Annotated in this window: 49 protein-coding genes, 2 tRNA genes and 1 riboswitch; of the genes, 13 read left to right on the top strand and 38 right to left on the bottom strand. The window is 57.1% G+C overall.

Annotated features, from left to right (window positions below; genetic code table 11):
- Positions 1–397 precede the first annotated feature (397 nt).
- The 6 genes from EZI54_RS18520 to EZI54_RS18495 all read left to right on the top strand — a co-directional run bounded on the left by EZI54_RS18520 (position 398) and on the right by EZI54_RS18495 (position 8,365).
- A complete protein-coding gene (locus tag EZI54_RS18520) occupies positions 398–574 on the top strand; it encodes a DUF1328 domain-containing protein (protein WP_131483368.1) in 177 nt (58 codons plus the stop codon).
- Positions 575–728: 154 nt separating this feature from the next.
- A complete protein-coding gene (locus EZI54_RS18515; protein ID WP_131483367.1) occupies positions 729–3,326 on the top strand; it encodes a DNA phosphorothioation-associated putative methyltransferase in 2,598 nt (865 codons plus the stop codon).
- A 90-nt stretch (positions 3,327–3,416) separates the two neighbouring features.
- Positions 3,417–4,496, top strand: a complete 1,080-nt coding sequence (dndB, locus tag EZI54_RS18510) for a DNA sulfur modification protein DndB (RefSeq protein WP_242674521.1) — start codon at positions 3,417–3,419, stop codon at positions 4,494–4,496.
- Positions 4,493–6,013, top strand: coding sequence for a DNA phosphorothioation system sulfurtransferase DndC (gene dndC, locus EZI54_RS18505; protein WP_131483365.1), 1,521 nt, complete (start codon positions 4,493–4,495; stop codon positions 6,011–6,013). The genes dndB and dndC overlap by 4 nt, the downstream gene beginning before the upstream one ends.
- Positions 6,013–8,007 (top strand): DNA sulfur modification protein DndD, encoded by a 1,995-nt coding sequence (gene dndD, locus EZI54_RS18500; protein WP_131483364.1) that lies wholly within the window; start codon positions 6,013–6,015, stop codon positions 8,005–8,007. The genes dndC and dndD overlap by 1 nt, the downstream gene beginning before the upstream one ends.
- Before the next feature lies 1 nt (position 8,008).
- Positions 8,009–8,365 (top strand): DndE family protein, encoded by a 357-nt coding sequence (locus EZI54_RS18495; protein ID WP_165495798.1) that lies wholly within the window; start codon positions 8,009–8,011, stop codon positions 8,363–8,365.
- A gap of 65 nt (positions 8,366–8,430) precedes the next feature.
- On the opposite strand, the gene EZI54_RS18490 is transcribed toward EZI54_RS18495, so the two are convergent.
- The 11 genes from EZI54_RS18490 to EZI54_RS18440 form a co-directional block, all read right to left on the bottom strand.
- Positions 8,431–9,579 carry a DGQHR domain-containing protein gene (locus tag EZI54_RS18490; RefSeq protein WP_165495797.1) on the bottom strand — a complete coding sequence of 383 codons (1,149 nt, stop codon included), beginning with the start codon at positions 9,577–9,579 and terminating at the stop codon, positions 8,431–8,433.
- 10 nt (positions 9,580–9,589) lie between these two features.
- Positions 9,590–10,150, bottom strand: coding sequence for a hypothetical protein (locus EZI54_RS18485; RefSeq protein ID WP_131483361.1), 561 nt, complete (start codon positions 10,148–10,150; stop codon positions 9,590–9,592).
- Positions 10,151–10,164: 14 nt separating this feature from the next.
- Entirely contained in the window at positions 10,165–15,285 is a 5,121-nt protein-coding gene (dptH, locus tag EZI54_RS25120; RefSeq protein ID WP_242674520.1) for a DNA phosphorothioation-dependent restriction protein DptH, read from the bottom strand.
- Positions 15,266–16,609, bottom strand: a complete 1,344-nt coding sequence (gene dptG / locus EZI54_RS18475; RefSeq protein WP_131483359.1) for a DNA phosphorothioation-dependent restriction protein DptG — start codon at positions 16,607–16,609, stop codon at positions 15,266–15,268. The genes dptH and dptG overlap by 20 nt, the downstream gene beginning before the upstream one ends.
- Positions 16,606–18,195 (bottom strand): DNA phosphorothioation-dependent restriction protein DptF, encoded by a 1,590-nt coding sequence (gene dptF, locus EZI54_RS18470; RefSeq protein ID WP_165495796.1) that lies wholly within the window; start codon positions 18,193–18,195, stop codon positions 16,606–16,608. Before dptF ends, dptG begins: the two co-directional genes overlap by 4 nt.
- Positions 18,196–18,833: 638 nt before the next feature.
- Positions 18,834–18,907: transfer RNA gene (locus tag EZI54_RS18465), tRNA-Cys, on the bottom strand.
- Positions 18,908–18,995: 88 nt separating this feature from the next.
- Positions 18,996–19,071, bottom strand: a tRNA-Gly gene (locus EZI54_RS18460).
- A gap of 132 nt (positions 19,072–19,203) precedes the next feature.
- Positions 19,204–19,758 (bottom strand): CDP-diacylglycerol--glycerol-3-phosphate 3-phosphatidyltransferase, encoded by a 555-nt coding sequence (gene pgsA / locus EZI54_RS18455; RefSeq protein WP_123634471.1) that lies wholly within the window; start codon positions 19,756–19,758, stop codon positions 19,204–19,206.
- A gap of 5 nt (positions 19,759–19,763) precedes the next feature.
- Positions 19,764–21,614, bottom strand: a complete 1,851-nt coding sequence (gene uvrC, locus EZI54_RS18450; protein ID WP_131483357.1) for an excinuclease ABC subunit UvrC — start codon at positions 21,612–21,614, stop codon at positions 19,764–19,766.
- Positions 21,598–22,257 (bottom strand): UvrY/SirA/GacA family response regulator transcription factor, encoded by a 660-nt coding sequence (uvrY, locus tag EZI54_RS18445; RefSeq protein ID WP_131483356.1) that lies wholly within the window; start codon positions 22,255–22,257, stop codon positions 21,598–21,600. The genes uvrC and uvrY overlap by 17 nt, the downstream gene beginning before the upstream one ends.
- Positions 22,258–22,401: 144 nt before the next feature.
- Positions 22,402–22,683 (bottom strand): hypothetical protein, encoded by a 282-nt coding sequence (locus EZI54_RS18440; RefSeq protein ID WP_131483372.1) that lies wholly within the window; start codon positions 22,681–22,683, stop codon positions 22,402–22,404.
- Positions 22,684–22,814: 131 nt separating this feature from the next.
- On the opposite strand from EZI54_RS18440, the gene EZI54_RS18435 reads away from it, so the two are divergent.
- The 3 genes from EZI54_RS18435 to EZI54_RS18425 all read left to right on the top strand — a co-directional run bounded on the left by EZI54_RS18435 (position 22,815) and on the right by EZI54_RS18425 (position 25,135).
- Complete coding sequence (locus EZI54_RS18435) at positions 22,815–23,525, top strand: AzlC family ABC transporter permease (RefSeq protein ID WP_131483371.1); 711 nt, start codon at positions 22,815–22,817, stop codon at positions 23,523–23,525.
- Positions 23,518–23,850: a branched-chain amino acid transporter permease gene (locus EZI54_RS18430; RefSeq protein WP_131483355.1), complete on the top strand. Its 333-nt coding sequence runs from the start codon at positions 23,518–23,520 to the stop codon at positions 23,848–23,850. Before EZI54_RS18435 ends, EZI54_RS18430 begins: the two co-directional genes overlap by 8 nt.
- A gap of 343 nt (positions 23,851–24,193) precedes the next feature.
- Complete coding sequence (locus EZI54_RS18425) at positions 24,194–25,135, top strand: DUF2914 domain-containing protein (protein ID WP_131483354.1); 942 nt, start codon at positions 24,194–24,196, stop codon at positions 25,133–25,135.
- Between the two features lie 25 nt (positions 25,136–25,160).
- Here EZI54_RS18425 and cobF read toward each other — a convergent pair whose 3' ends face one another.
- Genes cobF through cbiE form a run of 4 tightly spaced genes read right to left on the bottom strand, consistent with a single transcriptional unit; the run spans position 25,161 to position 28,298 of the window.
- Complete coding sequence (gene cobF / locus EZI54_RS18420; protein WP_131483353.1) at positions 25,161–25,925, bottom strand: precorrin-6A synthase (deacetylating); 765 nt, start codon at positions 25,923–25,925, stop codon at positions 25,161–25,163.
- Positions 25,922–26,728: a precorrin-4 C(11)-methyltransferase gene (gene cobM, locus EZI54_RS18415; RefSeq protein ID WP_131483352.1), complete on the bottom strand. Its 807-nt coding sequence runs from the start codon at positions 26,726–26,728 to the stop codon at positions 25,922–25,924. The genes cobF and cobM overlap by 4 nt, the downstream gene beginning before the upstream one ends.
- On the bottom strand, positions 26,725–27,090 hold the full coding sequence (locus EZI54_RS18410) for a cobalamin biosynthesis protein (protein WP_131483351.1): 366 nt from the start codon (positions 27,088–27,090) through the stop codon (positions 26,725–26,727). The genes cobM and EZI54_RS18410 overlap by 4 nt, the downstream gene beginning before the upstream one ends.
- Positions 27,087–28,298: a precorrin-6y C5,15-methyltransferase (decarboxylating) subunit CbiE gene (gene cbiE / locus EZI54_RS18405; protein WP_207389271.1), complete on the bottom strand. Its 1,212-nt coding sequence runs from the start codon at positions 28,296–28,298 to the stop codon at positions 27,087–27,089. Before cbiE ends, EZI54_RS18410 begins: the two co-directional genes overlap by 4 nt.
- Between cbiE and EZI54_RS18400 the strand changes: the two genes are divergently transcribed.
- Positions 28,297–29,043 (top strand): cobalt-precorrin-6A reductase, encoded by a 747-nt coding sequence (locus EZI54_RS18400; protein ID WP_131483350.1) that lies wholly within the window; start codon positions 28,297–28,299, stop codon positions 29,041–29,043. The two genes, cbiE and EZI54_RS18400, sit on opposite strands and share 2 nt — an antisense overlap.
- Here the strand turns inward: EZI54_RS18400 and cobJ are convergent.
- From cobJ to cbiB, 15 genes are all read right to left on the bottom strand, one after another.
- Complete coding sequence (gene cobJ, locus EZI54_RS18395; RefSeq protein ID WP_131483349.1) at positions 29,019–29,768, bottom strand: precorrin-3B C(17)-methyltransferase; 750 nt, start codon at positions 29,766–29,768, stop codon at positions 29,019–29,021. The genes EZI54_RS18400 and cobJ overlap by 25 nt on opposite strands.
- Entirely contained in the window at positions 29,765–30,490 is a 726-nt protein-coding gene (gene cobI / locus EZI54_RS18390) for a precorrin-2 C(20)-methyltransferase (protein WP_131483348.1), read from the bottom strand. The genes cobJ and cobI overlap by 4 nt, the downstream gene beginning before the upstream one ends.
- Positions 30,487–31,116, bottom strand: coding sequence for a precorrin-8X methylmutase (locus tag EZI54_RS18385; protein ID WP_131483347.1), 630 nt, complete (start codon positions 31,114–31,116; stop codon positions 30,487–30,489). The genes cobI and EZI54_RS18385 overlap by 4 nt, the downstream gene beginning before the upstream one ends.
- Positions 31,100–32,251 (bottom strand): cobalamin biosynthesis protein CobG, encoded by a 1,152-nt coding sequence (locus EZI54_RS18380; RefSeq protein WP_131483346.1) that lies wholly within the window; start codon positions 32,249–32,251, stop codon positions 31,100–31,102. The genes EZI54_RS18385 and EZI54_RS18380 overlap by 17 nt, the downstream gene beginning before the upstream one ends.
- Positions 32,241–36,092 (bottom strand): cobaltochelatase subunit CobN, encoded by a 3,852-nt coding sequence (gene cobN / locus EZI54_RS18375; protein ID WP_131483345.1) that lies wholly within the window; start codon positions 36,090–36,092, stop codon positions 32,241–32,243. The genes EZI54_RS18380 and cobN overlap by 11 nt, the downstream gene beginning before the upstream one ends.
- Positions 36,092–37,192, bottom strand: a complete 1,101-nt coding sequence (cobW, locus tag EZI54_RS18370; RefSeq protein ID WP_131483344.1) for a cobalamin biosynthesis protein CobW — start codon at positions 37,190–37,192, stop codon at positions 36,092–36,094. The genes cobN and cobW overlap by 1 nt, the downstream gene beginning before the upstream one ends.
- On the bottom strand, positions 37,183–38,574 hold the full coding sequence (locus EZI54_RS18365) for a cobyrinic acid a,c-diamide synthase CobB (protein WP_131483343.1): 1,392 nt from the start codon (positions 38,572–38,574) through the stop codon (positions 37,183–37,185). Before EZI54_RS18365 ends, cobW begins: the two co-directional genes overlap by 10 nt.
- The gene (cobO, locus tag EZI54_RS18360; RefSeq protein WP_131483342.1) at positions 38,574–39,167 is read right to left on the bottom strand and encodes a cob(I)yrinic acid a,c-diamide adenosyltransferase; all 594 of its coding nucleotides are present in this window, start codon (positions 39,165–39,167) and stop codon (positions 38,574–38,576) included. Before cobO ends, EZI54_RS18365 begins: the two co-directional genes overlap by 1 nt.
- Complete coding sequence (locus tag EZI54_RS18355; RefSeq protein ID WP_131483369.1) at positions 39,164–40,876, bottom strand: AAA family ATPase; 1,713 nt, start codon at positions 40,874–40,876, stop codon at positions 39,164–39,166. The genes cobO and EZI54_RS18355 overlap by 4 nt, the downstream gene beginning before the upstream one ends.
- A complete protein-coding gene (locus tag EZI54_RS18350) occupies positions 40,857–41,624 on the bottom strand; it encodes a CbtA family protein (RefSeq protein WP_131483341.1) in 768 nt (255 codons plus the stop codon). Before EZI54_RS18350 ends, EZI54_RS18355 begins: the two co-directional genes overlap by 20 nt.
- 92 nt (positions 41,625–41,716) lie before the next feature.
- Entirely contained in the window at positions 41,717–41,908 is a 192-nt protein-coding gene (locus tag EZI54_RS18345) for a CbtB domain-containing protein (RefSeq protein WP_131483340.1), read from the bottom strand.
- A gap of 34 nt (positions 41,909–41,942) precedes the next feature.
- Positions 41,943–42,156: riboswitch (cobalamin riboswitch) on the bottom strand.
- Positions 42,157–42,205: 49 nt separating this feature from the next.
- On the bottom strand, positions 42,206–42,919 hold the full coding sequence (gene bluB / locus EZI54_RS18340; RefSeq protein WP_131483339.1) for a 5,6-dimethylbenzimidazole synthase: 714 nt from the start codon (positions 42,917–42,919) through the stop codon (positions 42,206–42,208).
- Entirely contained in the window at positions 42,919–44,391 is a 1,473-nt protein-coding gene (locus tag EZI54_RS18335; RefSeq protein ID WP_131483338.1) for a cobyric acid synthase, read from the bottom strand. Before EZI54_RS18335 ends, bluB begins: the two co-directional genes overlap by 1 nt.
- A gap of 18 nt (positions 44,392–44,409) precedes the next feature.
- On the bottom strand, positions 44,410–45,477 hold the full coding sequence (gene cobD, locus EZI54_RS18330) for a threonine-phosphate decarboxylase CobD (RefSeq protein WP_131483337.1): 1,068 nt from the start codon (positions 45,475–45,477) through the stop codon (positions 44,410–44,412).
- 14 nt (positions 45,478–45,491) lie between these two features.
- On the bottom strand, positions 45,492–46,403 hold the full coding sequence (gene cbiB / locus EZI54_RS18325; RefSeq protein WP_131483336.1) for an adenosylcobinamide-phosphate synthase CbiB: 912 nt from the start codon (positions 46,401–46,403) through the stop codon (positions 45,492–45,494).
- A gap of 146 nt (positions 46,404–46,549) precedes the next feature.
- Between cbiB and cobT the strand changes: the two genes are divergently transcribed.
- Together cobT and EZI54_RS18315 are read left to right on the top strand one after the other, a co-directional pair.
- Entirely contained in the window at positions 46,550–47,608 is a 1,059-nt protein-coding gene (gene cobT / locus EZI54_RS18320; RefSeq protein WP_131483335.1) for a nicotinate-nucleotide--dimethylbenzimidazole phosphoribosyltransferase, read from the top strand.
- Complete coding sequence (locus EZI54_RS18315) at positions 47,608–48,237, top strand: histidine phosphatase family protein (RefSeq protein WP_131483334.1); 630 nt, start codon at positions 47,608–47,610, stop codon at positions 48,235–48,237. Before cobT ends, EZI54_RS18315 begins: the two co-directional genes overlap by 1 nt.
- Before the next feature lie 11 nt (positions 48,238–48,248).
- On the opposite strand, the gene cobU is transcribed toward EZI54_RS18315, so the two are convergent.
- Entirely contained in the window at positions 48,249–48,767 is a 519-nt protein-coding gene (gene cobU, locus EZI54_RS18310; RefSeq protein WP_131483333.1) for a bifunctional adenosylcobinamide kinase/adenosylcobinamide-phosphate guanylyltransferase, read from the bottom strand.
- A gap of 145 nt (positions 48,768–48,912) precedes the next feature.
- Here cobU and cobS point away from each other — a divergent pair, with 145 nt between their 5' ends.
- Positions 48,913–49,683: an adenosylcobinamide-GDP ribazoletransferase gene (gene cobS, locus EZI54_RS18305; protein WP_131483332.1), complete on the top strand. Its 771-nt coding sequence runs from the start codon at positions 48,913–48,915 to the stop codon at positions 49,681–49,683.
- Positions 49,684–49,808: 125 nt separating this feature from the next.
- Here the strand turns inward: cobS and EZI54_RS18300 are convergent, their stop codons facing one another.
- The 7 genes from EZI54_RS18300 to EZI54_RS18270 all read right to left on the bottom strand — a co-directional run.
- Complete coding sequence (locus EZI54_RS18300; RefSeq protein ID WP_131483331.1) at positions 49,809–50,087, bottom strand: hypothetical protein; 279 nt, start codon at positions 50,085–50,087, stop codon at positions 49,809–49,811.
- 238 nt (positions 50,088–50,325) lie between these two features.
- On the bottom strand, positions 50,326–51,087 hold the full coding sequence (locus EZI54_RS18295) for an SDR family NAD(P)-dependent oxidoreductase (protein ID WP_131483330.1): 762 nt from the start codon (positions 51,085–51,087) through the stop codon (positions 50,326–50,328).
- 962 nt (positions 51,088–52,049) lie between these two features.
- Positions 52,050–52,976 carry a cupin-like domain-containing protein gene (locus EZI54_RS18290; protein ID WP_131483329.1) on the bottom strand — a complete coding sequence of 309 codons (927 nt, stop codon included), beginning with the start codon at positions 52,974–52,976 and terminating at the stop codon, positions 52,050–52,052.
- Positions 52,977–53,009: 33 nt separating this feature from the next.
- The gene (locus tag EZI54_RS18285) at positions 53,010–54,770 is read right to left on the bottom strand and encodes an ABC transporter ATP-binding protein (protein WP_165495795.1); all 1,761 of its coding nucleotides are present in this window, start codon (positions 54,768–54,770) and stop codon (positions 53,010–53,012) included.
- Positions 54,771–54,875: 105 nt separating this feature from the next.
- Positions 54,876–55,205: an MbtH domain protein gene (locus tag EZI54_RS18280; RefSeq protein WP_131483327.1), complete on the bottom strand. Its 330-nt coding sequence runs from the start codon at positions 55,203–55,205 to the stop codon at positions 54,876–54,878.
- A 96-nt stretch (positions 55,206–55,301) separates the two neighbouring features.
- Positions 55,302–55,670, bottom strand: coding sequence for an aspartate 1-decarboxylase (panD, locus tag EZI54_RS18275; RefSeq protein WP_131483326.1), 369 nt, complete (start codon positions 55,668–55,670; stop codon positions 55,302–55,304).
- A gap of 68 nt (positions 55,671–55,738) precedes the next feature.
- Positions 55,739–57,592, bottom strand: a 1,854-nt coding sequence (locus tag EZI54_RS18270; protein ID WP_131483325.1) for a thioesterase domain-containing protein, incomplete at its 5' end; no start/stop codon positions are given.

The following is a 57,592-nucleotide window of genomic DNA, read 5'->3' as shown; positions in this document are numbered from 1 at the left end:
GAAACGTGCGAATAAGTTCCACCGTCACCGCACGCAGATCTTCCAGCTTGTTGGCATGGATGACCTGAAAACCGGTCGGTAGCGCTGGCCTGTCTACTGCTCGCATTCTGGTTCCCTGGAAGGCTTTTTCCCGATGATACCGACCCGAACCGCCGGTGTCCGGGTTGGCGGGCTATTTTTGGAAAACCGCCAGATTAACACAAGCTGAATAAACCATAATAAAGAAAACTTACGCTTTATATTCAGCAGCTTGCCGATTCATTTCAAGACGAACATGACCACGCGAATTTGCCCTAAACCGATGCCTGTGCAACGTTGAAAGACACGTACGGAAAGTCAGCTGGATCGCCGGCATCGACAGTCGCTGGCAGGAAGGCTCCAAAAAGGAGGATTCGTTATGTTGTATTGGGCACTGGTGTGTCTGGTTATCGCCATCATCGCCGGCGTGCTGGGCTTCGGCGGCATCGCGGGCACCGCAGCGGGCTTCGCCAAGATCCTGTTCTTTATCTTCCTGGTGCTGCTCGTGGTTTCGGTTCTTGCCAATGTTATTAAAGGGCGCGGTCCAAAGATCTAGTGCCAGCCACTTGAAGGAATAGGCTAGGCAGACGCAAGGATGCGTCGCTTGATAGCAATACGGCGCCACCCCCAGGAAAAGAGCGGAAACTCAATACGCCTACTTTTGAAAGATTTACTTGCTATCCTGAGCTGCCCTTAGATCGGAAAGAGTGATGAGCCACCGCAATCGCGATATCGGTAAAAAAATCGGCGAATATCGGTACCTACACAGCTCGGCAGTCCACCTACTTGGCCCGGAAGTCCAGCATCGGATAGCTGAGGCCGCTTCGAGAGCCTCACTTGTTCTCGGAAAGAACTTCAACGTTGTGAAACTGAGTTCTCGAACAGATGACCTCACCCTTCTGAACTACCCTACGTTTTTTGAAGAAGCTTTCCCAACACTTGAACAGGCTTGGAAGTTTGACCTGGAGACTCTGAACTATCGCTACCGCGTCTACCTGGAATCAAACAACCCGCCGATTCTTCACCGAAAAGAACTCCTGCTGGCACCTGATCACAATGAGATTCCGCGCTACTCGGCTCTAACAAAAGAAGCTGAAGGCATCGGTCTATTTGATGACACTAAGAGAATCGGCTTTCTTCAGGAATGGGAACGTCTACTTAAAGACAAAGGCTATGAGGTAATCGACCACTCATTGATCCCCATAGCCAACCAAGAAGCAGATTCTCAACTAGAACCAAAGAGCAACGAATCACAGCAGATCCACAGACACCTAACGGCCCTTACGAGAACCCAGATGTCCGCGCCAATGCAAAGTCTGGCCCGTTACGGTTATTTAGATGGTTCTAAATCTATTTTCGATTATGGATGCGGGAAAGGTGGAGATCTTCAGCTTCTTAAAGAAAATGGCGTACAAGCAGCAGGCTGGGACCCGTATTACGCGCCAAACGCAGAAAAAGAGCCGGCTAACATAGTCAATATGGGCTTTGTAATAAACGTTATCGAAGACGTGGAAGAGCGCAGCGTGGCTCTTCAATCAGCATTTGGCCTTGCAGAAGAGTGTTTAGTCATCTCTGCCATGCTTGAAAATGCCAATGCGCGAAGCGGCATACCCTACAAAGACGGTGTTCGAACATCTAGGAACACCTTCCAAAAATACTTTTCCCAATTAGAGCTCGCAGCATACATAGAGGCAACCCTCGGAGCGAAGCCAGTCCCGGTAGCGCCTGGTGTTTTCTACGCCTTCAAAACATATGAAGCGGAAGCCGATTTCTTTCATCGCAAAAATGCTCGCTGTCGCACACCAATCAATGGTGCGGTACGGAGAAATGTACATAACTCCCAGCCCCCAAGAATGAGCACAGCCTCTTTCGCGCGCAAATATGAAAACAATTCTGAGCTGCTAGAGAAATTGTGGTCCTTCTGGCTTGAGCTGGGCAGAGAACCAAAGCCAAACGAAGTCGAAGACCTGGAAAAGATTCGAGATTGCTTAGGATCTTACCCATCAGCTTTAAAAATACTCGTGAATCAAAAGGGTGAAGAAGGCGAAGCGATGCTGAAAAAAGCTCAGCAGCAGCGCAATAACGACTTAATAGTTCAATTAGCTGAACACAAGTTCTATCGAAAGCCCCTACCTCGCCCTTTGCCTGAGCGCTTCAAAGAGGACCTCAGGCACTTTTTCGGTAACCAGGCCAATGCGCTAGCAGTTGGAGAAGAACACCTGGTTAGCATTCTGGACAAAGTAAGGATCCATTCAGAGTGCGTTGAATCAGCCCAAAAGGGTATCGGTTGGCTAGATGACGGTCACTCGCTACAGCTGCACACGGATTTGATCTCCAGGCTACCTCCAACTCTGAGAATCTACATAATTTGTGCATCCAGCCTATATGGAGATCCAAGCTCGGCTGATCTCGTTAAAGTTCACATACGCTCAGCAAAATTGACGCTGATGAAATTCGACGACTTTAACGGGAAGGCCATCCCCCGAATGCTGGAACGCACCAAAATTAATTTGATGAACCAGCGGATAGACGTTTATCAGTACGGCGAAGAATTCGAACCTCCCAACCTTTATTTGAAAAGCCGATACCTTCATGAGGACCAAGAAGGCTTCTCTGAGCAGTTACGATTTGATGAAAAAATGGAGGAGATGCGAGTAGCCGATTTCAGCGGCTTCGGTCCATCTTCATCTGAGTTTGGACAGATTCTCGAAGACAATCGGCTATCGATTGATGGTTTCGCGTTGGTGAGAAGCCGGGGCATTCCGCCTTTGGATAGAGCTTGCGGCAAATATTTTAAATATCGAGACTTTGTCGAATGCGGAGAGACACATATAGCAGAGCAAACTGAGAATCGCCCCAAACAACCTGAAACCTACACAGCTCTTTTCGATTTGGCGAAGAACCTACTAGACCCAATTATTGACTACTTTGGCATGGTCCAGCTCACGTACGGCTTCTGCTCTGCTGAATTGAACAAGAAGATTCCGGGTCGAATCGCACCCAAGCTCGACCAGCATGCCTCTCACGAGCTCAACAAACTGGGAAACCCTATCTGTAAGAGACTTGGTGCCGCAGTAGACTTCATCGTCGAAGATGAGGATATGCTTGAGGTCAGCCAATGGATCGCGGAAAATCTCGAATTCGACAGGCTCTATTTTTACGGTAAGGATCGTCCGATTCATTTGAGTTTCAGCGAGTCCCCAACACAGCAAGTGACCGTCATGACGCGCAGCGGGAAGGCTCAAAAGCTTCTTCCCAGATCGTACTCTGTCGATAATTTTTTGGAATCACAAACCACACATATTTAGGAATGCCACTCGTCCGGATATTGATCTGGAAGTTAAATTTCGATAACTTAACGTCCAATCAACATTTCACTTCCGAGCATGGAGGCCCTCGTGGACGAGTTCTCTCATACCTTCCCCGCAGCCAGGGGTATACAGTCTGGTCGGCCGTGCTACGTCGCCATGTGTCCACTCCGCCTCGTACCGAAAATCTTCATTTTCGATGGCCAGGAAGTTCCACCGGAATTAAGAGCTCAGAGAGTCCTTAACAGAACCAGAATTCCCGACATTGTCAGCTACCTAGTGGACAATCCCTCAGACTATACGCTTTCAGGTATTACCGCCTCAGTAGATGGACAAGTCTCATTTGAACCCAGCACGGACACCGGACTTGGCCAAAATCTTGGACTGCTCTCGATTCCCATGGATGCCAAGATCCTGATCAATGACGGACAACACCGTCGTGAAGCAATCGTTCAAGCAATCGAACAGAACCCCGAACTTGGCTATGACAACGTTCCAGTGCTCTTTTTTATCGATGAAGGCCTCAAGCGTAGTCAACAGATGTTCGCCGATCTGAACAAGCATGCAGTGCGGCCAAGCGATTCAATAAGCACTCTCTATGATCATCGCGATGCCCTATCGGAGCTGGCACGGAATGTTGCGAAGGAAGTGAAAGTCTTTTCGCGATTAACCGAAATGGAGAGATCGAGCATCTCTAATCGAAGCAGTAAGCTATTCACGCTTTCAGCGATCAAGAATGCATCCAAAGCCATGCTTATGAAGGGAAAAAATGATCCCATCACGCAGGATGAGCAGGACCTCGCGATCGATTTTTGGAATGAGGTTGCCGTGAATATGAGGGACTGGCAGCTCGCCCTCGAAAAGAAAGTGGCGACTTGCGACCTGCGGGAACAATACGTCCACGCGCATGGGGTCATGCTTCAGGCTATGGGCCAAATTGGCGCAGACCTACTTTTCAAGCCTAAAGCCCAATGGAGCAAGATTCTAAAAGGTCTGCAAGAAATCGACTGGGCACGCGCAAATGCTGACTGGGAAGGTCGTGCAATGCATCACGGTCGCATAAGCAAAGCTCGAAGCAGTGTCGTTCTAACCGGCAACTACATCAAACAGCAACTTAGTGTTCCGCTTACACCCACGGAGCAGGAATACGAGGAGTCGTTCAAGAAATGACGGCACAAGAACAGTTCGTCTATCCGACCCACTTAAACATGATTCAAGAGTTCTCTCTTGGCAATCGCCCACTCGTGGATCTGGTTCGAGAAATACAAACAATATACTGCTCAGATGACCGCCCTTGGATCATTGGCTTTAGTGGCGGCAAAGACTCCACCTGCGTTTTATCACTTATTTATATGGCACTGCTGCAACTGCCTGCAGAAAAACGCAAAAAGCACATCTACGTGGTCTCATCCGATACTCTGGTAGAAACGCCTGTAGTCGTCGATATGATCAAGAAGGTCATTAACACCATAAACGAATCGGCACCCCGAGAAGGCCTACCGATCAGTGCACACAGCGTTGTGCCAAAGACAGATCAAACCTTTTGGGTGAATTTGCTCGGTCGTGGTTATCCTGCGCCAAATCAGACGTTCCGCTGGTGCACGGAACGAATGAAGATTGACCCTGTAAGCGAGTTTATACTCGATAAGGTCGCCAAATTTGGTGAGGCCGTTGTAGTGTTAGGCTCTCGCAGCCAAGAGAGTGCGTCTCGCGCCCAGGTTATCGCGAAACATAAAATCGATGGTTCTGCGCTTAGCCGCCACAGCTCTCTTCCAAACGCCTACACATATATGCCAATCGAAAGCTGGTCCGCAGACGAAGTGTGGATGTACCTAATGAGTGCCCCATGCCCATGGGGAGGATCAAACCAAGAGTTGCTCGAATTGTACAAAGGGTCGAACCAAGGCGAGTGCCCGCTAGTAATCGATAAAAGTACGCCCTCGTGTGGGAACAGCCGTTTCGGGTGCTGGACATGCACCGTTGTGACTGACGATAAAGCGCTGCATGGCCTTATCGAGTCGGGTGCCAATTGGATGAAGCCTTTGTTGGCGTTCAGAAACAAACTATACATGTCCCGCCAACCAGAAAACTCTGAAGAGTATCGCAACTTCCGCCGCAGAACAGGAAGAGTCTCTTACAACTCGGGCGACATCAGTGATGATAGTGTGCGAGAAGTGCGCCATATCCCGGGTCCCTATTGGCTGTCCAAGCGCCAAGAATTCCTCCGTGAACTGCTCACTATTGAGAAGGGGATTAACGAGAGTGGTGAGTCTATCGAACTGATTACTCGCCCCGAGTTACACATGATAAGAAGAGAATGGCTACGCGACCCAAATGAACCGGACTGGGAAGACTCCCTGCCGCGGATTTATCGAGAGGTCTATGGAGAGGACCTTGATTGGGTAGAGGACGATGCTGGCGCATTTACACGAGCAGATTCCGAAACACTTGAGAGGCTCGCAGAAAAATACGGTGTTCCATCAGCGCTTGTTCGCAAGATGCTGGAAGCAGAACTTCAAGTATCGGGTCTAGGCAATCGAAGGGGCATACTGAACAGCCTGGAGAGTATCCTCCAAAGAGATTGGGAGGATCTCGACGCGATCAATGAGCGCAACCATTCCTTTCGTAAGCGAGGCAAATCGTACGTTGAGGAAGTGAAAGACGAATTTTCAGAGTTTTTGAACTAATGCTTATTAAAGAGCTTACGCTTACCGACTTTCGAGTCTACCAAGGGAAAAACTCCTTCAACCTCACCCCCGAAAAGCGTGAGGGCAAAACACGGCCCATCATTCTTTTTGGCGGTTTAAATGGCGCGGGTAAAACAAGCATCCTTTTGGGCGTAAGGTTGGCGCTCTACGGACGTTTGTGTCTGGGCAGTGCAGTTTCCCAAAAGCGCTATGATGAGTTTCTGCTCGACGCCATACATCACTCAAGAGAGACTGGTCGTTCCGCCAACTCTTCGTCTGTTGAGCTCAAATTCACTTACGCAAAGCTCGGAACGGAAAGCCAGTACCACGTTAAGCGTGAATGGGAACGAAAGGGCAAAGGCGTTAAGGAAACACTCACTGTCTTGGAGAATGATACGCCTATTAAAGGTTTGAGCTACGAGCAAGCTCAGAACTTTCTGAATGAACTGATACCTGCAGGTGTATCCGACTTATTCTTTTTTGACGGTGAGAAAATCGCCCAACTAGCTGATGATTCCGGAGGAATAGCCCTCGAACAATCTATCAAGAAATTACTGGGGCTCGACGTCGTTGAACGGCTCTCCGGCGATCTAACCGTTCTTAACCGGAATCTGGCCAAGCGATCGTCCGCTCAGGAAATGCAGGCACAAATCGACGCTGAGCAGACCAAACTGATGCACTGCCGGAAACAAGCTGAGATCATCCGCCAAGACATCTCAACCATCCTCGCTCAGCGCGCTGAGTTACAAGAGCGCGCGAAAAGGCTCCAGAAAGATATCGATGATCGAGGGGGACATTTCTCCACATCCCGGGCTCAGCTCGAAGGCAAGCTGAGTCAGCTCCATAGCGAGCGAGATAGCTTAACATCCGAAATTAATGGCCTTATATCCGACGCGGCACCCATTGCCTTGGCAGAAGACTTTTGCCGAAGAACTAAAGAACAGATTGAGCAAGACCTCCAGCTTCAGGGGCTTTTGCAGGAATACAGAATCCACAACGGATACCGAACACACCTGGAAGGCGCTCTCGATTCAAAGCTGGCACCCGATTCTTTGGCTATCGTGCTCGCTGAGATGGATAAACTGGGCAACTCCCATCAAGACCTCGAATCCCAGACTTTGGTTCACGACTTAACGCCCTCTCAAGCAGGGAAAATATACTCAGCATTCGAGGATGCCAGAAGACAACGGCAGGATGTGATTAAGTTGTTTGATGCTCTGGAGCGCATCGAAGCGGAACTCGATGAAATTGGAGCCTCTCTGGCCCGCGCTCCGGACGATTCATTGATTGCCTCTGATTTCGAAAACTTGCAGCAGCTACAGCAAAAACTTGGCAGGTTAGATGCTGAAATCGAGTCAGCGCGGGCGAAAGGAAAAGACGCAGCTAATGAAGCCGTCGAAATAGCCCGCCGGCTTGACCGACTGTACGAAACTGCTGCGAAGCTGAGCGACCAAAAGAGAGTTATCGACTACGTCAACAACGCCAATGGCTTGCTCGCGGACTATGTCGATCAGACAGCGACCGCCAAGGTTCGAGACCTTGAAGTCCAGTTCACCGAGTGCTTTGCCAAACTTGCTCGTAAAGAGGACATGGATCTACAAATTCAGATCAACCCCAAGACCTTCCACGTAGAACTATTGACTGGTAACGGGCGGACGATAGCGAAAGACGAGCTTTCAGCTGGTGAAAAACAGATATTCGCAATTGCTGTTCTTGAGGCACTTGCAAAAACCTCCGGACGCCAGCTGCCTATGATCGTCGATACTCCGTTAGGGAGACTGGATTCTGAGCACAGAACCAAGCTGATAGAAGGCTATTTCCCTATCGCAAGTCACCAGATGATTGTGCTCTCTACAGACACTGAGGTGGATGAATCATTCTATTCTGATCTCTCACCCGACATATCCCGGGCCTATAAGCTCGAATATGATTCAAAAGCCGGAGCGACTCGCGTCCGTGAGGGTTATTTTTGGCACCAAAAGGAGGCCAGCTGAGATGTTTCCCACCCGCATTCAGTTGAGTAAAAAGACCTGGGATAGGCTTCAGTTCTTGCAAACAAAAACGCGCCTGACTCCTAATGTGCTGGCACGCGCAGCTATTTCACTTGCACTGCGCGATACACATACTGCAACAATCAATAAGAGCAAACCCGACCAAATTCATGTCATCAACCGCGACGTGCTTTTTGGTGATCAAGAAAAGGCATATGAAGTATTAATCCAGCAATTCTGCTCCGAACAAAAGGTCGAGGCCGATTATCAAAGCATCATACGATCCTTAATCGATAGCGGTCTGCATAAAATGGGGCACGTCAAGAAACTTTCAGACTTGCGAACTGCCTTTTCTTCATAGCCTCTCAGACTCCTCCAGGTTTTGTATTGCAAGGCCAAAACCAAACAGCGACTCATACGACACTTCTAACCATAGTATTTTTTTATAGAGTCGTAGATCACCTTGGACGATCGACTTGTGGGATCGAGTTCCAGAAAGAACTGATCATCTAGTTCGCATTTTGATAAATGATCTAAAAACCTTTCACAACTAATAACTTTGTCCCACTCGAAGCTGGAATTTTCAATCTTATATAGGTCCTTAAAAACACGAACTAAGGCGTTAAACCCAATTGCCTTATTTAAAGAGGATCGCTTCTCTCCTTTAGACCAAGCTATAGGCCACTTTTGTCTAACAGCATCAAAAAAATTAAGGAGGTTCGAGGCTATAACCTCATCTTTGTCTTTTATGAACGCCTTCCTAAAAAAATGCTTTTCCAAGCTAGCTCGATCTAAATGTGATAGCTCATTTTTTCTCCAGAACTTAGATTCCGCCAGAAAGTGGTCCCTATCAGCCTTTGGATCTGGTGATATAAGTTTAACAACATTCTCAACAAAGGTTGCTTGAGTCAGAAACTCGCCCTTCACCCCAGGTGTGGCCACACCTAACCTTTTTATTGACCTATAGAAAGGACTTTTCACTTCAGCATTTAGAATGACAGCAATATCGTGGCAAGTTCGTTCTGGACTTCGTGCTTCCGCCAATGCTTGCAAGTCATATACCAAGCTTTTGTTTACCTTGGTTTGAGCGAGGTTTACGGTTGCAAATATCCCTGCCTGTGTTGAAACGTCAGCACCAACAAAGATAGTTACTAAAAGCTGAAAAGGAGAAGTCGAGCCATCTGGATTCTCAAACTCGAAGTTGCTCTCATTGAAACCTGCCAGTCGATGCTGCCCATCTAGTATCGAGGCGATCTTATCGTCTTCTCCCTCATTAGAAGTTAAAGTTATAGATTTCGAGCTCTCGTCCCAGCTTACATTTTCTTCATTAATGGAGAGAATTATTGAACTGGGAAAGGTCGCATCGATTCCTTTTATGTAAAAACTAATTTTCTTCACCCTATCCGGCTTTAGCTCTCTCTGGATACCAAGGTATTTACCAACATCGTCGTGTTGAATTTTCCTAACATCGGCCTCCGAGATTCGAGTAACATCAGAAGCTTTCATAACTCCACAGTAAAAATCACCAACAGGTTGACTTACCTTTATTGCATCAAAAGTTACAGAATACGTCATTTTGTCAACTCTATTTAGAAAACACTTTATCATTTAGATTCTTTTGACTGGAAGAAACAGCCTCGTTATACGACTCACCAGGATATCTATCGTGGTATGATGCGTAATACCAAACAATGAGAGAAACCAAATATATAAATACTCCAAACCAACTTAGGTCATACCCAAAAAGCCCATAAAGATATTCTTCAGCTCCTTTCCCTAACTCAACCTGACCGGATTTAACAATTTCACCAATCCTAAAATATGAAAAGCTAAGAAGACCGCCAATCAAAGAAAATAGCGAAAAAATAAAAACAAAAGAAAAAAATCTAAACTGGACTTTAACTTGGCCTGCGACTTTCTTTAGTAGTAGAAGAAAAAATGGCGTTATCATTGCAGTTGTCAGAATAAACACTTCTCCGCCCTTTAGGTTCCCCCAAAAAGCATCAGAATAACCCATGGGCAGAGCCCAACTTTTGATGGCAGAATCCACTATAATCGGTAAAAAAGAACCGAGAAGCATCCAAAAACAAGCTATCGAGGTTTGTGTATGGCCGTTTTGTATAAACCGATCGTATTTTTTTGCCATTCTCGCACGCCTGCTCACTGTTCTAACTCCCAGAATGCCAAATCTTTCACCTTGACGACCTTCTTCTTTCCATCCACGCATAGGCTGTGATGCTTAGTTAGCCTACGAATCTGCCCCATAAAATACTCTTCATCCTGCTTGCTCTGAGTATTGAAGATGGCCTTAATTTCCTGTGATCTAATGTTGGCGACCTGGTGAATCACCCATGAGAGGATAAGAGTTGAGTAGTCATTGTCGCCAGTTTTAAAGTGGGTTAATTCCTGTGTTGAAAGGATAGTCCCGACTCCAAACTCTCGTCCCTCTTTGAGAACTTTCTTTAAGCTTTCGAAGTCCTGAGACATAAAGTTATCGGCTTCGTCTACCAAAATCATTTTGGAGATCTGACGATAGTTACCGTCAAGCTTGGAGCTACCTTGCTGATGCATCTGGGTGTAGAAAAGATCTAAGGTCAGAGCGACAACGAGGTTTTGGATCGTGCGATCATAGCCAGAAAGGTTGATGACTGTAACGCCATCTATCAGGTCATATAGCGACTGCGTTTTACTCGTGTCTGGCTCGAAGATTTCATACGCTGACAACACTTCCAGAGCCGCATAAAGGGAGTCATGGTCAATTCTCTCCTGCTCCTGGAATGTCGACCACACATCTTCCAATGTTGGGGCAGGCCTACTCCAAGTGCTTTCATCATTTGAATAAATTCCCGCAGCTTCATAGGCGTTCCGGATCACCGTGCGCAATTTACTTTGCTGCTTTACGCCAAGGTTATAAGACTTTGTCATCGACGAAATGAACTGACCAGCAACATGCACCGGTAGCTTTTTCTTGTCTCCAAACAAGGCGAACGGGTTGAAAGGCAAGCAGTCAAGTTCGAAAACCTGGGCATCAGTGGCCTGAACAAAATCGTCTTTAACGTAGTCAGCCTTGTAATCGAAGATCAGTATCCCTATTGGGGCTCCGTCAACGTTATGATTTTGATTTCGAACAAGCTGAGTAATCAGTGATTTGGTGAATTGGGTCTTCCCTGTGCCCATCGTGCCAATAATTCCGGTATTCGTATTGAAGAGCTTTTCGGTATTCGTAGGCTCCCAATAGACTACCTCACCGCTTTGAACATCCTTGCCAAACTCGACCTTGAGCGGCTCGCCAGTTACCGCAGGTTCGAAATTTCCGCCCCCCTCTTCTGAAGTATCATCAGCCGCAGCGGGGAAGACACCGCTATCATGTTTTGAAAACGGATACATAACCGTTTCCGTCTTATTGAGGGCAGGCTTCTTCGCTGCATCCTCTTCTATGTCTGCAGGCACTTGCTCAGTGAATGACTGCAGAAAATACTCTTTGGGCACGTGAAGGAATGAGCCGTTGTCGATTTTCTTTCTAAGTTTTTTGTAAGGGGTCCTCACAAGCTCATCGAGCAGCCCCATTGGTATTTCTGCCTCCAACACACCGTCTTTGAGGTCGTACTTCTCCTCAAAGCAAGATTCATTGTTTATATGTGCAACAACCAAGGCTTTAGGGTAATCGTCAGGGAGCTCGCCGATACGATAGTTGCCTTCAAGCCATGCCTCCCGGTTACTCAAAAGACCTGAAAAATGGTCAGTTTCGAATACCTCATAGAGCTCGTATTTCTCAATTTGAAGCAAGACTTGGCGGACAAATAAACCTCGGTAGAGCTTGGCTTCAAGTGTGTCGGGGGTTGGTCCAAGTAGATTCTTTCCCATGTACTGCTTTAGCTCTAATGCCTGTTCCCTAGCTTTAGCGAAATCTGGGCGGCCGCCTGCCTTCACCTCGACAGGTAGGAGATATAAACAATCATCCTTGAATCCTGCGAACAAGATGTCATCAGAAATAGCACCCTTGCGAATGTTTTTATTGTGGCGGGAAAAATCACTATCCGACATCGCGAGACCAATATTGCCGGCTACGCGAATCATCTCTGCGACCGATATTGGAACCCAAGTGATGTCTGACTGGGCGAGCATTGTGCTAACAACCTTGTAAGCTCCAATGATCCCTTCCTTGGCGGTCTTCTCTTTAGACTGATCAGTAATCAGCTTAAGTAGCCATTCACCATTGAAGGCATTGAATTCACGGATCAATTCATTACCAGCGTTCCCTAGCACGTTCTTATACAGATCGATTTGTTTTGTAACGGTAATTGCGTCGTAGCCAGAAGAGCTCGTGTATTGATCTGAATAATGGATCAGGATTACACCAGTCTTCGCCTGGAAAAACTTGAGCGTAACCTTGGGGTCAATGATGGTAGTCCACAGAGAGCTGTCGTATGAGCGTTCGAGCAACGCCATGAATTCCTGGCTCACGGCAAGGCTGATGGCAGAATGATCGTGGTAGACGTCATTCTTCGATTGCGACGGGCGCCACAACGTGCCTATCATCTTGGCCAATTTCAGATGAGGAATGTCATCGTAATCTACGCCACTCAACCCAAAGGCAGTAAAGTAACGATCACCCTCACTGCGTGAAGATTCACCCGACAACAAACCTCCACACGCTATGCCAGACAAGTGGTCGCTAATACTGTTGTCGACAGCCTCAACTTTCTGATCATTCTTGAAAAATGTTAGGTGTGCGTACGCCTGTTTCTCAACGTTCTCATGCCGGAACTTGCTGAATGTCAGCCGAGTTCTTAACAAGTCAATAACCGCATCTGCGTTACGGCGCGCGGCGCCCTTGTCTAATCTGTAGCTATCCTTGATCTCTTCATACATTCCCATCTCTGCGAACTTATCGAATTCAGTCTCAATAAGTTCTTGATCATAGAGGTTCACATGTATGTGAAGGCCGTCCTGCAAGTGGGCTTGATAGTAAGAGACGAGGCCCTGAAAAAGTTCAGTATTCTCCGCGTTGTTGACTGAATTGATGAGTAGTGGCGCATCGTCAACTTGAAGGAATAACTGATTGAATGTGCTAGTGAATTCTTCAATCTTGTGTTTGACCAGATTGGTGACGAAGTCAAAGCTAGTTTCCTGGTGAGGCACAATCTCTAGCCAAAAGGGGTTCTCAGGGACCGCCTGCGTATAGTTGTATTGGTTTTCCTTATCGAATAAGTGGGGTATGAGCCCCCTCGGGTTTAACCGGCTCTTCGTAACCTCAGGCAATTGACGGAAACTCCTCGCTTCACCGTCCAGTACGATTTCTTCTACCAGTTTGAGGTAATAAGACATCACCAGTGGATGGAATGGGGAGAGGAATCGCTTTTCGTTAAGCGTCACAAAGCCTAGCCGAATCACTAATCGCTCGGAGTAGCTCAATGACTTACCCGTGGGAATTTGTTCTAAGTAATCGATACAGGCATGGACATATTCCTTGCCAAGCGCCACGAGTTCTGGCCCCCAACTGGCTAGCGAAGGTAGCGTTTTATGCTTTTGGAAATACCCAATTAGTGCTGAGTAGGCCTCGTATAGAGCAGAGTCAGCGAGTTCTAACCCTGAACTAGGAATTCCTTTTTTGAGATCATTGTCCCATTCAACGCAACCTTCATTAACTAATGCCGATTCCGCTTGTAACAGCCATTTTCTCAGGAATAGAGGCTCCGACTCCTGATTATCGAATACAACTGTCTCTTTGCCCGGCTTATAGATACCGTTAAATTCATCGTTCTTGAAAAGCCTGGCAAATCTATTCGTATCAAATATGACAGGTAGCTTAAGCGTTTCTTTGCTAGGCTCACCCTCTACTAAAATCTTTAGCTCCGCTTCACCATTGGTCAGAGTAAAACTAACCTCATCGGATTCGTCATAAAGCTGAGTAAAATCCACCTTCCCAAATTCGGTAGTAGCGATCGTTTGGCCACTATCCTTGAGTTCGACCGAAGAGGTGAGATCTGGATTCAATTCAAGAACATGCTGATCTGCTTGGAGGACGAGTGCCTTTCTGCGGTAATCTATGAGGAATCTATTATCAAACGCAGATAAATGAAAAGTTCCCTCCCGAATAATCATACAGTGGAAGCTGTATTTCTCGTTTGCGGAGTCTCGATTTAGCCGCAGGCTGAAAAAACGGGGCTCGACACCGGCAACACCAGAAATGGTGAAAGTCGATTTCTCTCCTCTTGAGGAGAAATCGATGTCAATAAGCTCTGACATAGATTTTGGTAGCAACGCTAGTTCTCGCCTTTCTAGGCGCTGCCCAACGAAGCTGATCTTGAAATTAAATAATTCTTGATCTGCAGGAACCTCAACTATTAGGTGCTTGTCTCGCCGTCCAGCTGCGGTCTCTTTTTTATCTCGAACATCGACTTCGCAGCCGTTAACCGTCAAACCCTCGTAATCGAGGGTGAGATTCTTCTGCCGGTCCTCTTCCGCCCTAAAATCGCCATAGTTCAAGTCTTTCCAAGAAACCTCTGGATTTTCGCCAAAATGCTTCTGTATAAACTTTGAGCCAAATTTGGTGAGCCTGTCCTCCAATTCGTTAGGGAAATGCTCAACCGCAAACTCTATTTCTTCACGAAGTTGGCGATTAGCCTCAAGCCGACGAGCAACTTGCTTCTCATTGGAATTGCTCAAAACTTGGGGATCGTTGAAAAGCCCCAGCTCCTGGAAACGAAGATCTCCATCAATCACCGCATCGTGAAGATGTCGAAATCCGAAAACACTGGATCCTTCTTCGTTAATGACGCGCACCTGATGCTCGAGAAGACATCGAGACGCCACCTGGCTAGACATGTCATCGGAAATCAACTCGTCTAGCTTTTTTTTTGTTTGGCGCGGAGACCAAACGGCCTTGCCCTGCCCCAGATCGAACGCACTGTTTATAAGCGTATCGAGCAAGCTGTTGTGAATTATAAGAAGCGCACAGCTTTCAAACGGAACTTCCTGAGCGGCAACCTCATCCCGAAGGCTAGAGATGTAGTTTTCGGTGTAGCACCCACTATCAACATCGGGCTGCTCTAGATGACCGGACACCAACAAGCGGCAACCGTTAACAGAAAGATAAGAGAGCTCCTGGCCCTGAACCTCTAAAACACCGTCCCGATTCTCCAGCAATTCAGAGACAAGTCCTCTCGTGTTTTCAGGGTCTGGTGACTTGAATTGATATCGGGCGCCCGCTTCAATTCTTTCTTGAAGCCAATCCCTCAGATTCTTTACAAGAAAGGCTTCAAAGTGTTTTCCGGACATATACCGCATCCCCGCTATCGCTCATTCTTTCAACGTTCCCTATTCGCTCTAAAAACCGAATAATTGCCTGTTCAGACTGACGGTCAAACCATACACCCCGCTTTCTAAATTCAGAGAGAAGCTCCTGAAACTGCATCTGCTTCTTATCGCCGATAGACAGGTTTGTGAGCAGCAGGAGATAATCTTGAGAAATGGTAAGCACCCGACCAGAGCGGCCCCTCACCTGTATGAAGTGGGAAGCAACTTCATTCTCAAAAGCGTTAACAAACTTGCTGTTGACTGTGAACTGGTTGGTACCTCGTTTGCTAAATATCTCTTTCGCTGTATCGCTTAGAAGTGCAAACATTCCTTTTGCCGTTTGAGCATATGCATCTACGGCCTCTAAGCCTCGTTTTTCTCGATATCTTCTGCAGAACTCGATTAATGAGTTATGTAGCTCATGTTGTTGACGCTTTGGCATGGCCTCGACATCCTGCAGAACGTGCCACAAAGGAAATTTTTTCGCCTTCTTGTTTTGGGGCTGATTTAAGTACTCAAGCATTGATAAAACAGGAAACAAATCAGCTACCTTCACGATGAGCTGTCCGAAGGACTCCCCCACCTGCTTTCTTTCTAAACTCGCCTTCTCAGTGTCGAGAATAAAAAAAAGCGGCTTACTGTCCGGTGCCTCAGTCCATCCGTTTATATTCAAAGCGAGTTGAGCGCTATACAAAAAGTTATATAGATTAAAAAACAAGCTCAAATTCTGCAGAAAGTAACTAGGATGCTTGAGTAGAAAACTTAAGTCCTCTGAAAATAATTTAGAGAGGAAGGGCAGATAGGGGTGCTCTGTAGGCTCATCACTAGAGTCAGTTAGGAATTTTTGAAACTCGTCGACGAGTTCTTTTTCGAGAAAGTTGACGTCACTGCTTAATCTCGGAAATTCAATTCTCTCGTGCAGAATGAAGTTAGTCAGCACCTGCGAAATATGCTTATTTGTGGAGGTATCCGCTTGCGTAGTTTTAAATATTAAAAACTCCGGCGACACCTTGAAAAGCCCCGATGCATCATCTTCAAAATACATCGTTTCAATGAGCTCATTCATAGTGTCATCTGTTAATTTGGGCGTCAGGCGGTCAAAAACGGCTTTCCCGAAGGTCTCTAGCGTTGAACCTTTCGTTAGTTGTTTTTGCAGGGCTGTCGATAGAACGCTTCCCGCTATCGCGTCAAAGTCATAGCCGGCGGAATTTGACCTCTGCTGTCGAAACGGGAGAAAACTGTTTACCAGATTTCGTTCTTGAATTTCTTGTTCGTCCAGCTCTGCAAGATTCTCAGCTACCGTCACTCTTCACCCCCAACTACAAATTCCTCATCATCCACTTCATTGGTCAGGACAACTTGACTGCGAGCTTCGGAAAACAGCAATCGATTAGAGTTGACGATAACTCCTGTAACGTCTGCGATGATTTCCTCTAGGATCACGATAGTATTTTTATCGTGCTTATTAGGCCGGTACCCATTGTTAATTTTGGAGATCAGCTCCAGGAAACTCACGTTCACATAGAATGTTCGTAAACGCTGATCACCTACTTTTATACACACAGGGAACTCGTGGATATTAGCCACAGGCTCTTTCTCGATTCCTTTGAAATCTGGCCTCAGATTGGCGTGGGCAGAAATGAAAACTTTATTCCTACTACAAAGGAACATATGGCCCCGCTTCGTAAGCGACGGCTCAAGACGATTCCCAAATCGCATCAAGGCTGAAAACAATTCGTCTTTATAAAAGTCGCGGAGAGGAGTTTTATCGCCTCCATCATAAGTCGCGTGTAGCCGCCAAATTTCAATGTAGCGATTATATAGCGGCTGCTCGAAATCGTCGCCGAAGGTCTGATGGAAATTGTTCCCGATTTCAACGTCCTGAAGAAGATAAAAAAACCTAAGCCAACTAGCTGCATCCAACTCTCGTACATTGAGATCACTCGCAACATCCGCCTGAAACTCTTCAAACGCCTGCTCTTTGACTCCAAGCGGATGTTGAATTAAAAATTGGTCAATTCGCCGTGACCTTATCGAGCAAGGATCAAAGTGACTAATGACCTCACTCAACTCATTTTGCCCGCTGACAAACAGGTTATCGCAAAGCAAACCAGGACCCGTAATGAGGTGGTGAACGAAATCAAGTAATGCCCGAGCAGACAAAAACTGATCGAACCTCAACCGAGCGGAGAGAAGCAATTTGACGATGCGTTCACGAACTTCCTTGATTTGAAGCAATCGATAATTGGTTGTCAGTTTATCCTGAGATGTTTCTATAGATTCTAGATAAGCCCTATACAGCGGATTTGCGTCTGATGCCGCAACCACTCTCTCGATTAGCTCGAAGATGAATACTGACCCAGTCTTCCCTTCTTCGAGACTGAATTTTGGGTACTTTTCAAAATTCAGAAACTTGAAATGCGGCGAGATCTCTTCGCCGGACTGAAGGTACGCCTCAATGGCATTCCGTATCTCCTCGTGCTCTTTGTCGCCTTGAGACGAAAAATTAAAGAGCATTCCTACATTGATACCGACAACCAGAGGCTTCTCAGAACTTTTATGTTCTTCAAAAAGTTGGTCGAGCGCTTGGATAGCGTTCTGATCTGGCTTGAAGGCATGCGTGGCATCGAGATGGAAACTGAATTCATCGGAGTAGCGCTTGTGATAGCGCTTGAGAATCTCAGATTTGCCGTCACCGGAGGAACCGCATAGAAATATCACAGTTTCCGGAGGCGGACTGGAGTCCAGTAGGCGCTTGAAGTCGGTCTCGATGTCAGTCTCGACGTAAAGATAATCTTTTAGCTCGTCTTCTTGTTTTTCTCCTTTCCCAAGCGTCGTTACTGCTTGGGCCGAAGACCTTGCGAGGGTATCCAGCAACCGTTTGAACTGCACGTTTCTTATCCTTAATCAACGGCCTATCGGAATAATGGTTCTCATTACGCGCAAAAGTGAACCAAACGTAATGTGAGGCTACCACAGGCTGGAATTTGAAGAAAAGCTAGCGTGCTAAAGATATCTCCGATCCTTTTCCAGACTAAAACACCCGAAAAATCATAGAGTATGTCATGTGAGCCTTAATCTTTCTGGGTATGGTTGGATCTCACGAGCAAACCTCTACGGACAGTCGAAAATAAAAGTGGAATTGGAAATTTATGCTTCGACAAGGTGGGACAACCTCAACCCAACATAGAGGTAGATCCAGGTCCTATTGTTCTCAAGATTCGCCCGCTAATCTGAACCCGCTCGCAGCCTCATAAAAATATGATTTCATGCCCTCGTTTACGGCAAATCCGCCAAAGGCCGAGCTCTTAGGGGATGGTGACATCTAGGCTCGGCACCAATAGCCATTCGGCTGCACGGCAAACTTAGTATGTTATCCGACGTTCTTCGCACGAATATCAGACTATTGGCAAATATTTTATTGACTATCAGGGCATAAAGGGACACAAGGAAATAGCTTGGGAGCGAATCAGGCATCGATGGCCAACATCAGGTGACCAAATTGCATGAGCGGAGTAACTGGATAAAATTGGAGGCGCGGGTCGGAATCGAACCGGCGTACACGGAGTTGCAGTCCGCTGCATAACCACTCTGCCACCGCGCCGGGGAAAGCCTTGGAAACGGGCTTTTGCTCTCAGGAGGCATTGAGAGACTTGGATTGTGATTTCCAACCGGCGAAACCGGAGAGAAATTGGAGCGGGAAACGAGATTCGAACTCGCGACCCCAACCTTGGCAAGGTTGTGCTCTACCAACTGAGCTATTCCCGCCCTACTTCGTTGCAATGAAACGCTGTCATCGCTGAAGTGGCGCTTATATTAATGGATCAGCCGGGGGTGTCAACCCTTTTTTTGATTCAGTAGTTTACCCTAACTGATTGATTATTCTTTAAACAGAACCCTTCACTCCCCGGCTTTGGGGAACAGGTCCGGCCACGCCGCCTTCAGGTAAAGGTACATGGACCACAGGGTCAGGATCGCAGCGACGTACAGCAGCACCTTGCCGAGAATGGCGCCTACCGTGCCGATCGGGAACGCCAGCAGCATGATGATGGACACCATCTGGGCGGTGGTCTTGATCTTACCGATGTAGGACACCGCGACACTGGCGCGTTTGCCCATTTCCGCCATCCATTCCCGCAAGGCCGAAATCACGATCTCGCGGCCGATGATGATGCTCGCGGGGATCGTCATCAACATGGAATGGTGCTCGTCCACCAGAACCGTCAGCGCGATGGCCACCATCAACTTGTCAGCGACCGGATCGAGGAAAGCACCAAACGGCGTGCTCTGGTTCAGGCGACGGGCCAGGTAGCCGTCGAGCCAGTCGGTGGCGCCGGCCAGGGCGAAAATAGCCGCGCTGGTCAGGAAGTGCCACTCGAACGGCAGGTAAAAGATCACGACGAAGACCGGGATCATCACAATCCGGGACACCGTCAGTATGTTGGGTAGATTCATTCGCCCTACTCGTTGTGAAGTGCTGCGTAAATCGATTCGGCCAGCCCGCGGCTGATGCCCCGGACTTTGGCAATCTCCGTGACACTGGCCTTCTTGATCTCCTGGATGCCGCCAAAATAGCGGATCAGTTCCCGCCGGCGTTTCGCACCCACGCCCTCGATGCCTTCCAGTGTTGACTGCCGGCGTTTCTTGTCCCGCCGTGCCCGGTGGCCGGTGATGGCAAACCGGTGCGATTCGTCGCGAATGTGCTGGATCAGATGCAACGCCGGTGAATCGGAGGGTACCCGGAACGTGGCGTCCGTCAAGGCATCGATCAGTTGTTCCATGCCGGCCTTACGGGTGACGCCTTTGGCCACGCCGATCAGCGTAATGTCCGAAAGACCCAGTTGTTCGAACACATCCCGGGCCACATTGAGCTGCCCTTTCCCGCCATCGACAAACACCAGATCCGGCCGTTTGCCCTCGCCGGACTTGATGCGCGTATAGCGCCGCGTCAGGACCTGGCGCATGGCGCCGTAATCGTCACCCCCGGTCACGCCTTCGATGTTGTAGAGCCGGTAGTCGCTCTTGAGCGGCCCGTTTTCGTCGAAGACCACACAGGACGCCACCGTATTCTCGCCGTGACTGTGACTGATATCAAAGCATTCCATGCGCGAGGGCGTTTCCTTGAGTTCCAGCAGGTCCCTCAGGGCCAGTAACCGGCGATAGACCGTTTCCTTGCTGGCCAGGTGCGTCAGTAATGTCTGCTGGGCATTGGTCGCGGCCAGGTCCAGCCAGCGCCGGCGTTCGCCGCGGACGTTCCGGCGGATGCGGACCTCCCGGCCGGCGGCTTCCGTCAACGCCTGGGACAGGATGTCCTGTTCATCCACCTCAACCGGCACCAGGACCTCGCGGGGAAACTCGCGCTGGGCATCGCCGCCGAAATAGAACTGCCCCAGGAAGGCGCTGAGTAGTTCGGCGTCGGACTGCTCCAGGGAGAACCGGGGGAAATAGTCCTTGGTGCCCAGCACTCGCCCGCCCCGCACGAGGATCACGACCACACACACCACGCCGGCATCCTGCGCCATGGCGATCACATCGGCATCGCCGCCGCTCGCTTCGATGGACTGCTGCTCCTGGACGTGACGCAGGTGGTTCACCTGGTCGCGATAGATCGCTGCTTTCTCGAACTCCAGGGCCTGGCTGGCGGTTTCCATGGACTGCATCAGGTCGTCCAGGATCGCCGGGTTCTTCCCCTCCAGGAACATGGTGGCGTGGCGGATGTCGTTGGCGTAGTCCTCCGGCGAGATGTAACCGACGCAGGGCGCCGTGCAGCGGTTGATCTGGTACTGCAGGCAGGGTCGCGAGCGATTATTGAAAAAGCTGTCAGAACAGTTTCTTATGCGGAATATCTTTTGAAGAACATTAAGACTTTCCCGGACGGCGCCGGAGCTGGGATACGGCCCGAACCAACTGCCCTTGGCGCGTCGGGTACGCCCCCGGCGGAAGGTCAGCGAGGGGTATTTGTCGTGGCCCGAGAGATAGATGTAAGGATAGGACTTGTCGTCCCGGAGCAGGATGTTATACGGCGGCCGCAGGGACTTGATGAGGTTCTGTTCCAGCAGCAACGCTTCGGTTTCGCTGCCGGTGATGGTCACCTCGACCTGGGCGATACGGCTGACCAGGGCCTCCGTCTTGGCGGACAGGCCACTCTTGCGGAAGTAGCTGCTGACGCGGTTCTTGAGGTTACGGGCCTTACCGACGTACAGCACCTCACCGGCCGTATCCAGCATCCGGTAGACGCCGGGACGTTCGGTGAGTCGCTTGAGAAAGGTCTTGCTGTCGAATTCGTGGGCCGTGTCAGACTTTGTCGGCATCAAGCAACCCGAGTCTGACGGCCATCAGGGCAAGCTCTACATCGCTGGATATTTCCAGCTTCTCGAAAATACGGTAACGGTAGCTGTTGACCGTCTTGGGGCTGAGACAGAGCTTGTCGGAGATGTCCTGCACTTTCTGGCAATCCACGACCATCATGGCAATCTGCAGTTCGCGTTCGGACAGCTTATCGAAAATCGACAGCTTGTCGTTGTCGGCGCTGTCGCCGCCAAGCTGCTTGAGGGCCATTTTCTGGGCGATTTCCGGGCTGATGTAACGCTGCCCGGTGTGCGCCATACGGATGGCACGAACCATTTCCTTGATGTCGGCGCTCTTGGTGATGTAGGCCGACGCCCCTGCCTGCATGACCCGGGTTGGATAGGGATCGTCGGCGCACGCCGTCACCACGATCACCCGGATCGAATCATCAATACGCAGGACACGGCGCGTTGCTTCAAGCCCACCGATACCGGGCATCCGGATGTCCATCAACACAATATCGGGGGCATCGTTGCGAACGAAGTCGACGGCGTCTTCACCGGATGCCGCCTGACCGATCACCTCGATATCCGTGTTGTCTGCCAGCATCCGCGTGATGCCTGATCGAACCAGCTCGTGGTCATCTACAACCAGGACCCTGATCAAAATCCACCCCGCACAATTATTCGCTATTCTTGAGGAGCCAATGCCATTGGCTGTTGCCACGCCCTGCCGGGCGCGGCCCTGCGCCATATGCCGAACAACAGAATTGTATCGTCTAAGGGGCTTACGGGATACCCGTCAAACCAACTAATTCCGCATAGCGGACCCCGGACCGTTACCCTGCTTCGGGCCCAGCCCGGCGGTGTTCTCGACAGGATTGAACCACACCACCAGGTCCCCTTGCTTGACCGCAGTCATGACCCGGGTCTTTTCGGCCATGGGCGACTCGGTGTCGTTTACCCCGTGATAACGGGTGCAATACTCTTCCACCAGACCCTCAAGCTGGTCGTCACTCAACAGGTCCGTTTCAACGATAAACGGTTCCTGCCGTGGATCCCCCTCGGGAGACTTCTCGGTGTCATCGTTCATGTCGGACATGGGTTCCTCATACAGGGTTGGCTGGACTGTAACCGGTACAGATTCAACAGGGACTGTACCTTACCAGAACAGGGTAATTCATTTACCATCGGCGCCCGGTTTTTGTTCAGGACCGTCCGGTGATCGATCGTTCCGTCTTCAAGCTCACGTTACCCATCCTGTTTGGCTATATCCCGCTGGGCATGGCCTTCGGGGTGCTGTTTGTCACCCAGCTCGACTACCCCTGGTGGGGCGCCACCCTGATGTCGCTGGCGATCTATGCCGGTGCGGGCCAGATCCTGGCGGTGAGCCTGCTGGCGGTTCACGCCAGCCTGCTGGAGGTCTTTGTGGCGTTGTTCGTGCTGAACGCCCGCCACCTGTTCTATGGCCTGTCGCTGTTGGGCCGCTTCCGCGGCGCGGGCTGGCGCAAGGGCTACCTGATCTTCGGCCTGACGGACGAGACCTATTCACTGCTGACCAGCCGCCACCGGACGGACGATACAGAGGCTGAGCAACGACGTGACAGCTTGATCACGCTCTATAACCAGTCTTACTGGGTCATCGGATCAACGCTCGGCGCCTGGCTCGGTCGGGCCGTGAACTTCGACAGCACCGGCATCGAATTTGCCTTGGTGGCGCTGTTCATCGTGCTGACCATCGAACAATACAAGGTGCTGGGCCAGATGCTGCCGATCTGGATTGGCGCAGCGGCCGCCGGCCTGAGTCTTGCGATCCTGCCCTCTGACCAGCAACTGATCGGTGCGGTTGTCCTGGCCACCCTCAGCCTGCTGGCCCACTACCGTTTCCATCGCCCGTCCGTGTCGGCGGGGTCACAGGAGCACAGCCATGGATAACCTGAGCTACCTGCTGGAGTTTATTGCCGTGGGGACGATAGCGACGTTTGCCACGCGGGTTATCCCGTTTGCCTTCTTCTCGAGGCACAGCGAGCATCCCCTGATCCAGCACCTGGGCCGCTTCCTGCCAGCCGCGGTCATGTCGTTGCTGGTGGTGATTTTCCTGCTACGTTCGGGCAACTGGTCTGCGCCAGTCCTGGGGCTGGATGCGCTGGTGCCCAGCCTGGTCGTGGTGGGATTGCATCTCTGGCGCCGCAATGCCCTGCTGTCGATCATTGCCGGTACCGCGTGCTATATGGCGATCCAGCAAAGCGGATTGGGCTGACGGGCCGCCCTGTCCCGGGCGACGTGGTTGCGCGCGGGATGGCGCCTCCCTGCGAGCCGCCTGGGGAACGGGTCACGCTGGATGCCGGTCAATTCCCACAGGCCGTAGCGCCGGAGGACCTATCAGTTCCCAAGCTTGCCAATCCTTATAGTGATGTTAATGGTCTGGCTAGCCCCGAATATCGCCTTCCCGTGCGCCTCCGAACGCTCAACCATGCGGCCTGCGCCAGCTCTGCAGGCTGCCGACCGTGGTGACGCCTATCGTGGTCCGCGATCTGTTACAAAATGTATCCCCAGCCTAGAATAGGCGGTCAACCCGATTTCAATGGAGACCGTCCAGACCCATGAGTGACAACAGGCCAGCCTACAACCTGCACATTCGCGCTGCTACCCGCCGGTCCGACGCATCGGGCCAGGAGATCGTGGTGTACCACTGGGGACGGATTCTTGGCGTTTTTCTGGTCGGCGTGATCGTGCTGGCCATCCTCGGTTTTCTGCTCTGGTCCTGGGTCAGCGGGTCCGGCGCGACGGATAACCAGTCCCGACTGGTCGCCGCTGGCAAGGTGGTGACCCAGGAACCGGCCATGCCGGAGCCATCGACCCCAACCGCAACGGAGAATTCTGCCGGCGAGCCCATGAACGGCCTACCGGAGACGGTAGAGACGGTTGAATCGCCACAAACCGGGTCGCAACCCTCCGATGCGCAGGCTGAGTTGGCCGAGCCTGGCGCGCCGGTCAGCGATGACACGCAAGCCGAGACGAACGCCATCCCCGACGAAACGTCGGCTACGGGGACCGGGATGGTGCTGACCCGGGAGCCTGAGCCCTCGGTGATTGCTGATCCCGCCCAGGCCCCGGAGCCCACCGACGACACCGGATCTGACAATTTTGCGGTCGAAGAGCCGGCGCCCGAGCCCTCAATCGACGATGGCGACAGCCGCGTGGACATCACCTCCGATCATTTGCTCCGTGCGCAGCTTACGCCGGCCGTCGACGGGCATGAGCCGACCACCATGCTGCCGTCGGTAGTGCACATGGGCGATGACGACCTGATCAAGGTGTACTACTTCAACGAACTCAAGGGTTTGAAAGGCCACACGGTCTATAACGACTGGTACCTGGGGGACAAGCGCGTGGCCCGGGTACCGATCGATGCCTATCTCGACCAGATGCGGGCATTCAGCAGCAAGAACATCAATCGCAGCATGCTGGGGGACTGGCGGGTGAAGACGGTCACCGATGAAGGGGACGTCCTGGCGACGGGTCATTTCCGGGTTGTTGAATAGCGACCAACCCAGTCGGGAGAGCCCGTCAGAGCAATGGCTGACGGGCGATCAGGTAGATGTCCATAATCCAGCCGTGCTGTTCCCTTAACGCGGCCCGACGTGCCTGGATCATGGGCCCCGCCTCACTTAGCGGACCCTCGATCAGGCACTGCTTGTCCATGCCCAGGTAGGCGCCCCACCAGATGTGGAGGCCATCGGGGGACAAGGCTTCAAAGGCACCGCCGCTGTCCAGCATCACGGCCACCGAAGCGGCCCCCTCGGGCCAGCCCCGCTCGCGCAGACGGCGTCCCGTCGTGATCTGGACCGGTTCGGCCAACGCGTTCAGCGGGATGCGATGTTCGGCCGTCAGCACCTGCAGACTGGTAATCCCCGGCACCACCTCCACATCCACGTTACGACCGGCCCGATCCAGGCGCCCGGCAATACGCAGGCTGCTGTCATACAGGGACGGGTCCCCCCAGATCAGCATCCCCACGCGGCCACCTTCAGGCAGGTGCCCGGTGATCAGGGACTCCCAGACCCGGGCAATCGCCGCGTGCCAATCGCCAACAGCGCCGAGATAGTCCCCGTCCGCTGACCGCCTGGGGAGATCGAACTCAACCACGCGGGCGCCGGAGTCATCCGACAACAACGTTTCGCAAAGCAGACGCCGCAAATCCACCAGGTCGGACTTGGCGTCGCCCTTGCGCGGCAACAGGATCAGGTCGGCCTCATTCAGTGCGCGCACGGCCGCCAGGGTCACGTGGTCGGGGTTGCCGGTGCCGATGCCAATCAGGGAAAGGTGGATCATGGTGCCTCGCCCTCCCCGTCGGGCCCTGTCCCGGCAAACGGAGAATCCGCTGATTGCGGGCGGAAGCGGCGATCGTAGCCGATCGCATACAGGCTGCTCTCCGTGAAGTCTTCGGCGGCCAGCGCCGGGCCCACCAGGATCAGGGCCGTCCGGTTCATGGCCGGCTCCAACTTCGCTTCGATGGTGGCCAGCGTCCCGCGCAGTACCCGCTCATCCGGCCAGCTGGCTCGCCAGACGATGGCCACCGGACAGTCGGCACCGTAGAACGGCGTCAGGTCTTCCACCACCCGGGTCAGGTTATGGATCGACAGGTGGATCGCCAGCGTCGCCCCCGTGCGCGCGAAATTGGCCAGGGTTTCGCCCACCGGCATGGCGCTGGCGCGACCGGGCGTACGGGTCAGGACCACCGATTGCGCCACACCCGGCAGGGTCAGTTCCTGGCCGAGGGTGGCAGCAGCAGCGGCGAACGACGGCACGCCGGGCGTGATCGCATAGGGAATGCCCAGCGCACGCAGACGCCGGAGCTGTTCGCCCAGCGCGGACCAGACCGAAAGGTCACCGGAGTGCAGCCGCGCCACATCCTGTCCCGCCTCATGCGCGGCCCGTATCTCGGCGACGATCTCATCCAGGGACATCGGTGCCGTGTTGATGATGCTTGCCCCCGGTGGACAATGCTCCAGCATCGCCTCCGGGACGAGCGAGCCGGCGTAGAGACACACCGGGCAGGACGCGATCAGGTCCCGGCCGCGCAGGGTCAACAGGTCAGCCGCGCCAGGGCCGGCGCCAATAAAATGGACGGTCATGGTGTCACTCCTTCAGCCATGGCGGCGGTGGCCATGCGGTCACCGGAGACCAGGCGGGGCCCCAGCAACCGGCTGCCGGGACCGGCTCCGAGCAGCGCCACCGCTTCGGCCACGCTGCCCGCCCCTTTGACCTGCCTACTCGCCACCGATTGGGTCGGCGTCTCGATACCGGAAAGCTCGTCATCCGCGACCGGAATGACCGGTAAAGCCAGACCGTTTGCCAGGGCCCTGACCAGCGGCAGCATGGATTCGGCCACCGCCAGGCGATCAACCGGGCCGTGGCGTTCGATCAACTGGTCCAGCGCATCCTGCAGGGCCGTTACGGTAGCTGCCTGACGAAAACCGAAACCGGCGACCTTCACAGGATCACCCGCCACTGCACGATGGGATAGCTGGCTTTCCAGCCCCGGCGGGTGCCGATGGGCCCGGCGTGGCTCAACTCGAGCCGCAGTAAGTCACCGCCCTGCGACTGTTGCCATTGGGCCAGCAGGTTTTCGGATTCCAGTGTGACGGCATTAGCCACCAGCCGGGTACCGGGCGGCAACGTCTGCCAAAGCGATTCCAGCAGGACATCAGAGAGGCCGCCACCAATAAAGACGGCGTCCGGCAGAGGCTGATCCGCCAACACCGCCGGCACGGCACCCTCGACCACATCCAGCCAGTCGACACCCAGGGCCTCGGCGTTACGCCGGGCCCGGGCCGCGCGCTCGGCAGAGCGTTCAAACGCAATCGCCTGGTTGGCGGGGTGGGCCAGCAACCACTCGATGGCCACCGACCCGGAGCCGGTCCCGACATCCCAGAGTCGCTCTCCGGGTTTTGGCGCCAGGGCGGACAGGGTCATGGCCCGTACCGTTTGCTTGGTGATCTGACCATCGTGCTCAAACAGGTGGTCCGGCAAACCGGGGGCGGATGGAATGGCCTCCCCGTCGCCCCGTATGTCCAGCCCCAAGGCCACCGGATGCCCTATGGAATCCGGTACGTCGCCGCTCGCACTGGCCTGGCGCACCCGCTCGCGCTCACCACCCAGCGCTTCGAGTATATGCAGCCGCGTGTCACCGAATCCCCACTGGTTGAGCTTCTGCATAAGCTCCGCAACCGCGTCCCCGTCGCGAACCAGGACCAGCAGGCGCCGCCCCGGATGCAGGCTGGGACGGATCCGGTTGATCGGCCTGGCATGCAGACCCAGGCATGTACACTCCTCCAGCGCCCAGCCCAGCCGGGACGCCGCGAGGCTGAATGTTGACGGCGACGGCAGGGACAGCCATTCGTCCCGGTCCAGGTAACGCGACAGCGTGGTGCCTGCGCCAAACCAGAAGGGGTCCCCGGAAACCAGCATCACCACCCGTCGGCCACGCTCGGCCAGGAGTTGGGGAATGCCATCGGCAAACGGCACCGGCCACTCCCGTACTTCGGCCTCCACCGTCGGCAGCAGGGACAGGTGGCGGCGTGCCCCGAAGATCAGATCGGCGTCGTCCAGCGCACGCCGGCTTGCCGCGGTCAGGCCGCCTGTGCCACTCTCCCCCCAGCCCAAGATTGTCAGCCAGGGAGCGCGATTAGCGTCAGCCATCATGAAAGTCCTGATTCTCGGTGGAACCACCGAAGCCAGTGCCCTGGCCCGGGTTGTCGCGGAAAGCGGTATTCCAGCCCTGTTCAGCTACGCCGGGCGCGTGGCCAGCCCCAGACCGCAACCGATGGAGACCCGCGTGGGGGGCTTCGGCGGCGTCGATGGCCTGGCCCGTTTTCTCGCAGCCCACGGCATTACCCACCTGGTGGACGCCACTCACCCGTTTGCCAGCCGGATGAGCCACAACGCCGTGGCGGCGGCAGATCGGGCCAGCGTGCACCTGATGGGCCTGACCCGCTCGCCCTGGACGCCGATACCGGGCGATCGATGGCAGCAGGTTCCGGATATCGAAGCCGCCGTGGACGCCCTGGCCGGACCGGCCGAGCGGGTCATGCTGGCCATCGGCCGCATGCATCTTCAGGCCTTTGCCCGTCAGCCGCAGCATCATTACCTGCTGCGTTTGGTGGATGCCCCGCAGGCTGCGATTCCTCTGGCCCATCACACGGTCACCATCGATCGCGGACCGTTTACCGTCGACGGTGATCGAAACCTGCTGACAGCCCATGATATCGACCGCATCGTCTGCAAGAACGCCGGCGGCAGCGGCGCCGACGCCAAGCTCACCGCCGCCCGCGAGCTCGGCCTGCCGGTACTGATGATCGATCGCCCGCAGCCGCCCCCGCGCCAGGAGGTCCACACGGTGGATGACGTGCTGGCCTGGCTGGATCACGGGGCCGACCTCGGGGTGTAGACCAGCGGGGTTCCGCTGCGCTCGATCCGCCGCGTCTGGCTGGAGCCCACGATCACCAGCGTGCGCATGTCCGCCATGTCCGCCGTTGCCTCGCCCAGTGTGGTGACATGTACGTCCTCTTCGTCCGTGGACACCGCCCGGGCGAACACGATCAGCCGATCCGGCCCGCACATGTCCCTCAGGACGGCCAGCGCCTCTGCGAATCCCTCCGGGCGAGCCCGCGAGCGCGGATTGTAGAAGGCCATGGCAAAATCGGCTTCCGCCGCCAGGCACAGACGTTTCTCGATCAACAACCAGGGCTTGAGGTTGTCCGACAGGTTAATGCAGCAGAAGTCGTGGCCCAGCGGCGCGCCGACCCGGGCGCTGGCGGCCAGCATCGCCGACACCCCGGGCAGCACGCGGATATCCAGGGTCCTCCAGTCCGCCTTGCCGGATTCCACCGCCTCGAAGACCGCCGACGCCATGGCAAAGACGCCGGGATCGCCGGACGACACCACCACCACTCGATGCCCGTCCGCCGCCATCTGCAAGGCATGTTCGGCACGCCGTATCTCCTCCCGGTTATCGGAGCCATGGCGCACCAGGCCCGGGCGGGAGGGCACCCGCTCGACGTAAGGTAGATAGCCAACCACATCGGTCGCACTCTCCAGGGTGTGAGTCACTTCCGGTGTGATCATGGACTCGGCGCCGGGACCCAGCCCGGCAATGGTGAGCCAACCACTCATGGACGCCTCCCGTTTCCGTGGATCAGCAGTATTGAAAAATAGGGGGCGGTGTCCCCGGCCTCGCTGAAGGGGATCACCCGCTCCCGGGACATGGCCGCATACTCGATCAGCCACGCCTCGTGCTCCCGGCCCGCCGATGCCAGGGCTCGCCGGACCTTGGCGAGGTTGCGGCCGATCTTCATGACCACCAGCGCATCGGTTTCCGCGATTTTCCTGGCGAGCGTTGTTTCCGGCAGCGTGCCCATGGCGACCGTCATCACATCGTCACCCCAGGTCACCGGCTGGCCGGTAGCCGTCCAGGCCGCCGACATGCCGGTAATGCCGGGAACCACGTTGACCGGGACGGCATCCCGCAAACGGGTGTACAGATGCATGAACGAGCCGTAGAAGAACGGATCCCCCTCGCACAGCACCACCACGTCGTGGCCGGCCCGTGCGATCTCGATCAGTTGCGCAACGCTGGATTCGTAGAAGGCCGACAGCAACGCGTTGTAGCGCGGATCGTCGAACGGGATCTCGGTGGTCACCGGGTACTCCATCGGCAACTCGACCGCAACCGGGCCGATCATCCCCTCCACGATGCTGCGCGCATGCCCCGTGCGCCCTTTCTTGCGAAAATAGGCCACGTGGGATGCCTGCCGGATCAACCGGTCCGCCCGCACGCTCATCAGATCCTGGGCGCCGGGACCGAGCCCCACGCCGAAAATGGTGCCAGTCGTCATTCGGTTCGATCCGCTATGGCATTGATGGCCGCAACGGTGACGGCGCTGCCACCCAGCCGGCCGCGAACGATGCAGCACGGTACGGGCGCCGCTTCCCACAGGGCGTCCTTGGATTCGGCGGCGCCGACAAAGCCCACCGGACAGCCGATAATCGCCGCCGGTCGCGGGCAGTCCGGGTCTTCGAGCATGTTCAGCAGGTGGAACAGCGCCGTCGGGGCATTGCCGATGGCGACGACCGCGCCCTCGAGGTACGGACGCCAGAGCTCCAGGGCTGCGGCCGAACGTGTGTTGGCCATCTCCCGGGCGAGACCGGGCACCCGTTCGTCATGCAGGGTGCAGAGGACCGGGTTGTCCGCCGGCAGGCGTTTACGGGTGATGCCTTCGGACACCATCCGCGCGTCGCAGAGAATGGGCGCGCCCTGCTCCAACGCGGCGCGGGCGCGGCTGACCGCGTCGCCGTGAAAATGGATGTGCGGCGCCAGTTCCACCAGACCGGCGGCATGGATCATGCGAACCGCGACCGGTTCTTCATCCGCCGAGAAACGCGCCAGTTCGGCCTCGCGCCGGATGATCGAGAAGGACTCCCGGTAGATCGCCGGGCCGTCGGTTTCATAAACGTGAGGCATCAATGCTCTCCAGGTAATCGCATACGTCGGATGGGTCCAGGTCGGTTGCCGTGGGCAACCCGTCCGCCCGACCGTCCAGAATCAGGTCAAACCGGCCCCGCCGCCCGACCAGGCAAATCGGCGCCGACACACCGGTTGCGCAGCCCTTGCTGCAACCGGACACATGCAGGCGGCTGCCAATGCGCTGACTCAGGTCCGCCGCCAACGACTGGGTGGCCACACTCGCCTGCTCGCAATACGGCGCCCCGGGGCAGGCATCGACCGATAGGCGGGGATCCATGTTGTCGCTGATCAGGCCGTCCAGGGGCTGGGGCATAGCGCCTTCCAGCAATAGCCGACGCCAGGGTGTCACCCGCACATGCCGGGCTGCGGAGCGTTCCACGGCGGTTTTCAGGACCGCTGCATGGATGCGGCCCAATGGCAGGCCGAAGACGGCTCCCAGGGGGTGGCGCCCCAGTTGCAGCGGCGTCGTGGCACGGGCCGGTTTGGCCGATTCAGGCGCCCATCCCGGCAACGGGACGTGATGCCGTCGAACCCGTCCGGCCTCGTTGCCGCCGCTGTTAACAAACCAGTGGGCGAGATCGACCATCAGTGAAACGGCCTGCTGGACCGAATCCACCGGCGTGCCCAACGGCCGGCCATCGGCCCGGACCAGCAGCCGGCTGTCGTCGCCGCGTTCGAGCCGGAAATCGGCGGACACATTCGTCAGGCGCGGCGCGGGCCCGGCATCCATCGCAAAGCCCACCTTGCCGGGTAGCTCCGGCAAGTCCGCCAGACGAGCCGTCAGCAGACGGGCCGCGACATCGGTGTCATCGCCCTCCTGCCAGTCCGGCACGAGCATAAGGTTACGCCGGGATTCGGTGGCCGGGTCCGGATCGATCAGCCCCTGGTCCGCCAGATCAGCCATCAACGCCGGCCAGCTCTCTTCGGAAATGCCCCGAAGCTGCAGGTTGGCGCGGTTGGTCAGTTCGACAAGCCCCGAACCATGCGCCTCGGCCGACCGGCATACCGCCACAAGCTGCTCACCGGTCAGGCGGCCGCGATGGGGCCGGATACGGACCAGTAGCCCGTCGCCGGACGCCATGGGACGCCAGGCGCCGGGGCACCAACCTTTCACGCGCGCTTCAGACACCATGGGCGCCCCCTTCTCCGGCCATCGCTGCCGGAGCCCGTTCCTGGGCGTCGTCGATGTCCAACAACAGATCCTGCAACGCCTCGCCATGCTCCCCGGGCGCCTGCCAGAGTCCTCTCTGGACCGCTTCCAGAAGCCGTTCCGCCATCTCTTCCAGAGCGGACGGGTTGTGCTCGCGCAGGAACCGCTGGTTATCGGGATCCAGTACCAGGGCGTCGGTGACCTGGGCGTACTGGTAGTCGGCCACCAGGTCGGTCGTGGCGTCGTAGGCGAACAGGTAGTCCACGGTCGCCGCCATCTCGAACGCGCCCTTGTAACCGTGCTCGCGCATGGCCCGGATCCACTTCGGGTTGAGCACCCGGGAGCGGATCACGCGGTTGAGTTCCTGGTTCAGGGTGCGGATCTCGGGCCGTGCCGGATTGGCGTGATCGGCGTGATAGATCGCGGGGGCCTGGCCGCTGAGCGCCCGGCTGGCGTTCGCCATGCCGCCCTGGAAGGCGTAGTAGGTGTTGGAATCGAGAAGGTCGTGCTCGCGGTTGTCCTGGTTCTGCATCACCGCATCCAGGTTACCGAGCTGTCGCTCGAAGGCCTCGCGCGCTTCCACCCCGGTGTCCTCCGTTTGCCCATAGGCATACCCCCCGGCCTTGAGGTAGGCGTCGGCCAGGTCGTCCGCGGTGTTCCAGTGGCGCCCGTCGATCAAACGGTTGAGGCCGGTTCCATACTCGCCGGGCTTGCTGCCGAAAACGCGGTAGCTGGCCTGACGAAATGCCTCGTCTTCGTCGATGCCATCGGTCACCAGGACTTGCTGGCGCGCCCGGACCGTATCCCGCAGCGTGTTGTCGTCGCCGGGTTCGTCGTATCGGGCAACGGCCTGCACCGCCGCGTCATACACCCGGATCACGTTGGGAAAGGCATCGCGGAAAAAACCCGAGACCCGTAGCGTCACATCGACCCGCGGACGTTGCAGCAGCATGGTGGGTATCACTTCGATGTCGATGACCCGCTGCGATCCGGCGGACCAGATGGGCCGCACGCCCATCAGGGCGAACGCCTGGGCAATATCGTCACCACCGGTGCGCATGGTGGCGGTGCCCCAGATGGACAGCCCCAGCCGACGGGGAAAATCACCGTTATCCTGCAGGTACCGCTCAACGAACGCCTGGGCGGATTTCTCCCCCAGTGTCCAGGCAGCCGGCGATGGAATGGAGCGGTTATCGACCGTGAAGAAATTGCGCCCCGTCGGCAAGGTGTCCAGCCGGCCGCGACTGGGAGCGCCGCTGGGTCCGGGTGGCACGCTGTATCCGGAGAGCCCGTCCAGCAACGACTGTATTTCCAGTTCGGCGCCCCGGCGCATCGCCGCCCAGACCGTTTCCCGGACATAACGGCATTGGGTCGCGGTCGCCGGATAGTCCCGGGCCAGCGCATCGAGACAGCCGTCTTCGATGACCCGCTCGCGAACCAGGCGTTCGGCCAGCTTTTCAAGGCGCTCCCGGGTATCGGCCGCGGTCCGCCAGGGCGCCTCGTCCATCCCGGCCAGTACGTCAGGCTGCGGTCCCGTCCAGGGTTCGGCGCCAGCGCTCAGCGGATCGAAGTCGCCGAGTCCGAGGTCGGCACTGAGATTGTTAAGGAGCCCGCGATCCACAATCGCTTCCCCGCGAGGCAGCCTCAGGATGGCAACCAGTGTTCCTGCCAGCTTGTCGCGCTCCGGCAAGGTGCCGAGCACATGCAGGCCATGACGGATCTGCGCTTCCTTGATATCGCACAGGTAGGTGTCCAGCTCGTTGAGCAGCGCCTCGTCACAGCCGGTATCGATGTCCTGCATCAGTTCCCGGTCGATGCCGGTGGCCCGCAGGTGCTCGACGATGCGCCGCCGCAGCAGCTCTTCCCGGCGTGGATCCATGCCCAGCGCCTGGTAGTACTCGTCGGTCAACGCCTCCAGCTCCGCCATGGGGCCGTAGAGTTCGGCCCGGGCCAACGGCGGCATCAGGTGATCGATGATGACGGCCTGGGACCGGCGCTTGGCCTGGGCCCCCTCCCCCGGATCGTTGACGATAAACGGATAGAAGTGCGGCAGCGGCCCCAGGACGATGTCCGGCCAGCAGTCCGCCGACAGCGCGGTGCTCTTGCCCGGCAGCCACTCCAGGTTGCCGTGCTTGCCCACGTGGATCACCGCATCGACGCGGTAGTGCTCCCGCAGCCACAGGTAAAACGCCAGGTAGCTGTGCGGCGGCACCAGCTCGGTGTCGTGGTAGGTCTGTGTCGGGTCATCGATGAAATCCCGCTCCGGCTGGATGCCGACAAAAGTTTCGCCCAGGCGGACGCCGGCAATCATCAGCCGACCCTGGCGGTATTTGGGATCATCGGCCGGAGTGCCCCAGCGCTGCTCAATCCGATCCTGGAGGGAGCGCGGTAATGTCCGGAACCAGGCCAGGTAGTCCTCGACAGCGAGGCTCTGCCAGCAGGAACGGAGGTCATGGGCGGCAGGATTGTTGGTGACCGCGCCCTGCAACAGCCGGATCAGGGCATCGCCGTTTTGCGGCACCTGCTCGAGGGGATACCCCTGCTCCGCCAGGGCGTTCAGGATCCTGACCGTGGAAGCCGGTGTATCCAGCCCTACCCCATTGCCAATACGGCCGTCGCGGTTGGGGTAGTTGGCCAGGACCAGTGCCAGGCGTTTTTCGCGGTTGGTTTTCGTCCGCAGGTCGCAGAAGCGACGGGCCAGTTTGGCAACAAATTGCGCGCGTTCGGGGTGCAGCACATGTCGAATGACCGACAACTGGCAGCGGTCGCTGTAATGGGACTCGGTCTTGAAGCCGACCGCGCGGGTGATAATGCGTCCGTCCATTTCAGGCAGCACCACCTGCATGGCGACGTCGCGGGAACGCAAGCCTCCGCCCTGGGTCTCCCAGTCCTCCCGGGTACTGCTGGAAAGGATGGCCTGCAGCACCACGGGACGTCCCGCAAACAGGCTGTCCGGCTCCGCACCGTTCGACAATGCCGTGTCGTCGGGGCTGCGGTTGACGGAAAAACCGGTGGTGTTCACGATCAGCCCAGCAGCTGTCTGCGCCATCAGGTGGTTGACGAAAGCGACGCAGCTCGCTTCCTTGAGCGATGCGACAGCGACAGGCAGTGGCTCCAGTCCCTCCCGTCGCAGCGCATCGATGAGCCCATCCAGCACCGCGGTATTGGCGCCCAACAGATGGCTGCGATAGAACACCAGCAGGCACACCGGGCGGCCCGGCGTCTGGTTGGCCTGCCATTCCCTCAGTGTCGCCTCCTGTCCGGGACCGTTACCGGGCGCATACAACAAGGCCTCGGGCACCGCACGCGGCTCCCGCCACGGTTTGTCCAGCTCAAGGTAGCGGGCGCCGATGAATCGCAGTAGCTGCTCGGCATTGTCCGTGCCCCCTTCCCGGAGAAAGCGCCAGACACGGTGCGCGTCTTCAAACGGGACGGTCGACGATGCCAATAGCGCGTCATCCGGTGCGTCGCAGCCCGGCACCACAATCAGGTGCCGTTCCGGAGCGGCCCCGGCCCAGGCCAGCAGCCGCTCGAACCCGTACGGCCAATAGGCGCTGCCACCCAGCAGCGAGACGATGACCAGCCGGGCGCCTTCCAGCACCCGATCCTCGTACAGGTCGTAGGCGGCCGGTTTGACCAGGTTCATCCAGTTCGCCAACCGCACCGGCGGGTAGCTGTCCCCCAGGCGATCGACCGCCTGCGCCAGCGCCGCAAGGCTGCTGTCGGCGGCGGACAGGATCACGACATCGGCGGGGCTCTGTTGCAGGTCGACGATGCCTTCGTCGTCGACGAAGCCCCCGGGTTTGGCGGCGAACAGGTGCATCAGGCGGTCGCGGTCATCTCAGTGGAGGTCAATGCAGCACTAAGGGCGTCGACATCCAGGTGCTTGCCGATGATCACCAGCTGCGTCCGACGCGCTTCGTCAGCGCCCCAAAGCCGGTCGAAATGGCGGTCCAGCCGTTCTCCGACCGCCTGCACCACCTGGCGCATGGGCTTGCCCGGGATCGCCGCAAAGCCCTTGGCGCGATAGATCTCGTTGTCCTTGAGCAGTTGCTGCAGGGTGCCGGCGAAAGCCTCGGCATCCACTTCGCCAAGGCTGATCACGCAGGAATCGAAGTGATCATGGGCATGGTCGTGATGGGCACCATGGGCGTGATAGCGGTCGTGGTGATTGTCGACGCGGTCGATATGCGCCTCACTGGCGGCCCCGATGCCCATCAGGGCCTCAAGCTGGGCGCTGTCCTCCGCCAGTGTCGCCTGGTCGATAAACAGCGACTTGACCGCCGGGGCGACCCGATTGCGCACCAGTTGCTCCACCCGCCGGCGCTCCTCGTCGCTGAGCAGGTCGGTCTTGCTGACCAGGACCAGGTCCGCTGCACCGAGTTGGTCTTCAAGCAGTTCGCGCAGGCTCGGGTCGTGGTCCAGGTTGTCGTCGGCACGGCGCTGGGCCTCGACCTTCTCCTCATCGCTGGCATAGCGGCCGGCGGCCACCGCCGGACCGTCGACCACCGTGATGATGGCGTCGACCGTGCAGTGCTGGCGTACCTCCGGCCAGTTGAAGGCCTGGACCAGCGGCTTCGGCAAGGCCAGGCCGCTGGTCTCGATCAGGATATGATCGATATCGTCCCGGCGCTCAACCAGCTTCTTCATCACCGGCAGGAATTCCTCTTCAACCGTGCAGCAGATGCAGCCGTTGGCCAGCTCGTAGATCCCGCTGTCGTCCCCCTCAACCGGTTGCTCTTCCTCGCAACCCAGAGCACAGCTGCGCAGCAGGTTGGAGTCGATGTCCTGCTCGCCAAACTCGTTGACGATCACCGCAATCCGTTTGCCGGTCACCTGACGCAGGATGCTGGCCAGCAGCGTGGTCTTGCCGCTGCCCAGGAAGCCGGTGACGACCGTGGCGGGAATCTTGTTCAGTTGCATCCTTGGGACTCCTTCAACTCGATGGCCGTGTCGGTTGCCGGCGTGTCAACGCCAAACAGCCGAGCCATGGCCGCGGGATTATTCGGGAAAAACAGGTGAAGATAGGTGGCCGTGAGCCGGCGCCGACGGAAGATGGCTTCGCCGGGAGCGGGATGGCGCTGTCGGCGACCGTGTGCGATCGGTTCGGGGGTACCTTCGGCCACCGAGCGGTGGTGAGCGTGACCGCGCACCGGCCCCTCCGGCAGGTCGGCGGTCTGCATGCCCTGGCAGCCCCGGCGGCCACGCATCCAGCCCGCACCGGGTAGCAGGCCCAGCATGGCATGGGTCCGTCCGTCGTAATCGGTGAGGCCCTCAAGGCAGTACAGCAGCCCGCCGCACTCGGCCAGGATCGGTTTGCCCGCTTCGTAAAAGGCGCGGATGGAGGCCTGCATCGCCGTGTTTTCCGCCAGTCGGGCGCCGTAAATCTCTGGATAGCCGCCCGGAAGCCAAAGGGCATCGCTGGGTGGCACCGCCCTATCGACCAGCGGCGAGAAGAAACGCAGTTCCGCGCCCATCGCCTCCAACAGGTCCAGGTTGGCCTGGTAGATGAAGCTGAATGCGGCGTCCCGGGCAATCGCGATAACCCGTCCATGCAGCGATGGCAGGGCTTCAGGATCGTCCACTCCGGTTGGCTCGAACGGGACCGGTGGCAACGCCAGGAGCCGGGATACCAGGTCTTCTGCCTCAAGAGCCTTCGCACCGGCATTGAAGCGGATTTCCAGGTCATCCCGAATCTCCGCCGCCTGCACCAGTCCCAGGTGCCGCTCCGGAAGGGCGATGTCCGCATTGCGGGCGACGCTCGCCAGCAACGGCACGGATTCCGGCAGGGCCTCCTCGATCAACTCACGGTGCCTCCGGGAGCCGCAGTTGTTGGCGACCAGCCCCAGAATCCGGACGTCGTCGCGGAATCCGGCGAGGCCGGCCATCAGGGCGGCGGCGGTTTGGGCCATGCCTTTCACATCCATGACGACCAGCATGGGGATGTTGAAGCGGGCGGCGAGGTCGGCGCTGGACGGTTCGCCATCGAACAGGCCCATGGCGCCTTCCACGAGAATCAGGTCGGCTTCGCGGGCTGCCACGTGGAGCCGCTGCCGACAGTACTCTTCACCGGCCATCCACAGGTCCAACTGGTCGACCGGCTGCCCGGACGCTTGCTCCAACACCTGCGGGTCGAGGTAGTCGGGCCCGGTCTTGAACACCCGCACCACCTTGCCCTGATTGCGCAGCAGGCGGGCGAGCGCCGCAGTCACGGTAGTCTTGCCCTGCCCGGACGCCGGCGCCGCGATAAAGACCGCGGGACACCCGATCGCGCCTGCGCCATCAAAGGAATCGTGCGCACTCATCAGAACTCGATCCCAGCCTGGGCTTTGACTCCGCCGCGGAACGCATGGCGCTCGTCCTGCACCACACTGATGGTATCGGCGATTTCCTGCAGCGGCTGGGCCATGGTGCGGCCGGTAATGATCACGCTCTGGTGGCGCGGCCGCTGCTGGAGCGCGGCAACCACCGGCTCGGGGTCCAGGTAGCCGTACTTGAACATGTAGCTCATCTCATCGAACACGATGAGCTGGTAGGCGGGGTCTTTCAGCAGCCCCTCGGCCACCGCCCAGGCCGCCTGCGCCGCTTCAATATCCTGCTCGCGGTTCTGGGTCTCCCACGTGAAGCCGTGGCCCATGATGTGCCAGTCCAGATTGGGGTACTCGCGGAAAAAGCGGTATTCGCCGGTCTCCCGCCGTCCCTTGATGAACTGGATCACGGCGCCTTTCTGGCCGTGGCCCAGGGACCGCGCCAATGTGCCGAAAGCCGAGCTGCTCTTGCCCTTGCCGTTGCCCTTCAACAGGATCAGCACACCGCGCTCTTCGGTGGCGCGGGCGATACGGCCATCCACGACATCCTTTTTCTTCTGCATCCGGCGGGCGTGCATCTCGTCGCTCATAAAGCCTCCATGGCGGGCAGCGTCTGGTAGGACGCGCCCAGTTGTTCAGCGATTTGCGGGCCACGCCCGCGCTTGATGGCCGACTGCTCGGTGTCCACCACGACGCACTCGCCCAGCCCGGGCAGGTCGGCCAGGGACTGGCGGGTGCGGCCGTCGGTAATCAGGTAGGTGCGAATCTGCAATCCGGGTTCCCGACGATGCCATTGCCGGATCAAACGGGCTGCGCGCTCGATCGCTGCCCGCAGGGGTGTGCCACCGCCCCCATGGGCCGAATCCAGTTGCGTTGCCAGCACCTTGGGCGACCTGCGCCGGGACAGGACAGGCTGTACGCCGTCGTTGCCGAACGTCAGTACCGTGATCTGTTCACGGGCCGCATAGGCCTGGCGGGCCAGCGAATCCACCAGGCCCTTGGCTCGACCCAGCAACCGGTGGCCCAGGGTGGAACCGGACGTGTCCAGCAGGACCAGGTGCAGCATCGGCTGGCCAGCGCGCGCCTTCCGGAAACGCAGTTCCCGCAGGGGCCAGGCACCCCGGTTGGCCGTCAGCGTCGCGAACCAGTCGGGCTTGCCGGTTGTCTGGCCGGTCTGGCGCTGTCCCGCCTGATGCCCTTTCCGGGTGCGCAACGCCGGCGTCGCCACGGGCTGTCTGGTAACACGCCGCGGCGGCGATCCAGGCGGTGGCCGCCAGTCGACGGCTTCGGTTTGCTGGACCACCGGCGGCATAGCACCCCACTGCCCCTGGTCGCCTGCCCCGTTTTCCTGGCGGCCGCTGCTGGTTTGCCCCTGTCCGCCCGAATTCCGGGAGCCTCCCGACGGTGGCTTGGTGGATTCCGGCGGAGGCGTGGTTCTGCGGTGTGCCAGCACCCAGGGTTCGACGGCTTCCAGATCCTCCAGGCCCATCTCCCCGACGCCGCGCCACGCTGCGTGGGCCTGGGCGGCCCGGTGCCAGGTGACATCGGCGCGCAGGCCTTCGACCCCGGCCGCTTCACACCGTTCGGCGATGTGCGGGTAGATCCACTCCGGCGTAACCACCGAGACCAGCCGCGCCTGGGCCTCCGCGATGCCCTGCCCCAGGGCGCGTTGATCCTCGGCGAATCGCCGGCAGTAGTCATCGGGATCGCGTTCGAAGGCTTCCCGCTGCTGGACGATCGCCACCCGTTCGGCGACCGGTACCGAGCGCTCCAGCTCCAGGCAGAGCCCAAAGCGGTCGAGCAATTGCGGGCGCAGTTCGCCCTCGTCCGGATTCATGGTGCCGATCAGCGCAAAGCGCGCCGAATGACGATGGCTGATGCCCTCGCGTTCCACCGCATTGACGCCCCGGGCTGCCGCGTCCAGCAGCAGGTCGACCAGCGTGTCCGGCAGCAGGTTGACTTCGTCCACGTAGAGGACGCCACCGTCTGCACTCGCCAGCAGTCCGGGCTGGAAGGTCACTTCGCGATCGGCGAGTACGCCCTTCAGGTCGAGGCTGCCGATCAGGCGATCTTCACTGGTTCCCAGGGGCAGGTTCACGAACGGCGGCCGCTCGCCGTTGTCGCGGACGGGAAGAATGGCCGCGAGTGCCCGGGCCAGCGTGGACTTGGCGCTTCCGCGGGGGCCGCTGATCAAGACGCCGCCAATCCCGGGGTTGATGGCGTTCAGGATCAGGGCTGTTTTCAGGGCGTGCTGGCCAACGATGGCCGTAAACGGAAAATCAGGCGGAAGCGTTGGCATCACTCAACCGTCCCGTATCGGAAAGTCGCTTCAGGACCAGTGCACAGAGCACCCCCGCCAGCAGCCAGAAGCCGAGATTCGCCAGGCCGGACGCCCAGATGAACCGGTGGTGCAGCTCGGTCAGGGCGAGCACCGCCTCCGGATCGGGATTGGCGAAGACCGCTCCCTCGTGGGAAGGCACAAAAAACTGCGGAGCAATGAGCAGTGGCACGCCCAGAAGCCGTTTCCAGCCGGTTGCCAGGAAGAGGACACCGAGGCCGGTTGCGGCGCACGCCACCGTGACGACCCACCAGCTCTGCCGCAGCTCCAGTGCGGCTGCACTGGCGCCGGGAATCTCCGGCGGCAGGCCTATCGACGGCGCGACAAACACGGCCAGGAAACCCAGTGCGCCAAGCAGCAATCCCTGATGCGCTTTCGGGGCGATCCGGCCCCTTTCACGGAGCTGGTTCATCAGGACCAGCAGGATCGCGGCAAAACCGATGCCGGCGAAGACGTTCGAGATGGTGGTGAAGAAGAGGCGCTCTGCGCCGTCCGCCGGTGCCCAGGCGTCGTCGCCATGCTGGTGCCCGCCGGCTTGCTCGCCGTGGTCGTGACTGGCGTGGTCAGTGTGGTGAACCACAGGCTCGGGGCTTTCGTATTGTTCGGCAGCAAGAATGATGGGCGAGGTGCCCACTGCCTGAAAGGCCGTCATGGCCAGACCAAGCGCCACCCCAACCAGACAGGCGCTCAAAATCAATGAACGGAACATGGTTTTCCCTCCGATGAAAACACAGGATCACGCGGCGCCTTCAGCCGATCAATGACCGACGGACGTCAGCGCATATCAGTGACGATCCGTGCTCAGTGGCAGGGAAAAACGAACGTGTGCCGGGTGTCGTGCGCCGCATTATGGGCCGCACTCATCGGCAGGAAGCCCACAGCGTAGAGGATCAGCGCGCCAAAAAGCGCCACCGCACCCTGCTGGATGGCCGAGGAAACTTTGGAACCGGAACGGGATGCCCGTTCGGTGGAAGGCGTGGACAATACAGACATGTTATCTCCCCCGGTGCCCGCCGCACCGTCAATGGATGGATCGAAGTGACGGGCCGGTCTTCGGGCTCGAAGAGGAAACGACCTAGCGATCGTCTCGTCGCCTGTGCCTTCCCGGCAGGTGCCAGTGGCTACTACAGGCTACATCTTCATTACCGATGCGGGGGCAGCGATGGAATTGGCCGTGAGGCCGCACCATACTTCCCGATTATCCTCTCCCCATGAGAGGCACCCATCTTCAAGTGGCCCATCGTAATGCAAGTCCTGCGACGGGCGCAACGCGTCATCGTGATTTGGGGATTATTTTCGCCGGGGGCGCTCGGCGAGCCATTCCGCCAACGGGTGCCCCGGCGCCAGTTCCCCCGACCAGTGGTCATGGTGCACCAGTTCCTCCAGCGGCAGCCGCGAACGCCAGCCTTTGGCCTGCAACTCCGGCTGGTCCAGGAACTCGCTGACGTAGCCGATGCACAGGTAAGCCAGTGGGTAGACGCTTTCCGGCAGCTCCAGCACACGCGCAAGGCTCGCCTGGTCCAGGATACTCACCCACCCCACGCCAATGCCTTCGGCGCGTGCCGCCAGCCACAGGTTCTGCACCGCCAGGCAGGTGCTGAACAGGTCGGTTTCGACGATGCTGTTGCGACCCAGCACGGTCGGACCGCCGCGACTGCGGTCACACGTGATACACAGGTTCAGGGGGCTGTCGAGGATGCCCTGGAGCTTGAGGCTGCGGTAAGTGGACTCGCGCTCCCCCGTGTAGTTGCCGGCGGCCCGCTCGTTTTCCTGATCGAAATTGTCCAGCACACGCCGGCGAACCTCCCGGCTCTCGATCACCAGGAAGTCCCAGGGCTGCATGAACCCCACCGAAGGCGCATGGTGCGCGGCCTCCAGGAGACGCCCCAGGACCGCCGCCGGCACCGGGTCAGGAAGGAACTGGGAGCGCACGTCCCGGCGCTCGAAAATGGCACGGTAGAGGCCCTGTCGCTCAGCATCGTTGAAAGCATTATCCGCAGACATCAAAACGATCCCTCTTTCAGTTTCAGCAGTTGGCGTAACAAGCCGGTATCCAGTTCTTTTTCCAGTTGATCGGCGAGCCGGTCGAGTTGTGTCAGACGGTGCTGCGCGTAGTCGATGGCCGCTTCGCTCCGGAGCCCCCAGTGCGCCAGTAGCGCCTGGCAGGCTTCCGGCCGGTCGAAAATGCCGTGGACGTAGGTGCCCATCACCTGCCCGTCCTCGCTGATGGCGCCATCCGGTCGACCGTCGAGATCGGCCAGGGGCGTCGCCAGAGCCGGGCCGGTAGTCACGCCGTTATGGATCTCGTAGCCGGTCAGCCAGCCCGGGGCATCCTGCACATCCAGGGTCAGGCGGCCGGTGACGTTTCGCAGTTGCTTGCCCGAAACCATGCGTGTGTTGATACCCAGCAGCCCCAGCCCTTCGGTGTTGCCGGGGGAACCTTCAAGCCCGTCCGGGTCGGCCACCCACTCCCCCAGCATCTGGAAACCGCCGCAAATGCCAAAGAGATGGCCGCCGTAGCGCAGGTGGCGGGTGATGGCCGCCGGCCAGCCCTGTGCCCGCAGCCAGTCCAGATCCGAACGGGTGCTTTTACTGCCGGGCAGGACAATAACGTCGCCCGGTGGAATCGCTTCACCCTCGCCTACAAATCGCAGGTCGACGTCCGGATGCGCCCGCAAGGGATCGAAGTCGTTGTGGTTACTGATGCGAGGCAGCCTCGGCACGATAACCCGGAGCTTCCCGTCGCCCTCGGCACCGCCCAGGTTCACGCTGTCCTCGGCATCCAGCAGCAGGCCCTTGAGGTAGGACAGCACGCCAACCACCGGCTTGCCGGTTCGCTCGGTGAGCCAGCTCAGTCCGGAATCCAGCAGCCCGGCATCCCCCCGGAAACGGTTGATCACGAAGCCGGCAATCCGCGCCCGCTCGCTTTCCGAAAGCAGTTCCAGGGTACCCACCAACTGGGCGAACACACCGCCCCGCTCGATATCACCCACCAGCAGGACCGGGCAATCGGCGGTCTCGGCAAACCCCATATTGGCAATATCGTTCGCCCGCAGGTTGATTTCCGCCGGGCTGCCGGCGCCCTCGGCAACGATCACGTCATAGCGCTGTGAGAGGTCCCGCCAGGCCGCCATCACCGATTGGGCGGCCTCCGCCTTGTAGGCGTGGTAGTCGAGCGCACCCATATTGCCGTGGACCTGTCCGCGCAGGATCACCTGGGCACCGCTGTCCGTCTGGGGCTTCAGGAGCACCGGGTTCATGTCGCTGTGCGGTTCAATGCCGCACGCCAGGGCCTGCAGGGCCGTGGATCGGCCGATCTCGCCACCGTCCACCGTCACCGCGCTGTTCAACGCCATATTCTGGGGCTTGAAGGGCGCCACCGAAATCCCCTGCCGGGCCAGCCAGCGACACAGGGCCGCGACAACCGTACTCTTGCCGGCATCCGATGTGGTGCCCTGGATCATTAACGTGGTCATGGTCTTTACGGCCTGTTTCTACAATACGGAGGACGGATGGCTGCCGGAGTCGGCAGACTCACCAACGGGAACCCGGATGCCGGACAGCGCCTCCCCGAGTCGAGTCCACTCACCTTCCCAGGCGGGCAGTCCGAAACGCAACGCAGGCGGGCGAGCGAACCGGCGCACCCAGATGCCCTGCTTTGCCAGTTCATCGGCAATCCGATCAGCCTCTTTCGTGACGACGTAACGGAACATCGCCGTGCCACCCTGCGGATACAGCCCGGCATCCGCCAGCAGCCGGGCCAGCCGCGCGCTGTCCCGGCGCAGGCGGTCCGCGGTGCGGCACTGCCAGTGAGTGTCCTGCAGTGCGGTTTCCATGATGGCCCTGGCGGGGCCATTGACCGCCCAGGGTCCGATCTCCGCTGCGAGTCGATCGACAATACCGGCATCGCCCAGCAAGGCGCCGGCCCTCAGCCCGGCAAGGCCGAAAAACTTGCCCAGGGATTTGAGCACCAACAATCCGGCACGATCGGTGAAGGCAGCCAGGCTCTGCGCCGATTCGTCCGGCAGCAGAAAGGCTTCGTCCACCACCAGCCAGCCGCCACGCGCCTGCAACCGATGATGCCAGTCCAGTAGCTGCTCGCGGTCGATCCGGAGCCCGGTGGGGTTATTGGGATGAATCCAGACCAGCACATCCAGTGAATCCAGCCAATCGTGGCCGTCCGCCAGGCGGGACAGATCGATGGGTACGACGTCATGGCCGGCCATGGCCCAGCGACGACCGTGCTCCTCATACCCGGGGGTCGGCACACCAACCCGACCGGCTTTCCGCAGTCGCGGCAGGCCCTGGATCGCCGCCTGGGAGCCCGGTACCGGCAACACCCCGGCGCGCGCCGGCGTTCCGGTCCAGTCGCGCAGGATCGGCTCGAGGCCATCGTCCTCCTCGGGCAGACGCTGCCAGACCGACGCCGGTAAGGCCGGAATGGGCCAGCCGTCCGGATTGATGCCGGTGGACAGGTCCAGCCACTGGTCCCTGGGGATGCCCCACTGACGCGCCGCCTCGTTGAGACGCCCTCCGTGTTCCAGTCGGTTTCGGGATGTCATGGTTCCTTCCGGTTTCAATGAATGGCCGACAACAGTACCGCCGCCACGAGCCACAGCCCGACCCCACGGTAAACCAGGCCGATCGACGCACGGATGGAGCCTGCCGTCGCCGCCGGCCCCTCGCCCAGCACGGGGCGCTGCCGCACCCCCTCACTGTATGGCGCTGCGCCACCCAGGGAAACGCCCAGCGCCCCGGCTCCGGCAGCCATTACGGGGCCCGCATTGGGGCTCTCCCAGTGGCGGCCCTGCGCCTGCCAACAGCGCCAGGCCGTCGCCGTCTGACCCGCCAGGGTGTACGTGAGCGCGGTCAGGCGGGCGGGGATAAAGTTCATCACGTCGTCCAACCGCGCCGCGAAGCGACCGAACCGATCGAACCGATCATTCCGGTAGCCCCACATGGCATCCAGGGTATTGACCGTCCGATGCAGGATGACACCCGGCAAGCCCGCAAGCAGATACCAGAACAGGCTGGCGAAGACCGCATCAGCCCCGTTTTCAAGCATTGACTCGGTAGCGGCCGTCGCCACGCCGGTTTGGTCCAGTGCTCCGGAGTTGCGGCTGACAATCCGGCCGACCGCATCCCGGGCCGCAGTCAAGTCGCCCCGCTCCAGTGCCACGGCAACCGCTCGCCCGTGCTCCGCCAGCCCCCTGAGCGACATGGCCAGCCATAGCACCAGGGCTTCCAGCGCCAGTCGCAAGGCATCGGGAAGCCCATCGGCAAGCATCCAGGCCACCGCCGTCATCGGCGCGACCAGCACCAAAACCGCGACGAAACCGCGGGAAACCGATCCCGGCGGACGATTGAGCGCCCGCTCAACACAGGTCGCCAGCGCGCCAAAGGCCACCACAGGATGCCATCGGCGGGGCTCTCCCAGCCAATGATCCATCAGGACGGCCACCACACAGACAGCGGCAGATGCAAACACTTCGTGTAATCCTCGGAGAGTCGCCCCGGCGATTGACCCAGGGCATGATTCCAGACAAGCGGCACAGTCTACTCGACCGACACCGCCTTGACACCCTATCGGCGGCGTACGACTATCGTCCGCCCGTTCACCCGCAGGACTCTGTTATGACTCTACCCGTAGCCTGGAAAATGCCCCTGCCCCTCCCCGACCCGGCCTGTATCGAAGGCGCCCGGGCACAACAGAATTCGCTGACCAAGCCCCCCGGGTCGCTGGGCCGGCTGGAAGAAGCCGCCGTTGCCCTGTGCGGCCAGCAGCACCGCGCCGTGCCTTCAGTCGACCGCGTCCACATCGCTGTCTTTGCCGGTGATCACGGGGTTTGTGACGAGGGAGTCTCCGCTTTCCCGCAGGCGGTTACGGCCCAGATGATCGCCAATTTTGCCGGTGGTGGTGCGGCCATCAGCGTCCTGGCCCGGGAGCTCGGTGCCGCGCTGGAAGTGGTTAACCTGGGTACAGTCGGTAATGTTCCTGCGGACCTGCCCGGTGTGATCGATGCGTCGATTGCACCCGCGACCGGCAACATTGCCGTTCAACCGGCCATGACGGATGTCCAGGTTGCCGCTGCGTTGACGGCGGGCGACCGGGCCGCGGCCCGAGCCGCCGAAGCCGGTGCCGACCTGCTGATTGCCGGAGACATGGGGATTGGCAACACGACCACGGCCGCTGCCGTAGCCTGTGCCCTGCTATACGAAGCTCCGGAAGCCCTGGTGGGCGCCGGTACTGGCCTCGCCCCCGAAGCCATCCAGCACAAAGCGACGGTCGTTGGCCGCGCCCTGAATCGCCACGGAGAAAATCGCGAGCCGCTGGCCGTCCTCCAGTCCCTGGGCGGCTTCGAAATCGCCGCCATTGCCGGCGCCTATCTAGGGGCCGCCGCCCGGGGCATCCCGGTTCTGGTGGATGGCTTTATCGCCTCAGCGGGCGCCCTGATCGCGGTCCGCCAGCAGCCCACGCTGCGTTCCTGGCTGCATTTTGGCCATCGCTCTGCCGAACAGGGTCACCGCCGCGTGCTGGACGCCCTGGAAGCCGAGCCGCTGCTCGATCTGGGCATGCGCCTTGGTGAAGGAAGCGGTGCCGCAACGGCCGTGACGCTACTGCGCTCCGCCTGTGCCCTGCACAACCGGATGGCAAGCTTTGCCGATGCCGGCGTCAGCGATGGGAAGGGATGATGCGCGATGAACCGACACTGATCGACCTGATCCGCCACGGCGAGCCCAGTGGCGGCCCCATGTTCCGCGGCAGCAAGGACGATCCGCTCAGCGACACCGGCTGGCAGCAGATGCGTTCGGCCGTCTCCGCTGATGATCGCTGGGATGTGATCGTGACCTCGCCGCTGCGACGGTGCCGGGGCTTTGCGGAATGGCTTGGGGCGGAACGAGGGATCAAGGTTGACGTCATCGACCAGCTGCGGGAAATCAGCTTCGGTGATTGGGAAGGCAGGACCGCAGCAGACATTGAAGCGGCGTACGGCGACCACCTGCAACGCTTCTGGGCGGACCCGGTCGCCAACACCCCGGCAGGCGGCGAGGTGATCACGGCGTTTTCCGAACGGGTTTTGGCGGGCTGGGCGCAGCTACAAGCATCCTATGCCGGCCAGCGGGTGCTCCTGGTCTGCCACGGTGGCGTCATCCGCATGATCCTGGCAAGCGTGCTGGGCATCCCGTTGAGCCAGTCCTTTTCCGGCTTTGCCGTGCCGTTCGCCTGCCGCAGCCGGATCCGGGTCGATGAGACCGCGTACGGCGAATTCAGCGCATTGCTAAGCCATACGCCGCTGACCACAGAACCTCACCTGCTCTGACCAGGACCCGATCAGGCTGGTGCTTTCAGGGTCAGCGGCAGCCCGGCTACGCTCATCAGGACCCGGTCGCAGACCTCGGCCAACGCCTGGTTCAGCAGCCCCAGTTCATCACAGAAGCGCCGCGTCAGCGGGTCCATGCCGATCGTTCCCAGGCCGACTTCGTTGCTGACGATCACCACCGGCCCGGCATAGCCACCCAGCCCCTCGATAAAGCGATTCTTCTCCATGTCCAGTGTCTGATCTCCGGACTGCAGCAGGTTACTCAGCCAAAGGCTCATGCAGTCCACCAACAGACAGACGCCGGTCGGCTGAGAGTCCAGCACACGACCCAGTGATACCGGCTCCTCGACCAGTCCCCACTCATCGGGACGCAAAGACTGATGCCGCCTGATCCGGCGGGCCATTTCGTCGTCTCCGGCCGTAGCGGTCGCCACATAGGTCACGGCGGCACCGGATTCACCCGCCACCTGTTCCGCCAACGCCGTCTTGCCTGAGCGAATACCGCCCAGCACCAGTATCTTTTCGGCCATCCACCGGTTCTCCAACAATCGGTTCTTCCGTTTCGCCTCTCACCGAGGCTGCGGGGCCGCATAGATTAACACGTCGACAGCCCTGCCCCTGTCAATTCAATCGTTTCCCTTTAGAATGCGCCTTTGGCCGGAAAATGAGTGACCCGTGAGCACAACGACATCCCGATTGACCCAGGAATGGCAGACCTTCTGGCTGGCCGTGAGTTTCCTCACACGGATTCCATTGCCGGTCCGGATCGACTACTCACAGCAACGGATGAACAACAGCAGCATGTACTTCCCGCTGGTGGGCCTGCTGCTTGGCGGGATCTACGCGTCCGTTTACACCGCCCTGGGCGCGATGTTCAGCCCGCTGGTCAGCGTGTTGCTGGTGATGGGCCTGCACCTGTGGCTGACCGGCGCTTTCCATGAAGACGGCCTGGCGGACAGCGTCGATGCCCTTGGGGGCGGTTATACGGTGGAAGATCGGCTGCGCATCATGAAGGACAGCCGAATTGGCACCTACGGGGCGGTCGCCCTCACCATGACCCTCGCGCTCAAAGCGGCCCTGCTGCTGGATGCCCAACCGGTTTGGCTGGCCCTGATGCTGGCGCCCGCCATCTCACGGTTTACGCCCCTGCTGATGATGCACTACCTGCCTTATGTGACGCTCTCCGAGCACAGCAAGACCAAACCGGTCGCGTCGGGCTTTCCGGCCAAACGTCTGGGCTTTGCGTTCGCGGTGACGCTGCTGATCGTCGCGGGTGGCGCGCTCCAGGCGGATGGGTTGCTGCTGACCAGTCTGCTGGCAACCGCCGGCGTCGCGCTGGTATGGGGGCGCTACCTGAAGACACAACTGGGCGGCTACACCGGTGACGCACTGGGCGCCAGCGTGATTCTATCGGAACTGGTGTTACTGATGGGGCTGACGATTTAAGTCAAATCAGAACCTGGGCCTTGGCTTCCCACCCGTAGCGCAATTCCTGCTCGCCGGCAGGCGCGCTCTTGAGAGATAGGGCTTTATCGACCATTTTGGAACAAACCTGAACATGAAGTTAGGAATTACGCTAAAGCGATCAGCGGTCCGTATATCCAGGCAACATAGCAGGCGGTCTCCGCCAGGACCACATCTTTGTGGCGCAACTCGCGTTCTAACTGCCTGATCCGCTGCCTGGCCGCCCTTTCCTCTTCCCGCTCAGCTCGGGTCTTGACGGCTTTGGCCGCGCGGTTAGCCTGCTCGCAGCCACTGCGCCACGCCTTGATCTGCTCGACATACGGACCTTTGCGCCGGCAGTATTCCGCTAGCTCAGACTCATTGAGTCCGGCGTTTTCCAATACCACGCGAAACTTGTCTTGGCTCGACCACTGATCGGCCTGCTTCCCATACGGCTCCCGCGGTTCTGGCCTGTTTGCGCCAAGTTACGGGGTCGCATCCGTAATGTCGGTCACCTCAACCAACTCCGACACACGACAGTTCATCGGCGCTCTCATCTGCCATCCCGGTGCTCTCGAATAACGCGCCACACAGCCCGCACTTTCGCCCACCGCTCAAAATTGATTGAATCAATTGACACGACAACTATCCTGTCACAGTGGGAAATCCAAGTGAAAAATGCTGTCTAGTTGGGATCACTTCAAGTACGTTAATATTGACATGAGCTGGAGCTGCGTAACACCAATAAACACTTTCGGCCACGTCTTCAGGTCTAAGATACTCTTTCCCACTATACAAAGCGTTTGCTTTACTTTGATCTCCTTTGAATCGCACTAAGGCAAACTCCGTTTTTGACATGCCAGGAGCCACGCAGCAAACCCTTACACCCGTGCCAGTGAGATCGGATTTCAGGTTTAGGGAAAAACTATTAACGAAGGCTTTTGACGCTGCATATACATTCCCACCGACATATGGATAATACGCTGCAATAGAACCAATGTTAATTATCTGCCCTCGATCTTTTTTTATCATCGAAGGAAGTACCGCATGCGTACAATACAATAACCCTTTTATGTTTGTATCTATTATTTGCTCCCAGTCATCTAGCGAGTTTGATTGAGCTGGACCGAAACCAAGCGAAAGCCCAGCATTGTTAATTAGGCAGTCAATATTTGAAAATGGTTCTTCTAATTTTGACAGGAATCCTTCAACTTCATCCTTATTCCTAACGTCAACTGTTCCAACTAAAACCTGGTCTCCGTGCTCTTCTTTCAATTCATTTAATCTCTCCATTCGCCTAGCTATAGCTATTACTCGTATACCTTCGCTCAAAAACCTTTTAGCTGTTGCCAACCCGAAACCTGAAGAGGCCCCTGTTATCAATACCGATCCCTTCTTAATATCCATCGTTGTCTCCTCGATTTGTTTCAACCGGGTTAAATGGGCACTCCCATTTTTTCGGTGGGTTTACTGGAACACTGACGAGCTTCACTTTCGTCACTAAACTCAGCCAGATTTCGATTTAGATCTTATTGTGTTTTAGGTTCGCGCGCCCTTATGGTTTTTTGTAATGGTTGATGTGTAGTATTTATTTGCATATTTGACTGTTGGTGAGAGTTAAATGCATTTGATGAAAAAAAACCTCTGCAACCCATATACGCCTCCCCATGATTGTTTGCTCCAATGACGTTAAGCATGAATCTAGAGATTTCAGGCGAAAACGAGCCAACAGGTACGCGCTCCGCTTAACAAGTCGGAGCTAATCTATCTTATTCCAATAACATGCTTTTCCGATGGCAAACAGCATTACACGGATTTAGGGAGCATTAACGGAACAGACTCTTACCAACAAGCCTGCATTATTATCAAAGATGCCGAGGACTTGTTCTTGCGCAATTGATTTTGGATACCAGGAATCGAACTGTTGTAGAAATAAAACCGGAGCCGTCCGCAAAAAGAATAGCTCTTCTTTTCACCATCTACTCTGCCGATTAGATGCCGTTTTAAATGATGGCCATAAACGGCTTTGGAGTTATATTTTTCAGCCCAAAGCCCTAGACACCACGCTCCTCATCAAGAGGTCCAGGGAAGGTAATTTTCGGCGCATCCATCGCTCCGACAAATTGCGATTTCCCGGTCAGGGTTTCAGCTGCATCTAATATAGGCGCATTATTCATACACAGGCCCCTTCTAAAAGTTATTTAGGTAACGCAGGTTAATGCCTATTGTAAATCAACCAAATGAATCAAGCAGGTTCATTTGGTTGCCCATTCAAAAAATATTAAAAACTTCCCGCCAATGGTAATTTTCAATAATAAAATACATGCCATGACATGAATTTGTAACAAAATATGCTTTCTCGGCGATGGTTATATGGGCCACCATTTTTCGTTGGCTTTCTTACGCCGGTACGTGCTGTACGCAACACGCGCCAGCAGTGGGATCAGAACCATCGGGGCCTGAAGCATGACGGTCTTTATCGCCCCCTTGATGATCGGCTCATTCCAATCGCCGAAGCGGGTAATCGGTGTTCTGAAACAATGGGCATAGGTGACCCCGGGCTCAGCGTTGACTGGGTCAATCCCATGCCACCAAAACGGCGGGATGTAGATGGAGTCACCAGCCTCGATAATACCTTCATATTTCGTAATCTGGCGATCTTTTGGGAAAAACTCCCTCCCGCAAGACATGTGGTGAAGATTCGACGAGATAGGGCGGGAAAATCCTCGCCAATCGCCTTTATTGAGGCGAAACAGCGATACCTTCTTCGATCCTACGATTTGGCTCGTAATCGTTTCATCGGTTGGATGAAAATGCCAATCGGTCGATGCATTCTTATAGATGAAGACTCGCTTCCCTACATAAAAAAGAGGACGCTCCTCAAACGCCTTACTTATGAATGAGTAGTCGCCAATATCTTCTTCCCATTGCTCAGGAATCTGAGTAGCAGGGATAGATAACGTCATATCGTCATCTGCGCTATACAATTCCCTCAGACAATCGGCCAGCCTTTGCTCATATAGAGCGGTGTCATAATAGATATCCATGGGGAGTGCATTGAAGGTTCTGGACATATTCACCTTCTCATCATCCACGCGGGATTCGAGATAGCCGGCCATCTTCCATTTTTCCACTGCCGGCCAGTCGCTAATAGCGCCTTTAATGATAACCGGGGTATGGGTGAGAACAAATTCGGTCCAGAATTGTTGGGCATTCAGAGAGTTTGCGTCAATGCTACGCACGGTTTCGACCTTGCCCGGAACAAGATCGATCACCCTTACAATCTTATTAGTCATAATCGTTTCCCAAATAACGGCAATTTTTATCTTCTACGCAGATTCCTTTTCCCGAACCTGCTGGAACTGATGCTCCACCAAGGATGCATACCCCGGCTGAGAGCACAGCAGTTCTTTATGAGTACCGGCACCGGCGACTTCACCGTCCTCAAGATAATAGATCCGATCCGCTTGCGTGATTGTATACAGCCGGTGAGCGACCACAATATTGGTCCGCCCCTCCATCAGACTCTTGAGCGCAGTCCTGACGACGTGTTCTGTTTCCCCGTCCAGACTGGAAGTCGCCTCATCCAGAATGAGAAAATCGGGATTACGAAGGAACACCCGCGCGATGGCGATCCTCTGACGTTGCCCGCCAGATAAATTATTTCCCTGCTCGATCAGCATGGAATCGAATCCCTGGGGAAGATCCAGAATGAATGACAATGCGCCGGCCTTCTCCGCGGCGCTTCTCAATTCTTTCTCGGAAACGCGCCTGGAAAGGCCGTAAGTGATGTTGTCCCGAACGCTACCGGGTATCACGGATGCCGCTTGCGAAACATATCCGATACTCTTGCGCCACGTCATAAGATCGATATCCGTGATCGGTTTTCCGCCGAATGTGATCTCCCCCTTCACAGGTACGTAAAAACGCTCGATCAAGGAAAGGATCGTGGTTTTCCCGCTCCCCGTCCTGCCAACAAGAGCCGTCGTTGTACCAGGCTCGATACGCAAATCCACTCCCCGGAGAACGGGTGCCCTGCCCCCCTTGTAGGAAAAGCAAACGTCCCGAAATTCGAGAATGTCTGAAGCCGGCCGTTCATTTCGGCCTGAAACGTCATACTCATTCTGCTCTCGAAGAATCTCGGCGATTCGTCGAGATGCGCCCTTGGCCCGCTGAAGCTCCGCCGCAAAATTGCTCAGTTGCCCTAGCGGGGTGACAATATTGAAGATATACAAGATAAAGGCCGTCAAGGTCCCGACGCTCAGATCGCTCTGGCCGATCCTGGTGCCACCGTAGATCAGAATGATCAGTACACAACCGATCAATGCCATGTCCCTTATCGGCTCCAAGGATGAGATGATCCTCATGTTGCGACATCCGAAAACCGTCAGCGAATCAATCACTTCTTTGCAACGTGCCTTTTCTTTGTGTTCCGCCGTGAACGCCTTGACAAGACGGATCTCGGAAAAAATCTGTGTGAGTATGCTGCTCAACTTCGCCGTCTGGCCCTGCACGCTTTTCGCCAGTGGTTCCAGTTTGACCACGATTGACAAGATGATAAGGAAGGCCAACAAAGTCGTCGTCAGCATGATCATCGTCAACTTCAAGTCGAGCAGGGCGAGTACTACAATCGACCCGATAAGCACAATTGCACTACGGATCACGCCTACGAACTGCCCGGTGGCAAGACCCGATATGGTTTGACAATCACCGATAACGCGACTGACCCGGTCACCGGTTTCCTCTTCGTCAAATGAAGACACTGGAAGCGCCAAAATCTTCCCAGTTAATGCATGACGCAGCTCCGCAACGATTTGGTAACCGATCCGCGATAGCACATACTCCCCAGCCGCCCGAACCACGGAGGCCCCCACTACAACCAGGACAAGGACCGCAATCGTATCCGTTAGATCGACACCAATGCCGCCTCCGTTCAATGCATCAATAAGATGCTTGGTAACAAGGGGGTACGCAAGCATTCCGAGCCCTCCGGCAATCGAAAGCGTGGCGCCCAGCAACAGCATCCTTGCAGACGGCTTTGCTGTTCGGATTAGTTGCCACAAGTCCCGATAAGAACGCTTGGGTTCCATATCTACTCCTCTGAAGCCAGCCGATCTGCCGGCGAACCAACTTGTCTTGCGTTGTGCTATCGGCATAAATTTCAACGAAGTCCCATACCTGGCCACAGGCCCGGATTACACGGTCATCGGTGATTTCTTTTCCAACGACACTTCCGCCTGCAACGAGTTCAGGTCGATCTTGGCAGTACACCGCAAAGCCACATAGTCGAGAACAATGTCTCCGGTAAGCTTCAGAGTCCCGTTCCCTTTCTCGAAATCCACACTGTCGGTCTCCAGCTCATCGCTGTTGACCGGGATACCAAGTACGGTCCCACCACGCGTATTCGGGAATCGGATATGAACCATCCCAACATCAATTCCTTCCTTCAATTCCTGCGCATTCGTTATGCGCTCCAGAATCACGGGATGGGCTCCGATCAACAGCTTGTCGACGAGCTTACTCATTATCTTCTCCTCATGCTTGCACACACTGTATGAAGGATTGTTCGCCATCCGACTGTGGCGTTGATATACCCGTGGAAAAAGGACAACAACCGCAACTCACAGGTATTCCGGCCGAACTTCGCGGACCCGATTCTGGGGGTCCACATGTACGATCACCGGCTCATACGCGTCCAGTTCAGATTCGGCGTACAGACCATAGGCACAGACAATGACCAAGTGGCCGGGCTTGGCATAGTGGGCAGCGGCGCCATTGAGAGAGATCATGCCGCTGCCCGCCGGCGCAACGATAGCGTAGGTCGTGAGACGTTTGCCGTTGGTTATATTGTAAACGTCGATCTGTTCATTCGGACGAATACCGGACTTTTCCAGCAGATTGCGATCAATCCCGCAGGACCCTTCGTAATCCAGCTCGACCTGAGTTACCGTCGCGCGGTGGATCTTGGCTTTTAGCATTTTGGTATACATTCCTACCTCCAGGTACACAACGTCGTTTCCAATGAAGAGAGATGCATCAGTCATTACTGCGAGATGCGTTACAAAAGACAGTTTGCCTTCCACCATTTAGAGAGATCAGCGACATAGGGCGGTCTCAAAATGGTGAAATGATTGCCTCGCACCTCCTGGCACTTCAATTCGGGCGCAAACTCACGCCAGGATTCAATGTGTTTCGCGAAAGTCTGTTCATTCGACGGGCCGTCTTTGCGAGGATCCGGGCAAAGCACCATATGCAGCGGGTGTTCGTACGAATGAGAAGGACGGTAGCTGGTGCGAAGCCCTGCGGCGAAAGTGCGCAAAACGCCCTGGAACATTTCTGGGCTCGCGCTGGCGGGGACCTGGCTCGTATCGACCATTGCTTGACACAGAATTTCCAGCTGTTCCTTGTCGCTCTTGCCACGAAGAAGGCTTTTTGCTGACGCCAGGCACTGACCCGACGAAAGCTCCAGGGCATCAAGTAATTCGGTCAGGACATCATCACTCGTATAGGGCGATGGCGGCAGCGGGGGATGAGAATCAATGAGCATCAGCGAGGCAACGGACCGTCCGGCCATCTGCAACCTGAGGGCCATTTCAAAGGCCACCCAGCCACCGAAGGAATGCCCGATCAAGTGGACCGGCCCCCGCGCAACGATATCCGCAATCGCATCCAGGTAACAGGCTGCCGCAGCCTCGACAGTGCTGTGTGGAACGGTACCGTTACCTTCCAAACCACGCGGCTGCAGGCCATAAGCAGGTCGATCAGTGCCGATGGCGTCGACAAGCCCCATCATACTGATCACGCTGTCGCCCGCGCCTGGAAGGCACACAACAGGAACCTCATTCACCCGCCCTGTTTGCAGGCTGACCAACGGCCGGTAAGCGGCTTCCTGTTTTGGGAAATCCGTGGCTTCTACCTCACTGAGAGCCTGATTGATGGCGCTGCCCAGGGTGGGAGCATGCCCTTTAACCATGGTTTCGTGATTCCCCGGCACTTTTACCTTGCGAATCAAATGGGATGGCATGGTCGACGTCCACCCCATGGCATCATCGGTTTCAATTCCGCCTGGCGCCTTTTCCTCGGCAATGAAGAGATGTATGGGCATGGGAACAGGAAAGCGTGAATAGGCACTAATCGCTTTCGAGATCACGACACATCGATTGGAAAGCTGCCATATTTGTTCATCCTTCAGGGATTCTAGCTTTTCGGGAAGCGCACGCATCTCCCTGAACCTTTCAAGAAGATCAAAGAAACCAAGCTCATTCGCCATGCTCGCACAGGATTCGGCCAAGCCCTTCGTGCGGCCAAGTTCATTACAGAACTCCAATAAGAACGTATTCACCGTCCAGTCTTCCCTCAGGTTCCGAGTCTCGGGCGCGTAGGAATCAAACAGCCCGACAAACTCCACCTGTTGGTCCTGGCCCAGCAACTGGACGGCAATTTCGTATGCAAAGAAACCGCCGGCACACCAACCTGCAATTCGATAGGGGCCTTCCGGCTGGACATCACGTATCATCTTCACGTGGCGACATGCCTGTTCCTGGAGTGTTGGCGGCTGAGGCTCATCTGCAGGAATTGCAGACAAACCGTAGATCGGCGTATCGCTGTCAATATGATCGGCAAGCCCGGAGATATAGGAGTCAAGCCCCAGACCGTCATGGACAATAAACAGGGGCTTGCGGAAACCCGTTGTGCGTAATGCCAAAGCCTGATGGCTTGAAACCTTCTGAGCCAAAGAGACGTTCTTGGCCAGTTCAGCGAGACTTGGATGCTTGAACAGCACCTGCACGTCCGCCTGCAGCTCCGCCTGGCGCATCCGCTCGATCAGCCGCACCGCCAACAGCGAGTGACCGCCCAGGGCAAAGAAGTTGTCGTGCCGGCTCACCCGCTCCACGCCCAGCAGCTCCTGCCA

It is taken from the genome of Marinobacter halodurans (assembly GCF_004327985.1).
GTDB lineage: Bacteria > Pseudomonadota > Gammaproteobacteria > Pseudomonadales > Oleiphilaceae > Marinobacter_A > Marinobacter_A halodurans.
Note: the sequence above shows the minus strand (reverse complement) of the source record. Positions and strands in the feature narration are given on the sequence as shown.

What these genes read in the sequence shown, in the direction of transcription:
- EZI54_RS18520 (WP_131483368.1), top strand. Translation starts at nt 398, where the DNA reads ATGTTGTATTGGGCACTGGTGTGTCTGGTTATCGCCATCATCGCCGGC.
- EZI54_RS18515 (WP_131483367.1), top strand. Translation starts at nt 729, where the DNA reads ATGAGCCACCGCAATCGCGATATCGGTAAAAAAATCGGCGAATATCGG.
- dndC (WP_131483365.1), top strand. Translation starts at nt 4,493, where the DNA reads ATGACGGCACAAGAACAGTTCGTCTATCCGACCCACTTAAACATGATT.
- dndD (WP_131483364.1), top strand. Translation starts at nt 6,013, where the DNA reads ATGCTTATTAAAGAGCTTACGCTTACCGACTTTCGAGTCTACCAAGGG.
- EZI54_RS18495 (WP_165495798.1), top strand. Translation starts at nt 8,009, where the DNA reads ATGTTTCCCACCCGCATTCAGTTGAGTAAAAAGACCTGGGATAGGCTT.
- EZI54_RS18490 (WP_165495797.1), bottom strand. Translation starts at nt 9,579, where the DNA reads ATGACGTATTCTGTAACTTTTGATGCAATAAAGGTAAGTCAACCTGTT.
- EZI54_RS18485 (WP_131483361.1), bottom strand. Translation starts at nt 10,150, where the DNA reads ATGGCAAAAAAATACGATCGGTTTATACAAAACGGCCATACACAAACC.
- dptH (WP_242674520.1), bottom strand. Translation starts at nt 15,285, where the DNA reads ATGTCCGGAAAACACTTTGAAGCCTTTCTTGTAAAGAATCTGAGGGAT.
- pgsA (WP_123634471.1), bottom strand. Translation starts at nt 19,758, where the DNA reads ATGAATCTACCCAACATACTGACGGTGTCCCGGATTGTGATGATCCCG.
- uvrC (WP_131483357.1), bottom strand. Translation starts at nt 21,614, where the DNA reads ATGCCGACAAAGTCTGACACGGCCCACGAATTCGACAGCAAGACCTTT.
- EZI54_RS18440 (WP_131483372.1), bottom strand. Translation starts at nt 22,683, where the DNA reads ATGAACGATGACACCGAGAAGTCTCCCGAGGGGGATCCACGGCAGGAA.
- EZI54_RS18430 (WP_131483355.1), top strand. Translation starts at nt 23,518, where the DNA reads ATGGATAACCTGAGCTACCTGCTGGAGTTTATTGCCGTGGGGACGATA.
- EZI54_RS18425 (WP_131483354.1), top strand. Translation starts at nt 24,194, where the DNA reads ATGAGTGACAACAGGCCAGCCTACAACCTGCACATTCGCGCTGCTACC.
- cobF (WP_131483353.1), bottom strand. Translation starts at nt 25,925, where the DNA reads ATGATCCACCTTTCCCTGATTGGCATCGGCACCGGCAACCCCGACCAC.
- cobM (WP_131483352.1), bottom strand. Translation starts at nt 26,728, where the DNA reads ATGACCGTCCATTTTATTGGCGCCGGCCCTGGCGCGGCTGACCTGTTG.
- EZI54_RS18400 (WP_131483350.1), top strand. Translation starts at nt 28,297, where the DNA reads ATGAAAGTCCTGATTCTCGGTGGAACCACCGAAGCCAGTGCCCTGGCC.
- cbiE (WP_207389271.1), bottom strand. Translation starts at nt 28,298, where the DNA reads ATGATGGCTGACGCTAATCGCGCTCCCTGGCTGACAATCTTGGGCTGG.
- cobJ (WP_131483349.1), bottom strand. Translation starts at nt 29,768, where the DNA reads ATGAGTGGTTGGCTCACCATTGCCGGGCTGGGTCCCGGCGCCGAGTCC.
- cobI (WP_131483348.1), bottom strand. Translation starts at nt 30,490, where the DNA reads ATGACGACTGGCACCATTTTCGGCGTGGGGCTCGGTCCCGGCGCCCAG.
- EZI54_RS18385 (WP_131483347.1), bottom strand. Translation starts at nt 31,116, where the DNA reads ATGCCTCACGTTTATGAAACCGACGGCCCGGCGATCTACCGGGAGTCC.
- EZI54_RS18380 (WP_131483346.1), bottom strand. Translation starts at nt 32,251, where the DNA reads ATGGTGTCTGAAGCGCGCGTGAAAGGTTGGTGCCCCGGCGCCTGGCGT.
- cobN (WP_131483345.1), bottom strand. Translation starts at nt 36,092, where the DNA reads ATGCACCTGTTCGCCGCCAAACCCGGGGGCTTCGTCGACGACGAAGGC.
- cobW (WP_131483344.1), bottom strand. Translation starts at nt 37,192, where the DNA reads ATGCAACTGAACAAGATTCCCGCCACGGTCGTCACCGGCTTCCTGGGC.
- EZI54_RS18365 (WP_131483343.1), bottom strand. Translation starts at nt 38,574, where the DNA reads ATGAGTGCGCACGATTCCTTTGATGGCGCAGGCGCGATCGGGTGTCCC.
- cobO (WP_131483342.1), bottom strand. Translation starts at nt 39,167, where the DNA reads ATGAGCGACGAGATGCACGCCCGCCGGATGCAGAAGAAAAAGGATGTC.
- EZI54_RS18355 (WP_131483369.1), bottom strand. Translation starts at nt 40,876, where the DNA reads ATGCCAACGCTTCCGCCTGATTTTCCGTTTACGGCCATCGTTGGCCAG.
- EZI54_RS18350 (WP_131483341.1), bottom strand. Translation starts at nt 41,624, where the DNA reads ATGTTCCGTTCATTGATTTTGAGCGCCTGTCTGGTTGGGGTGGCGCTT.
- EZI54_RS18345 (WP_131483340.1), bottom strand. Translation starts at nt 41,908, where the DNA reads ATGTCTGTATTGTCCACGCCTTCCACCGAACGGGCATCCCGTTCCGGT.
- bluB (WP_131483339.1), bottom strand. Translation starts at nt 42,919, where the DNA reads ATGTCTGCGGATAATGCTTTCAACGATGCTGAGCGACAGGGCCTCTAC.
- EZI54_RS18335 (WP_131483338.1), bottom strand. Translation starts at nt 44,391, where the DNA reads ATGACCACGTTAATGATCCAGGGCACCACATCGGATGCCGGCAAGAGT.
- cobD (WP_131483337.1), bottom strand. Translation starts at nt 45,477, where the DNA reads ATGACATCCCGAAACCGACTGGAACACGGAGGGCGTCTCAACGAGGCG.
- cobT (WP_131483335.1), top strand. Translation starts at nt 46,550, where the DNA reads ATGACTCTACCCGTAGCCTGGAAAATGCCCCTGCCCCTCCCCGACCCG.
- EZI54_RS18315 (WP_131483334.1), top strand. Translation starts at nt 47,608, where the DNA reads ATGCGCGATGAACCGACACTGATCGACCTGATCCGCCACGGCGAGCCC.
- cobU (WP_131483333.1), bottom strand. Translation starts at nt 48,767, where the DNA reads ATGGCCGAAAAGATACTGGTGCTGGGCGGTATTCGCTCAGGCAAGACG.
- EZI54_RS18295 (WP_131483330.1), bottom strand. Translation starts at nt 51,087, where the DNA reads ATGGATATTAAGAAGGGATCGGTATTGATAACAGGGGCCTCTTCAGGT.
- EZI54_RS18290 (WP_131483329.1), bottom strand. Translation starts at nt 52,976, where the DNA reads ATGACTAATAAGATTGTAAGGGTGATCGATCTTGTTCCGGGCAAGGTC.
- EZI54_RS18285 (WP_165495795.1), bottom strand. Translation starts at nt 54,770, where the DNA reads ATGGAACCCAAGCGTTCTTATCGGGACTTGTGGCAACTAATCCGAACA.
- EZI54_RS18280 (WP_131483327.1), bottom strand. Translation starts at nt 55,205, where the DNA reads ATGAGTAAGCTCGTCGACAAGCTGTTGATCGGAGCCCATCCCGTGATT.
- panD (WP_131483326.1), bottom strand. Translation starts at nt 55,670, where the DNA reads ATGTATACCAAAATGCTAAAAGCCAAGATCCACCGCGCGACGGTAACT.